This is a genomic window from Acinetobacter gyllenbergii (genome assembly GCF_001682515.1).
GTDB classification, from domain to species: Bacteria; Pseudomonadota; Gammaproteobacteria; order Pseudomonadales; family Moraxellaceae; genus Acinetobacter; species Acinetobacter gyllenbergii.
The window spans coordinates 288,358-346,028 of record NZ_KV575263.1 but is presented as its reverse complement, the minus strand read 5'-3'; the positions used below and the strand labels follow the sequence as shown (position 1 = coordinate 346,028).

Sequence of the window (57,671 nt, the reverse complement as noted above, 5' to 3'; positions counted from 1 at the left end):
TACCCTAGAAATGATTGCGCTACGCAGTTTAACTCCGCTCAGTTTCGGGACCTTGATGAGTTTGGAACCTGCGGTGGCTGCCCTCTCAGGTTTTATCTTCCTCGGTGAAATGTTGCTTTGGAATCAATGGCTCGCATTGGGCACGATTATTATTGCCTCAATTGGCTGTACCTTTACCACGCAACAAGCGCGACAGCAAAAAGAGGCCAAATAAAAGATGTTCTCTCAAAATCAGAAAAGTGCTCTCGCTTATCGTGGAGATCTTAGATGAAAAATCTCCAATTGGTTGCTGTGCTGTACATGGTATTGTCCATGCTGTCCTATCAGATCAGTGCATCCTTTGCCAAGCAATTGATTGCCACACTTGATCCTTTGACCGTGACGATTTTAAGGCTCTGTTTTGCCACTATTCTAGTCGCAATCATGTTCCGCTCATGGAAAATCATTGCCAAATTGAAAGAGCTGAAATGGCGCGACTTACTCTGTTATAGCGCAGCCTTGGGTTGTATGAATATTCTGTTCTATACCTCTTTAGGCAAGTTACCTCAAGGCATTGCAGTAGGTTTAGAGTTTATTGGCCCATTGGGTTTGGCCCTGCTCTCGATTAAACAGCGCAGTGATTATATTTGGGTGGCCTTTGCGATTTTAGGCATTGCTTTGATGGTACCGTGGCACGATGCTCAAGCACAGCATTTTTCCTATATCGGTGCGGCATGTGCGCTGGGCGCAGGATTCTTCTGGGCCTTGTATATTTATTATGGACATCGTGTAGTACAGCAAAATATTGGCATGCATGCGCTAACTATTGCTATTGGTTTATCCGCACTGACCCTCCTGCCCTTCGGGCTATGGAATAATGCGCCTGTACTGCTAGACACTCAATATTGGGGCAAAGCACTGGTGATTGCCCTAATGGCAACTGCGATTCCTTATGCTCTGGATTTAATGGCACTCAAACGTCTGACCAAGCTCAGCTATGGCACACTTTCCAGCCTTGCACCGGCATTAGCGGCATTAGCAGGTTTGGTGCTGCTCCATGAGCGCATTAGCTTAATTCAATGGGTGGCTTTGGCCTGTATTATGGTGGCTTCGATTGGCGTTACCTTACGCGGTGGAAAAGCTTAGTGAGATCTAAGCCTCTATCCCGTAATAATTTGATAGCCCAAACGACAGATCAAAATACTCACCAGGATCAAGAATAAAATACGGATAAAGCCACTGCCATATTTTAAAGCCAAACGCACACCCAATAATGAACCCGCAATATTGGCAACGGCCATCATCAAGCCCAATGCAAACAGTACATGACCAGTTGGAATAAAGAAACTGAGTGCCGCCAGATTGGTCATGAAATTGCCAATTTTCGACAAGGCTGAAGCATGTAAAAAATCGACTTGCAAAAAGCGAATAAAAAAGAAAATAAAGAAACTGCCGGTACCTGGGCCAAAAATACCATCATAAAAACCAATCGCTAAGCTACCCATTGCAGCCAGTAGCAGTAACTTTGGCGTGATTTTTTGATCGACATGGACTTGCCCAAACTGCTTTTTAGCGAAGGTATAAATCGCAATCACAATCAGCATAATCAAGACAATCGGTCTTAAGATATGCGTCGGCACCAATGACACACAGGCCGCCCCAATAAAAGAGCTAATAAAGGCAAATAATGCAATCACACCGAGTAATGGCCATTGCAATTTGACCCGACGCACAAATGAAAATGCAGCCGAACCTGTACCACAAATCGAAGCTAATTTATTGGTCCCAAATAAGGTCGCAGGGGCTGTTTGTGGTAATGCCCCCATCAAGGCTGGAATCTGAATCAAACCACCACCACCGACAGCGGCGTCAATGGTTCCCGCACAAAACGCAAAGAACACTAGTGTTAGAATCAGTTCCCATTCCATTGACTATACCCTTATAGATTTAACAAGCGTTTTGGTACCAGACGTTTTTTATCGGTGATTTCAGCCAAACCTAGGCAACGTTCACCATCAAAAACCAAGACTTCTGCTGCGGCTTCATGCTCGATATTACTTTCCTGACCGTTACCAAAGTACTTTTCCCGTCCTTCTGGCAATTGCACACGAGGAAAATGCTCAACAGGTGCATAGACAGGAAGTAATAGTGCATCACGTTGTTCTTGAGTCAGGCTTTCGAGATATTCAATGGTATAACTTGGATTAATCTCAAAATGTCCTGTTTGGGTACGGTGCAATTGGGTTAAATGCCCACCACAGCCCAAAGCCTCGCCAATATCTTCACCTAATACACGGATATAAGTGCCTTTTGAACAGGTCACATCCAATGTCAGACTATCTTCAGTAAAGCCAAGCAAGCTTAAGTTATAAATGGTCACTGGACGTGCTTCACGCTCAATTTCCATGCCTTGACGTGCCAATTCATAGAGTGGACGACCTTCGCGTTTTAACGCTGAATACATCGGCGGTACTTGCTGAATATCACCACGGAATTGTTCAAGTATTTGTTCAATTCGTTCTTGCGTCAATGCGGGCACTTCTCGCTGTTGCAGAATTTCACCTTCAACATCACCGGTTGCTGTGGTTTGCCCTAATTTGACCGTAGTTTGATAACGTTTGCTTGAATCCAATAAATAATGTGAAAACTTAGTCGCTTCACCTAAGCAAATCGGTAGTAGACCAGTCGCTAATGGATCGAGCGCTCCAGTATGTCCTGCTTTTTGAGCATTGAACAGACGGCGCACTTTTTGTAATGCAGAATTAGAACTTAAACCCAAAGGTTTATTTAATAGGAAAACACCGCTCAAATGACGATAAGAACTTTTTTTCATAAAAGAAAAATCAAAGCATAAAGACCTATTTTAGCAAAACTAGGTCGAAGATTTAAAAAAGGAATGGCTTTTAAGCACACGCAGACATAAAAAAATGCGCCGAGGGCGCATTTTTCTGCTTTACAACAAAGTTAAAATTAACCTTGTTTACGAGCTGGTAACTTTTCACGAATACGTGCAGCTTTACCAGACAACTCGCGTAGGTAGTAAAGTTTAGCACGACGAACGTCACCACGACGTTTCACTTCGATCTTAGCAACGATTGGAGAGTGAGTTTGGAAAACACGCTCAACACCAACACCGCTAGAGATTTTACGAACTGTGAAAGCAGAGTTTAAACCACGGTTTTTCTTCGCGATTACAACACCTTCAAATGCTTGAAGACGCTCACGGTCACCCTCTTTTACTTTAACTTGAACGATAACTGTATCGCCCGGTGCAAAAGCAGGGATGTCTGATTTTAACTGTGCATTTTCAACAGCTTGAACTAAAGGATGTTTACCACTCATGTGGAATCTCCAATATGTGCGGGAGAGAAGAGGTCTCTAACACCGCTGGGAATAGAGGCTAAAGCGCATATCTCCCGTTTAACTTTCCCCTTAAGACCAACGTCTTAAAGAGCCTATTTTTAACTTAAACATTGTTTAAGTAGAACTCGAAGCAAAGCTTCTCGTTGGGTGCGAAGATCAACTGATATCAGTTTAACCTTTCGAATTTTTTAACCATTTAATTTGCTGCTTACTCAACTCTACTTTTTCCACCAATTCTGGTCGACGCTCTAAAGTTCGTTGATAACGCTGCAAAAAACGCCATTTTTCAATATTGACATGATGTCCTGATTTAAGTACCTCAGGCACATCCAACCCTTCAAAATGGTCAGGCTTGGTATATTGTGGACAATCCAGCAGACCGTCCACAAAAGAATCTTGGATCGCAGATTGCTCGTCAGACATGACATTGGGCAATCGACGAATAATACTGTCAAGCAACACCATCGCTGGCAGTTCACCACCCGATAAGACGTAATCCCCAATTGACCATTCTTGATCAACATAATGCTGGATTAAACGTTCATCGACGCCTTCATAACGCCCACACAATACAATCAAACCATCATAATCAACGAATTGCTGTACTGCCTGTTCATTCAAAGTCTTGCCTTGTGGTGACATATACACCACTGGGGCCTGAACACAGCCTGCTTGTGTTGCAAGTTGTTTGGCATGGTTAATTGCTTTTGCCAATGGCTCGGCCATCATCACCATACCCGGGCCACCACCGAAAGGACGTTCATCCACTCGTTTGTAGTTGCCCTCAGCAAAATCTCGTGGGTTAATGCAAGTCACTTGCACGATGTCACGCTTTGCTGCACGCCCGCTAATCCCGTGCGCTGTAATCGCTGTAAACATTTCAGGAAACAATGTGATGACTGCAAAAAACACCGCAGACTCCTCTATTTTCCTGCTGCGCTACACTCCTCGAAAGGATTAGTAGTCTACGCCCCAATTGACGTAAATACGACCAGCTTCAAGATCAACGCGTTGTACCACATCTTTATGCCAAGGAATCATTCGCTCTTCAGCATCAATACTGTCAGGGGTCGCTTTCACAACCATGACATCATTAGCACCTGTTTCAAACAGTTCGTAGATTTGACCGAGATTAACTTCTTGTTCATCCTCTCCAAGACCTAACACGGTTAAGCCTTTAAGATCAGACCAGTAGTACTCGTCTACATCTGCTTTAGGAAGCTGAGATTTGGCAATCCAGATATTCGCGCCAACTAAGTTTTCTGCACCAGTACGATCATTCACGTCCTTTAGTGCAACAACCAAGCCTTTGCCATGTGGTTTCCAACGTTTTACATCTATAGTTTGCCAACCTGCCTTGGTTTCAATGTACCAAGGAAGGTAGTCAAACATATTGCTCATGGGTTCAGTATTTGAATACACCCAGAGCCACCCATTCAATCCATAAGCTGAACGTAACTGTCCAATCTGAATACGATCTTCTGGCACATTCTGTGTCGATGTCATGGGCTACCTACTACACTTAAGCAGTAGTTGCAGCTTTCTTAGCTTGAGCAGCTAAAGAAGCAACGCGATCTGAAGGTTGAGCACCTTGAGCAACCCAGTGAGCAAAACGGTCAGCGTCTAAACGAATTTTTTCAGCTTTACCTTGTGCAGTTGGGTTAAAGAAACCAATACGCTCGATGAAACGACCATCACGTGCATTGCGGCTATCAGTTACAATGATTTGATAGAATGGACGTTTTTTTGCACCACCGCGCGCTAAACGAATAACAACCATGAGAACAACCTTATAATTTTTACGGATTATCCCTGCCACCGACCATCGGCAACACTTCAAACCCCTTTCATAGAGGGCGATATTCTACGTTATATTTACCCTGAAAGAAAGATTAAATTTCAGCTTATCCACAGCTCTGAATTTAATTTATAAAATCAATGACCTTACCCGTCTTCGCTAGTATTGCCGCAAATTGATGCAATAATATTAGCGGCAGTTTTGATCAGCACCACTGATTAATAAAGAAGCTACGAGAACAAACTCATCTTGGTTACAACAAAAAGGATGTCATAAACAGATGGCCTGTTTAGGTCACGTTCAACATAAAGTAACCCTCATTAAAATACCGACTTGGTTTTGCAATTAGCGTATTGTTCTGCTTGCTGACGTGGGATCACAGCTTAGATCGGTGCGATCCCACAACAATTACCGCTTAATCAACCTAGATATCGCGTGTTTATTCACTGTCTTCGTACCATTTAAGCGGTACCAGATGTCGACGCATTTGATTGACCGACATTACACCATTTCCGATTTTGTCTTTAGCACTTGTATTTAACAGTTGACGTACCAGTCCATTATCCTTTGTCGCAACACCAGACCCCACCATACTATCGACAATCCCATGACCTGCACCAAAGCTCATGATGGTATTTTCATTAATGTTTTGCTCACAAACACCAAATGGCAAACAATAACGTTGAACCGTTGTCAGCCCTTTGGCTTGGACACTACAGCCCTTACCCAAGGTGTCATTTGGATTATAAACACTCGCGTATAAACTTTTGTTCATTACCACCATTTCACCAAGAACTTTACTTCCTCGACTATCTTGAATGAGCCCTTCTTTACCGTCCTTGACCTCAAGCCCAGCAACGTTAACCGCCAAAGTTGACCAACCAGATGACATAGAGGCTTTGACCTCTGCCAGCGTTTTCCCTTTAATCTGATCTGCTTTGGCCATATTTTTCAGATCAGACAGCACAATTTTAGCGCTATTATTTTGATTTATCGTAAAATTAGGCTTAACGACATCTTGGTCAAATAAATTATAAATCCGACTTGAAGACGTTCTATCACTCCACGGCAAGCTACGATTCCCTGATGCAATACTCACGACGGCTATAGGTTGCTCATAGCCATATACACTAAAACTAGGAGCTTCATAGAAACGATCCGCTGTATTTGAAAATAATAGGCTATACCCGCCCATATTCACTTGATTGGAAGTCTCTTTTTTTCCTAAATTTGCATCAAAATCAATACGCCAAACTTGCCCACCTAAATCACCGAAATACAAATGATCCGTCAGGCTATCACCATCACGATCTGCAACGGCAATACGACTCACGACACTATATTTCATATTATCAATTTTCAAACCATTTTGAGCTGGTACTGCTTTGGCGCTTGCCCACCACAACAAATCACCATTGTCAGCATCAAACATATAGACACCAGCACCTTTGGCAAAGCTTGGACTATAATCCGTTTTTTCATAGCCCATATCATAACCACCACCGACAAGCATGACGCGTTTACGAAGACCATTCCATTTGACATAAGTAATGGTCGGTTTTGACCAACTTTGCCCCATATAACTCAATGGTGAGGCATTATCTGCATTGTCAGGATCAATATGAAATTTGAGTTTAGGCGCATCTAAATCGACTAAATCCAAAGCATAGTAACTCCGCCCGCCCATTCTTAAACCGCCATATGCGATCTGCTGACCTTTCGCAATGATCTGACCATTACTTTTAATCGTTCCAACGGTTGCAATAACGTTGCGACTAATACTTCCACTACTTCCTGGCTCTATTCCATATGCATATTCACTGTATACGGTCCATGCACCATCTACACCATATGGCATCTGCTCTCTCACCCCTTTGCGCGTATGCATAAATGCCTCACGCTGCAAGCCTTTATAATATATTCGGGTTGGGTCTTTTGAATCTTCCAGCATCTCATTTGGAACAAAAGCAAATTTTTCCTGACCTGTTTTTGCATCCACAACATGTAAAACACCTTGTGTGGTTCCAAACAACACATAATCACTTCTTTTTTGAATGCTCTGATCTGCATTGAGGGTTGCTTCTTGGGTGAGCTTCACTGGAATCGAATGTAAATTCATTCCTATTTGCCAGTTCTTAAAGTTGATCTCGGTTAGATCTGCTGCAGTTGCATTCTGTGCAATTTGATAGCCTAAAAGGTTCATCAAATAATAACCTTTAGGATCTTTCAGGCTATTATTCAGTACACAGCGTTTTGCATTACTACTATCTAGATAATGATTATCAATGCTTTGTAGCTGGTCTGTCGCGATAAACTGATAACTATCACCTGTTTTTTGACAGCCGCGATTAATATACAGTTTGCGAGCTTTGCCCCGCAAAAAACCTAGAACCCCTCCTTGATGCCAGTCCTTAACATCATAAGACGGTGAATTGCTATCCCATGCATCCTTTAACTTATTGATTGCGTTATCTGATTCAACATAATATTTTTTAAAATTACCAAACCAACTCGCTTTATATGTGGGTTCAAATAGGCTTGTATACACACTATTTTCCATACGATACGGCGTCAGTGGATCCGCCGGTAAAGCTTGTAAACCAATTGGATCTCCATCTACTACACCTAGATTGTCATGGAAGTTTTTAATACTTGCTGAAATATTGGCACTATTTGCAGAGTTATACCAACCACCACCACCGACTACCCCCCAACGCGCCATATTTTTAATGTCTTCTGGACTTGGCGGAAACAAACTATTCAGTAAGCTTTTTACCCCATTTCCAAGAGGACCTATTGCCAAAGTATCCAATAAACTTTTTACCGTTTTAGGAACAAACCCAGTCAATAGTTGATCTTCTGACACCGTCGTATTGTTAATCAGATCTAGACCACTGGTATCCTGCTCATTCATACGTCCATTAATTTGACTGGGTAATTGTAAAAATGAACGATCCATTCCAATCACGGCCGTTGTAATTGGGTTACTGGGCAATTTCCGAATATCTCTTGCATACGCTCCTATACATTGCCACGTAGCAAAGTCACTATCTCCTTTCTGTGTTTTTTTCAGTTCCGTAGAATTACATCTAAAATCCCATTCACGAATATCCCCATTTTTATAAGTAATCGAAATCGCTTGTTTTTGATCTAAAGAGCGCCCCATCATACGTTCAATTGCTTTTTCAACTCCACCAATCTTGGTTTGGCTATTGGGTTGCAATAATGCATCGGTAATCGTTGGTGAAATATTGGGAACTCCTCCTGCAATAACGATTAGACCATTGGCATCACACTCAGGACTTTCAGAAGGTGTTTTATAAAATTTATTATTATTTTGAGTTAAAACATTGGCTGTATTCTGATGCTTCAAACTGTTGCTAAAACCACTATATTCTGCATCCTGCTCAGCAACGAATCCGTAATAGAGGTCCTTCTCACCAATTTCAGCGAGACTACCAACAATATTACCGACCGCTCCTAACAATCCTCCATCACCTAATAAGTTGCCGACCAGATCGCCCTCCACTTTGACCAGCTGCTTGATCTCTTCAGTGTCCCAGTTCCAGTTCCAGCCTCCCCCAAACAATTTAAACTCTCTTTTTTGCCATTTGTTTGTTAAACAGTTTCCCTTAGCATCCCAGTCTTGACATCGATACTGTTGCTCTCCAATTTTAATCCCCAAGAGACTCAACGTAGTCGTTCGCATATACAACTGTCGAGCACCTGTTCCTTTGGTGGTCGTCCCTAATAGATAAGCTCCAGTTTCCGCATAACTGCTTGCCAACGGGCTATTGCCCCCCAATCCAAGAACACTTAATAACTTATTTAATTCACTATTGGTTTTCTCAAACTCTAATAATGAGCTCGCTGCGCCAAGCGGATTCGCCAAGATATTTAATACTTTACTTAAAACATCACTCAGTACAGCCCCAATCAGTTTCGGAATATTCTGAGCCAATAAATTTCCTACACTAAACTCACCTTGGGAAGCCATCTTCGGACTCGAAATATAATCGATCAAATGTTCACGATGCGTTTTTTCTGTTCCGTTTACGATATATTTTGTGCTTAACAGTTTTGGCTCACTGACAATCGCACCGGCCCGATCATTTTGAGTATGATCATCAGGAGAAACGGACAATCCGACAGCTGTGCTATCAGGAATACGCTCTATTCCCAACGCATCATTTCCTTTAAGGACATCAAGCAACGCCATACGAACGCGAGAACTCTTATCATAACAACGATAAAGACCAACCGCAGACTTGCCTGTCACGGGTTTTAATAAATCTAGGTTCATTTGTAAGTCACAGGTCTGCTCGATATATTCTTTTGCAGATAAACCTGTTGCACCTAACAGTGGCTTTAAAAGCCCATCTAAAGTGTCAACCACCAAATCTGTGGTTACGACCGTACAATATTGCCGAGGAAATGGATACTGATCCGACAGCTGCTCTGTGGTCACTTTTAACAACGGGTCTAAACTACCACCAAGTGCTTGTTGTAAAACATTCTTATCTACTGCACCCAAAATATTAGTGACAATATTACTGACATCAGTCTCTCCAGCAACTTTAATCCCTAAGTCCAAACCACCTTTACCAAGAACATTGGTAACGCCGCCTCCAACACACAAGGGATAATCTTTCACTAAATCTAATAAACCGGCCCCTCCCATGCTACGAGACTGATCGACCATCAACATAATCCGTTTTTTATTGCCATCAGCAGGTTGATACACTTCTATGTCACTTGCAGAAGCAACCGAAGACAACACTAAGGAGCTAGACAATACCGAACAACATGCCAACAAGCTTTTTATTTTAAGTTCTGTGCTAGACTGATTTTTTATTCGGGTTTTCATTTTATTATTATTCATGACAATTTTTCCTTTATGAAGCTGAAGGTTCAAAGTCAGACAAGAAGCGGTATTCCGCGACCTGAGTGTTATATAAAACTTTATTCTTTTTTAAACATGAAATAAGACCTTGTTGCCCCACTGGTGGTTTAATACTGAGGTTGAGACATCCCTTCGTGCTATCAAATAAATCATCCGTATCGGCAAGTCCTTTCATGACAGAAGTTACATAGACTTGTAATCTTAGACTTTGTTCAGTTTTAGCACTCACAACATCAGTACCGCGAGCCATATCTGAAAAAGGCTGAGCATCCGTATCTGCTCGTTTAATATGTACCTGTGTGATCACAGCTTTACGACCAGCAGTATCATTCTTATCATCGGTACATGGCCCACCACCTGTTGCCATTTTTTGACGAAATGCAGTCGTGTTTTGCCAATATAGCCAACTGGTATTGGATAAATGAAAGGGCTGATCACCTCTAAAGCACAAAATCAGTTCTTTATCGTAATTATCTGCATTTCTAAAAAAACTGACGATTCCACTCGCTGCTGTAATATCAGTGCTGTTTTCTGGATTCTGCAATGCCAGCAAAGCAGCATCAGAGCTTTGTAGTAATAATGTTTGAATCTGATTATTGGTGACTAACTTTAAAGAGCTTACACTTTGCCGAATAGCCAATGTTCCAATCACGGTAATAATCAGAAGCAGCATTAATACAACGACCAATGTTGAACCTTGTTGATATTTGCTCATGATTCCACTCCCTCATTAATCCATCCCATGGCATTCCGCAATGAAATCGTTTGTTCAACAACTTGACGCAAATGAGTATTTTGATATTGAGTATCGAGCTTAATTTTTTCCTTTCCAAACATGGTAAAATCCGCCTTATTCTTCTCTACAACAAGGTCGGGTAAACCTGTACTACTTTCGGACTGTACCAGTACACCGATTTGAATTGCATGGACATGCGGAAGAATGGGCTGGACGACACCATCTATATTTTTTTGGTATTTCTTTTCTGTTTGATCTAAGTTGACGTAATCTTTTATATCGCTATAAACCAATGTGCTATTCACATTATTTAAATCACCATCCATATACCCAATACGCACTTTAAAATAGTCAACATTCGGCAAAATAACCTGACTTGTTTCCCAAGCTAGAGCAAGCTTATTTGTCCCCGTTATTTTATCCAATTGAGCTTGGGTATACTGAGCAGCTTGGCAGCGCAACGACTGTCGCGAATCGGTTGAAGTCGAAGCCACAAAATAGCGTTGAATCACAAAGGTATTTTTTTCAACATCCTGACCTGAGCAATCAACGGTTGCTTGGGGTACTTGATAACGAATAATCAGCTGATTATTTTTCTTGCCAACGACATTGGCTGTACCCAAATCCGCAAGTTGATTACTCTCAAAACATGCAGGGTTACAATTTAAATTAATTTTTTCGCCAATATTATCTGGCGTCATAATAATTCCAGCATAACCAATTTTATTATTTAATGCAGGCACGGGTGCACTCAGGTTGGCCTTACGGATATCGTTAATAATAAAATTCAGCCCGAGACTTGCATTATCCTGTATATCCGCCATCGCTTTTTGTAGCTTATAGCTGGTGAGACCCGCAATAAACAACTGAGTTGCTGCAGCAACGATCAACAACCCTAGGGCCAAAGAAATAATCAACTCAATCAATGTAAAGCCAGCACTATGATTCGCATGTGGCCGAGTATGAAGGCGCTGCTCAGCTTCGGTAATATGAAACTTCATCAACGCATCATCATGGCTTTCTGAAAACTGAGAATTGATCTGAAGGTCTGTATTCATTAATACGCCTCCAAAAATAAACAATGGGAGTTTGGAACATAAGTGCCATTTTCAATGCACTGTGTTAAATCCGTTTTCCCATCCTTGACCAATAGCGTTGTATTCCAAGCGACATAAATACATTGGCGGCTCTTCCCTGATGGGCACTGATCGACAACCAAATTCATCCCATAGTCTTTTGCCTGACTTTGAATCTCGAGAACATCCTGCTTTGCAATTTTGGCGACGCTGTGCTCACTCACAACTAAAGGCTGATAATATCTCTTTAATGTCGCCTCTGGATTTGCCCGCATTCGTTCCGCCAAATCACGAGCAATGGTCAGTGCTAGAACTTGCTGCCGAGCTTCGGCACTTGCATCTATTGCTTTGAGCTGGAGGCCAATAAAACCCAAAATACCAATAGCCAATAACACAAGCGCCACAAGCACCTCAACTAAACCCACACCGTGTTGTATATTTTTCATGTGCAAGCCCCTTTTTTTATTATTGTGTCCCCAACAATGCCGACTTGAATGCAATACACAAAGCCATCTTTAGATAACTCAAAGTTCTTCGATGTTTTCACTCCGCCATTTTGATTAAATAACAAGCTTGTCGCTGACGTATTCACTACGCTTACACCATGCGCTAAATGCACCCAGAAAATCCGATCTGCATCAGTCTCTGGAATGGAGAGCGCTGCCGAACAGCTTTGTTTCGATAAAGAGTCTAAACAAAGACCTGTCGTATCACGCAGTAATACCGCTTGGCTTCTTGCTTCAGAGACTTTGATTTTTATGGTATTTGAGACTGATTCTATTTTTTTTTGCGTATACAATGCGGTAAAAGAAGGAGCTGCTAAGGTTGCAACAATAGCCAATACAGCAACCGTAACAATTAACTCTATCATCGTAAATCCACTGTGTGGATCAGTGAAAGGTGATCTCGTCTTAATAAATCCTTCACCCAAAAAATGGGAAGAATGAAACTTTAAACAATGGCCTCTTTTCATCTAGACCTCCTCTCTACACATCTTATTGTTTTCGTTTTTTTGGTTAACATTATTATGTTTAATTATCACTTTTTGCCAAAAGTGATTAAAAATCTATTGTTCACAGACAAATGGTAGAGAATGTCAGATAACCGAAACTGTTTCAGACTTTTGATAATATTTTTTTACATTTAGTGATAAACATCACAATAAATATTAAATTATAAATGTGTTGTTTTAGTCGCATAAAAAAAGCAAAGATCAGGATCTTTGCTTACAAGTCAATCAAAATACCTTTATTCTCGTCAGTTTAGCTCCATTTATTCTTACTAAAGTCACATGCCGTTTGGCCTTTCTCCCAATACCGCTGTCCTAAATGATTTAAACAAATAATACCATCCTGTTTTTGCCGACCAGCAGAATCAGGTGTCGCAATAAGTGTCCATTCACCAGCCGTTACATTTGCAAGCTCTAGGCTATACAATTTCGTACCCGTCTGCGGAATAGCACCATTATGATTAAAATCAGCCAAGGTCACAGCCGCATTATTTTTCAGCAAATTGGAATTTAGTGCTTTATAGCGTTGCAACTTACTGGCTACATCCAACATTTCACTTTGTGCTGCTGTACGGTTTGTTTTGATAATATAGTTATTGTATCCAGGATAGGCGATGGCTGCTAATATCCCAATAATGACCACAACAATCATTACCTCAATCAGGGTAAAACCCATATGATTACCAATCTTCACCACCACCTCCACATGGGGTTGTTCCCGATAAGTTACTCGCTGTTAAGTCATCCTTAGCCAATTTCATTTTGGTTTTACATTTCATCCCATTGCTCATCATCAAAAAGCTATAGTTACCTGTTTGCAGAGGGTTACAAGATGGGCAACTTCCCGGATGATTAATTTCAGAATTAGCTTCTGCCAATATAACCCAACCCACTCCCATCGCAGCAGGATCATTTAATGCCTTGGATGGATCTATCGCATCACGTACATAGACATTATAGGTAATATCCGCACCCGTTTTACCTTCAGGTAACACCGAACCAGCAACTGTAAAATTTGCATAGCTAAAATTACGGCTTCTGTGCTTTTCCAACAGTGTCGCTAAACGCTGTATCTCTTGTTCCGCTTGTGAAGCAACACCTCGACGAGCGAAAGCTTTATAACTGGGTATAACGATTGCAGCCAAAATCGCAACAATAATGACCACAACCATCACTTCTATCAGAGTAAAACCTAAATTCTTTTTCATCTTGTCTTATCCCATCATCGCTCGTACCAACGTTGAGACACAAATTGCGTTTTCCCAGTATATTTTTTGATATTACCACTGGTTGGCAAATTCAAGACCATATTCCTAGTCTGGTTGATCCCACCAAAACTAATACCGATATTGCCTTTACCCAAGAAAATATCATCGGGGCGATCTTCGACAACAGCGCCAGAGCTTCCTGTTTTCGTACACTGTCCATATGGCAGACAAAATTGTGAAACTTTACTTTCACCTCGTACACCACCAGCACAATCAACACCTTCGATATCTTTTGCAGCGTCAAAAACACTCACATAAAGATCATTATCAATCGCAACATGATCATTTAAAATACGTTTTTTTGACCCAAGCGAATAATACCACCCGCCATTGGCTAAGGTCGTTTCAGTATTACCGTTAACATTATTAACCAGATTTCGACCTGTTGTTCCATTCACCTTCACATCATAGGTATACAGCTCATTATTGAGTAAAATCGGTAAGTTACGACGTGTCACATCTTTATCATAGATCACATAGACAGCATCTTTATCATTATTTTTTGCTGACATTGGATAGCTAAAATTACCTGAACCAATCGTGATCGCAGCAAAAAGACCATTGTTTGAGTTATGAATTGTAAATGTTGGAGTACTATAAAAGCGTGGTGCATCGGTTCCAGACATATCTAAAAGGCGGACTGCACGTGTGGCAAAGTTATCACCACCTGTCTTCCCAGCATTGGTTGAGCTACTTAAATCAATACGCCAGACTTGTCCACCTAAATCACCAAAATATAAATGATCAGCAATACCATCACTGTTACGATCTACTGTCTTAATACTACTGACAACACTGCGATTCAGATCTTTATTATATGTTTTATTTGTTGAGTTTGATCCAGCGTTTGCACTGGCCCACCAAAGTAAATCACCATTATCTGCATCAAACATATAAACGCCAGCACCTTGATCTGTACCGCTTGGTGAATAATTGATATCTGCTTCATATCTAGGATCATAGCCACCTCCCACAAACATCACCAGTTTACGTTGCCCCTGCCAATTTACCCATGCAATCGTTGGTTTCGACCAACTTTGTCCCATACACCCTAAGGGATTGCTTGTGCTACAACTCCCAGTTGGATTAATACGGAATTTCAGTTTTGGGGTACCGCCAGTTGAAGTGACATCAGAAAGGTCTAGAGCATAGTAACTTTTACCTCCCATCCTTAAGCCACCATATACCCATTGTTTCCCACCTTTTACAGTCACAACAGGTGCCTTTGGTATAGAACTAGATTTGGTTACATACTCCGTATAAGCCGTCCATTGACCATCTATACCATATTGTAAATTTGCAGCTTGATTATCTTGTGACAAGAATCCTTTGGCCTGATTTTCAACCATTTCATTTGGAACAAAAGTAAAGACCTCTTTACCACCATTACCATCGGTAGCGTCTTTTCCTGCTGTGACTACATGTAAAACACCCTGAGTTGTTCCAAACAAAACCAAATCATCTCTGTTGGTGTAGGTCAGCACATCCTTTTCAAAGGCAGTCGTACCTTCTTGAGTCAACAATATCGGTCGAGAATGCATAACCGCACCCATTAGCCAATCCCGTTTAGGTTGTTGCTGAATCACTTGCTCTAGTTCTGACTGGAATGTTGCTTCTTTCGGATAGAGATCAAGGTTATAAGCTAAATCTTTTGCAATGGGATAGCCAAATAATGAAAGTAGATATCCTCTTTTTGGATCTTGTTTATACAATTTCTGGCTGGAAGAAATAAAGTCTGCTCTTCCTACTTGAATCAGATTACCAGAGTTAATACTGATGATATCGTTTTGACTATTATCAGTTGCATTTTGTCGTAGTGCTCGATCGGTAAAAATTCGTCTTTCATTGGGTGTTTGGGCCGTGTTATAGCCTAACAACATCCGACTTAATGCCCCACCCACCTTGACTTCAAGACTTTGTTTAACTCCGTTTTCTTCTTTTTCAATCCATTTCTTGACTGACGTATCTGCCCAATAATCATTAATATCGTCTTTTAATAAGCCACTACTATTGGCAACCGCACTAGAATCACGATCATACAGCACCCCTTCAGCCACTTTAAATTTTTTCAAGTTTCCGAGCCAGGTAACAACACCTGTATTACCAATCGCATTGGGTTTGGGGTCAAACTGAGGGAAATACCCCCACGGTTGAATATTCTGCGTATCCAGTGCATCGACAGGAATCGTAACGGAACCTGTTGTAACAGGCGGAATATACTTGCCTAATTTGTGAATGAAGGCATTAACACTGTCAACAACAGCTTTATCGTTTGAACCCGAATAATAGCCACCACCACCAAGATCACCCCAAGCTTTTGCAGCTGTAACATCATTTTTATAAGAGCCTGTTGTTTCACCCAATGTGCTACCAAAACCAACAACGGCGGTTAAAATATTTACACCTTGTGGATTATTAACAGGATTACCGTTCGCGTCAATCGTTCCACTTTTAAGCCGCTTGGTTAAACCTGCTATACATTGCCAGTTTTTTGTTGAAACTTCATCCATAGCGGTTCTTATACAATTACCACGGCTATTCCATTGAACACAAACTTCTCTATCATTATAAAAATATCCTGATGATGGATTTAAATCCGTTGCAGAACATGTATAGCTGGTATCGTCCAGTGCTGATTGCATAGCACTTTCGGCTGAAGATGTGCGAAGGTTATATTCAGGAACACCATCCGTCAGAAAATAAATCCCCTGTGTATTACACTGTTTTGATCGATCAATCTGAGTCGGGTTGTTATACTTATCAGCATCTCGAATATTGCCTATTACAGACTCATTAAAACCACTTCCCGACTGCCCCTTCGTCGTCCGCCCTAATAAATAAGCTGCAACTTCAGCGTATGCAAATGCTGTAGGTGTACCACCATCAGCACTGAGACTATTGACTTCTCGCAACATTTTTTTACGATGGGTTTCGTAAGCCGCGCCTGTATACACCGTGTTCTTAGAGAATGATGCTGTAGCCTCTTGTTTAATTGTTTCAGTTGTTGTTGTACTCTTACCATTTCTAGTGAGCGTATTTTCTTCCCTTGTATTAGTAGAAACTGTTTCATTTCTTGACACTAAATCACTTTCAGTTGTTTTAGAGTCCGAACTGACATTCGTCTGATTTGAATAAGTAATATTTCCTGTTTGAGTAACAGGAATTGTACCAACAAAATCCTCAGCCTGTTTTGTTGTCGCAACCCAACCATTCGCCTTGCAAGTATAATTAGTATTCCAATCAACACATTCCTGCGCAATAGTGCTTCCTGCTATTTCACTCCCAGCACCTCCCCAATTAGGGTTGCTCCAACTCGACCAAGTCCCATTCGAACTTTTATTTGACCAATTAGGTTCCGTCCAATCAGACCAATTACCACACCAAATAAAACACGAGCGAGTTCTCACTCTTACACGCTCTTGCCATGTTAAATCTGTTTTGCTTCTTGAAATCGTTCTTTGTACAGGCTGCGTCACCTGCTGAACTGTTCTAAACACCTCTCGATTTCCAGCCAGTTGTACAGGCTCACCCAATGGTTTTGCCTCTAACTTGATCCGTCCTGTATTGGAATTAAATGTAGATAAGCCAACGATCAGCTTATCCTCAAGTGGTGCTATGCCTTTACTACTATCTCCTTGTAATAAAGTCGTCATCCCATCCTTTAAACTTTGTATGCGATTTTCTTTATAGTTATTTGAGTCAGGCTTCATACTTCCTGATACATCCAGCATAAACATAAGCGTGGTTTCTGAAGTCTGTGGTGCCTTATATAACTCGACATCACTGGCCTGTGTGCTAACTGCCACACTCGTCACCGTGGTTATCGCAGCAGCCTGGCAAGCAACAACCAATTTTTTTAGTTTCATCATTTTCATTGCCTTATCCCCATTTAACTGCTTTTTGTGGCATAACTAACCACGGCATAGTCCATCACTTGCTGACTATATGGCACACCGAGCTGATCAAAACAGTCGGTTACAGATTCTGTTCCATCATTCTGTGTCGATTTTTCATTGGTATAATTACTAAAACATTTGTTGACATCACTCTTCAGTGAACTCCAACTATTACTGCCTGTCGTTGCATTTGGAATAATCGTTGTCACCACGATACGCACAGGCTGTACACCATCAAGCTGTACCGTTGTCGTATCAGTACCTGTTGGGAAAAATTTAAATGGAACATCACTATTGATACTACTTTTTTTCACAGCAACCTGCGAAATCATGATATCTCGGCTACTACTAAAATCATTTGAGTCATACTTACAAAAGCCAGCTGTTCCAATTTCATTATTCTTAATATTTTTTTTCCCCTCACTATCAGCTTCCCATGACACAATACTGGCATTCTGTAAACTAAACATTTCTTTTTGAGTCTTTGGTCGATAACAGAACACCAACTCTTTATTTAAAAAACTATCTGATTTGACCATTCCCAACATCCCCAAAGAACTTAAATTTCTTTGCAGAATTTCTTTAGTTTTACTGTCTTGCTCAAGGGCAAAAAAGACAGCATCAGCGGTTTGTTGCATCAGGTTTCTGGCCTGACTATTGGTTGCAATGTGTAAACCTAAAATACTTTGCTTCACAGCAAAAGTTCCGATAACTGTGACGACCAGCAAAACAAATAATACGGTAATCAGTGTCGCACCCTGTTGATTAATCTTACGCATTACAAGCTCTCCATTAATCCATAACCATTACGTAGTGCAACTGTTTGACTAACCACTTCTCGTACATATTTTTGCTTGGTTGCATTGGTCGTTAATTCAACTTTTTTATCCAATACTTGAAACGCTGTAGGTACAGTTTGATTTGCTGGAATTGCCTCCACTCCTCGCATGAGTATGCCTATTTGAATCGACATAATACGCCCTCGGGCTTGGCCATCCTTCACCAACTTGCCATTCCCCATATAATCGCTAATTGGCATATATTTATATTCATCCCGAACATTATCTTTAACGCCCAATAACACATGGAAATAATCAACACGGCGAATAATGACCTGTCCTTGACCACCAAAACCTTCAATTTTTGTCGGTAAACTTGCAGTAGGAACCATGGTTTTATAGCGTCCAGCATCACAGGCAAGTGCCAAGTCATCGCCATCTTTTCTTAAAAAGTAACGTTGAACAATAAAGACCCCTTCATTAATGTCAGTTTGACTAATGCCATTACCTTCACAATCCATTGCACCCGCAATAACCGCCTTGTATTGAATGACCAACTGATCACTTTTCTCGCTTTTTACATTACTTGCACCCAAGGCACTGGCTGTGAGCAGTTCAACTTTAGTGGTGTCATTGTCATTCAGATTGAAAGGGAGATTTGCTGATTGTGTCTTCTGCTCTTCTTCAGTCAAAGCTTCGTAGCTTTTTAGCCCCGTCAACACCACACCACTATATAAGTTACGATCATTTAAAATAGCGAGGTTGGCATCTAAATTGGCAATACGAATATCTTTCGTAATATAGTTCAAGCCAAAATTCCCATTGTCTTGGAGTTCAGCTAATGTTTTCTGTAAGTTATAATTAATCGTACCCGCTATAAAAGTCTGAAAGCCTGCTGCAACAATTATGAGCCCTAAGACCAATGCCACCATCAGCTCAATCAGCGTCATACCTTTTTGCTTTTTCATTTTAATATGCCTCCAAGACGACGCATTTAGAGTCTGAACGATAGGTGCCTCCCGTTGTACAATCCTTAGTATCCGAGCCATCTTTAGGGTTGGTCTCATCCCAAGCAACAAAGATACAGTAACGATCCCGCTGAGTGCTTCCTGCACATTGGTTTACACCCACTTTCATTCCCATTTGATAGGCTTTAAACAGCGCTTGATTTGCATCTTCAGTCGCAAAGTTTTCACTATTGCACGCCACTGCGGTTCCAAAACATTTTGAATAACTATAACTACTTAAATTTTGTTTACCTTCAAATGCTTTAACATAGGCTTTATAACTTTCTTTCTTGCCATCTTTTTCTACTTCGATATTTTTCGTCAAACCTTCCTGATTTGCTCGAATTCGCTCAGCAATATCTTTTGCCAACGCCATCCCTTGAATACGTTTTGATGCTTCTATTGAAGAATCTAGTGCTCTTACTTGTAACAAAGAAAAACCCAATACCCCAATTGCCAACAACAAAAGGCTTACCAGTACTTCAACCAATCCCACCCCTTTTTGGTATTGTTGCATCATGAGCATTCCTTATCTTGTTTGCTTTCTTTGCTGACGGTGACTTTGCCAAAAGGCGTAATCTCGATATAATTTTTAATATTATTATTCGATAGGGTAATTTCGATTCCCAATAACTCGACCCTTTCACGCGTATCAGCCCCATTTTGGTCTTTATCCCCCCGAGAAAGTTGAGCATTGCCATCTTGCGAAAAGGCCAATTGATCCACTCCTGCAACGACAGTCCCTACCCACTTTTCGCTTGTACAAGCCAATCTTTTAAAAACCATCGTTTCATTTTCATCAACGGCCCAATATAAATCGGTTGGGCTGACAGTCCCTGTTTGATTTAAATGTACTGTGATGGTTTTACGATGTAACAGTGCGTCATAGCGTGCCTGTATCAAAGTCTTTTCAAAGTCCTTACTTGAGAAGTCGACTTGCTGCCGGTCTTGAAAGTTCTTAAAACTAGGTGCAGCAATCATTGTAACAATTGCCATTACAGCAACTGCGACCATCAGCTCAATTAAGGTGAATCCCCGAGTTTTCCCCATTTCCCCAGCACCTAATGATTAAAATTCACTACTCTATATTAAATTTTATTTTTACAGAACCAATACAAAGCAGATAAGCACCCAAAAAAAACGGATGGAGTGTCATCCATCCGTTTCTAGTTCACATTTTTCTAATAAAATTAGGCTTGTATCACTTGGATACGCAACTCTTTTGGTAGGCTAAAGGTAATGTTTTCCTCACGCCCTTGTAGCTCTTTGGGGGGTGTTGCACCCCAATCTTGTAAACGCTGAATGACTTGTTTAATTAAAATCTCAGGCGCTGATGCACCTGCTGTGACACCAATTTTACTGTCCTGTTTAAACCAAGCTTTTTCAAGTTGATCTGCATTATCGACCAAATAAGCAGACTTGCCCATACGCTCAGCCAATTCACGCAAACGATTTGAATTTGATGAATTCGGAGAGCCAACCACAAGAACCACATCACATTGCTCAGCCAAATCACGTACCGCATCTTGACGGTTTTGTGTGGCATAGCAAATATCATCTTTACGCGGCCCCTGAATCAGAGGAAATTTTGTTCGTAAAGCATCAATCACTTTAGCGGTATCATCAATTGAAAGTGTGGTTTGAGTGACAAATGCGACTTTTTCAGGATGCTTGACCATGAGCGCTTCGACATCTTGCTCATCTTCAACCAGATAAATCTCACCACCTCGAGACTTATCATATTGCCCCATGGTGCCTTCAACTTCTGGATGACCTTCATGTCCAATCAGAATCGCTTCAGTCCCTTCGCGTGCATATTTGGTCACTTCGATATGCACCTTGGTGACCAATGGACAGGTTGCATCGAAAACTTTTAAACCACGACGATCTGCTTCTTGCTGTACCGCTTTAGATACGCCGTGCGCACTAAAGATCACAATCGAATCATCAGGCACTTGATCCAACTCATCTACAAAAACAGCACCACGCTGGCGTAAGTCATCAACCACAAATTTGTTGTGTACCACTTCATGGCGTACATAAATCGGTGGGTTAAAACATTCCAGTGCCCGATTGACGATTGCTATAGCACGGTCAACACCAGCACAAAAGCCTCGTGGATTGGCCAACACGATTTCCATAACATCCTCTCTCATCATCTGAATTTTTACACCAAACTATTTCGTTTAATGGCACGCTACACTACAATAGCCAAGATATTTTATCATATTCAGGAAAAATATCATGTCGGGTCTCTTGTTTGTCGTTTCTGCAGCTTCAGGAACAGGCAAAACATCTTTGGTCAAAGCCCTACTCGATCGAGTCAGCAACTTACACGTTTCTGTCTCACATACTACACGTGGTCAACGACCTGGCGAACTCGATGGTGTTCACTATCATTTTACCAGCAAAGAAAGCTTTTTAGCACAAGTGGATGAAGGCGGTTTTATCGAATACGCTGAAGTCTTCGGTAATTATTACGGCACCTCTCAAGCCAAAGTTAAAGAACAACTGCAACAGGGTCATGATGTTTTACTCGAAATTGATTGGCAAGGTGCTGAACAGGTTCGTCGACTTTTTCCTGAATCAAAACAAATCTTTATTCTCCCTCCAACACAGTATGACTTAAGACAGCGCCTGTCTAATCGCGGTACAGATTCTGTCGATGTGATTGAGCATCGCTTAAGTTGTGCAGTCGAAGATATGCGTCATTTTGCCAGTTTTGACTATGTCATTATTAATGATGATTTCAATAAAGCCGTGCATGACTTGGAAGCAATTATTACTGCAAACCGTTTAGTGACCTTACAACAAAGCGCTCGCCATCAACAATTAATCGAAAACTTGATTACCCTTAATCGCGAATGACTTGAGTCTAACAGAAAAGCCTTTTATACTACTCAGTCTTTTCAAATGTAATGTTCAAACGAGACAACTTATGGCACGTGTAACCGTTGAAGATTGTTTAGACCATGTAGATAACCGCTTCGAGTTGGTACTGGTGGCGAGTAAACGTGCACGTCAATTGGCACGTCAAGGCATGGAACCAACTGTAGAGTGGGACAATGACAAACCAACCGTAGTTGCATTACGCGAAATTGCGATTGGCCATGTCACCAAAGAAATTTTAAAACAACGCGATCAAGACTACCAAACATCAAATCTTGATATGGTATTGTCTACAAATTCATTGAACTTAGAAGGTTTCACTTTCTAAATCGAATTTGTTATGCGAAAAGCCCATTGTGAATACTTTGGGCTTTTTTCTTTCTTGCAAAATTCAGCGCATATTGATAAAAGCAATATCCGTCATTGAAAAAATTTACGAGTTTTTCTAATGAACAAATTGACAAGTTTGTCAATTTGCTTTTCATTAGAAGATAAGCGTAATGTTTGTGAATACTTGCGCTAGGAATGAGTCTTCAATGCGATCCCATAGATTAAGCACATGAAGATTGTACTGAATCACAAAAGCATTCATGCAATAGATCGTTAAAGTATCAACAGACAGATGATTACTGAATTCAAGTTATAAAAGGTGTTATATGCCAGGCGAAGAAGTCAGCCAAGCGAAGCAGCAGCTCAAAGCAATTATTGAAGCCTATCTCAAAGATAGTGACGTTCAACGTGTGCTTGCTGCCTGTGATTTTGCTGATCTAGCGCATAGCGGTATTACACGTAAAAGTGGTGAGCCCTATGTATTGCATCCGATAGCAGTCAGTTGCATTTTGGCACACATGCGTCTTGATGCTGAAACGTTGATGGCTGCACTTTTACATGATGTGATTGAAGATACTGAATTTACCAAAGATGAAATTGGGCAGAAATATGGTGTCGTCGTCGCCGAACTGGTCGATGGCGTCACCAAGCTCAGCCATTCCAGCGATAAAGAATATAACAAAGCTGCATCATTTCGAAAAATTCTGCAAGCGACTCTACAAGACCCTCGTGTCATTATTATTAAACTGGCTGACCGTTATCACAACATGACCACCTTGGGCGCGTTGCGTCCAGATAAGCGTGCACGCATTGCCCAAGAAACCCTCGATATTTTTGTGCCAATGGCGCGTCTGGTCGGTATGAACGAGATGGCGGATAACCTTGAACATTTATGTTATCAAAATCTTGATTTAGACATGTTTAATGATGTGCAAACCGCATTATTGGAAACCAAACCAAAACGTTGTGAATACCAAGCGGTTTGGGAGCAAAAACTTTCTGAACTGCTAAAAGCCTATGACCTCAAGGGTCGAATTAAAAAGAAAAACAACAATATCGAATTACTGCGTCATTTTATTAAAAATGAAATCGACTTAAATGAACTTAGCCACAGCCATGCCTTTGAAATTATTTTACAAAGCATTGCTGACTGCGACCGTCTGGTTGACGCGCTAAAAGACAATTTCCAAGTTTTGCAATATCGCGATCATATTCGCCGTCCTTTACCCGGCGGCAACCAATCGCTCATGATCCAGTTGAAAGGTGAGAAAACCACACTTTCATTGACCATCCAAACCGAATTGATGCGTAAAGCAGCCCGTTTTGGTGTTGTCCTTGGTGAAAATGCACCGCAAGCCTGTCGCTCAGCGATTCAGGCGTCTATGCAGAACTTGAATACCTTAATTGATAGTGGCTGTGCGAAAACCACCTTTAGTGATCTACTCGATTATTTGCACCAAGAAAAAATTTGGGTCTATACCCCACACGGACAATTGCATGAATTACCGCAAGGTGCCACGGTGGTTGATTTCGCCTATTCAGCCAGCCTGTTCTTGGGTAACCATGCGGTAGGTGCCAAAGTCGATGGTGAAATTCGACCATTATCCACCCCACTACATAGCGGCCAAGTGGTTGAGATCATTACCGATGTGTTGGCAACACCAAATCCAGATTGGCTCAGCTTCATCAATACGCAAAAAGCACGTCGGGCATTACAGAATATTCTGAGAGAACAAGACATCGATGAGCAACGCTTAGTCGGACAACAAGCCTTAAATCGTGCCTTAAAACTGTTTCAGCGCTCAATCAATGATCTTTCTCCAACCGATTGGATCAATGTGCTGGAATGGCGACATTTAAGTAGTAAAGACACCTTATTTGAACAGATTGCAGTCGGTGACCTATTACCACAGCTGGTTGCCAACCATTTATTTGCACAAGACTATCATTCACAGCACCAAGATGCTTCCGATCGTTTAATCGTCGGAACAGAAGGCGTTGATGTCAAATATGCGCATTGCTGTAACCCAGTATTGGGGGATCCAATTCAAGGACATTTGTCGCGACGTGGCCTGATTGTGCACCGTTCCCGTTGTCGGAACTTATTACACGAACAGCATCTGCATCCTGAAAACATCATGCCGCTACATTGGCAATCTGAAGAAATTGATGATGTTCGTTTTAGTGCCTATCTATGCATCCATATGGCCATGAACGATGAACAAATTTCTGATTTGATCTACCAATGCCGTAAAGCCAAAACCGGCGTAGAGATGGTGCACTCGCAAGACCAAAAAACCTACGTGAATATCGTGGTCAGCAACCGAAATCAAATTGCTCAAATCATTCGAGATCTGCGTATGCACTTTGGCTTCCCACGTATTGAACGCTTAAATATGCCGATCGTTCAGCCTGAAGTTGCAAAATTAGCCACCGCCAGCTCAATCTAAGCACTGTTCCCATTCAGCGTTCTCGCTGTTTATAGACATAAAAGTGCAAACAAAAACCTTCTTCATGGCGACTACACAGTATTCAGCTCTTTCGTCGCTATGGTTTTGTGTTAAAGTCACATGGATTTAAGATAGAAAAACGACATAGGAGAGCTAAATGTCACGCCAAGTTATTCATACTGAACACGCCCCTGCTGCTATCGGAACCTATTCTCAAGCAATTTTGGTTGGCAACACGCTCTATCTTTCTGGCCAGATTGGTTTAGATCCGTACAGTATGGAACTTGTAGAAGGCATTGAAGCTCAGATTCGTCGCGTATTTGATAACTTAAAAGCGGTTTGTACTGCTGCAGGTGGTAGTCTGGCAGACATCGCGAAATTGAATATTTTCCTAACTGATCTCTCCCACTTCCAATTGGTCAATCAGATCATGGGAGAATACTTTGCTCAACCTTATCCTGCGCGTGCAGCATTGGGTGTTGCCAGCTTACCGAAAGGTGCCTTAGTTGAAATGGATGGGATTGTGATCATTCCATAAGCATTTTTTTAAATTTATATTTATCAAAAAGATATAAATCATCAAAAATATCGCCGATTGGGCGGTATTTTTTTATTCAAATTCCCAATAAGAATATACTCATTGTTAGAATGAAATTCATTGACAAACGATAATAATTATCAATAATATCAATTATCGCATTTATATTTGTGGCTCACTCCCATGTATGTTTGTTTATGTCGTGGAATTACAGATCAAGATATCAAAGACGCCGTTGCAAATGGCGCCGAGAGCTATCGTGAAATCCGTGACCTACTCGATCTAGGAACATGTTGTGGTCGTTGTGCTCCTGAAGCCCGTGCTATTATCAGCGACGAACTTGCTGAAATCGCTGCGCGTATTTCTATAGCTGCCTGATTTATCTTCAAAATTATTCCTCCAATTCAACTCGTGTTTTACGACTCCACCGCTTCCTGTAGAACCTAAAAAGTTCCTCATTTAAGCGGTTTTTTTATAAAAATCATAACCATATCAGGATGTTTTTGATTGTGATTTTCATTTGCCGTTCTATAAATTACTCGCCAGACGATTCTTTGTTGATTAAAATAGAATAAATTGCCTTAGCAACTAGGGCATCACTTGGTGTTTTTGGAGTAAGTGCAATGAAAGGCAATCGCGAAGTTATCAATCAGCTCAATCAAGTGCTGTACCACCATTTAACTGCGATCAACCAATATTTCTTACATTCTCGTATGTTTAATGATTGGGGAATTGAACAATTAGGTTCAGCTGAATACAAAGAATCTATTCGCCAAATGAAACATGCAGATAAAGTGATTGAGCGCATTTTATTCTTAGAAGGCTTACCGAACCTACAACACTTAGGCAAGCTCTATATCGGCCAACATACTGAAGAAGTTCTGAATTGCGATATCCGCAAGGTCAAAGAAAACATTGAAGCCCTCAAGCAAGCCGTTGAACTTGCAGAAGTAGAACAGGATTATGTGACCCGTGATTTGGTTCAAGAAATTCTAGAGAAAGAAGAAGAGTATTGGGATTGGCTCGACACCCAACTAGATCTGGTTGAGAATGTAGGGATCGAGAATTATATTCAAAGCCAAATCTAATTAAAATCATGCTTCAATCTCAAATATAATTTGGATTGAATAAAAAAAAGCCCTATACAGGGCTTTTTTTTAGACTGCTCGTTTATTCATTTCAACCACTTCTGGCAAGCTGAGTGTTTGCTTATACAACTGCCGTAAAATGAAAAGTTGCTGTTCCGCTTCTTCAAACTTGTGATTATACGCAAGCAACTGTGCATACTTCTTCAAGTTATAAGGCGTTGCCTTATTTTTAACTAAGGCATCAATCTGCTTCAAATCGCTGTCTGCCATTCGTGTTTGCGGTTTTAGAGCAATCCAATCAAGCCGTTGTTGAAATTGAGTCAATAATAGAATTTTAGAACTTCCGAATATCTCTACTGTTGGTTGCTGGTTTTTAAAGACTAAACGGCTATTTTCTTGAAAAAGCTTATAGTCACGCCAAATCAGCACTAAAACAACCAATGCGATCAACCAGATCAAGCGAATGATATTTTTATTTAGCGTCACCGCTTTGAGCTTAGGTGTTTGTGCTTGAACTAAACCTAAGAGAAACCCCATTGGCAGTAGGAAATACGCATAACGTTGCGGAAACTCCAGCATGGCATGAATCAGAATTGCAGCAACCATCATGATTGCAATCACGGAAGTGCAGTCCTTGGCATTTCGATCTAACCAAAAAAACCACAGGGCCATATAAGCAATAAGCAACAGTCCAATAGGCAAACCATTCCACACCAAGATATCGAGCAGCACATTATGTGCACTGATCACCCATTCATGTGAGGGATGCAAGTTGAAAATACTGATTTGCGCAACACTGGTTTGATTCCAGCCATAACCAAACCACGGCTGCTCTTTCAACGCCAGCAACATTTGCGTCCAGATATCAAAACGCAAATAGCCAGAACTGGCACGTTCAGCCAAACTACTGGTTTGAATCAACTCTGAATTTGAAAAGGTTTCAATAAGATTGGTCAGCTGTGGTAAGCCCCAAGCCGCAATCACAAAAAAACCCACACACCAGATCCAAAGCTGAGCAAAGCTAAAGCGAGGTTGCTGCTTGTACTGCTTATACATCCAATAGAATAAGATAAATACGCACACCACCCATGACGTTCGAGACTGAGTTAAAGCCACCGTAAATAGAATCAATAAACTCGCTGGTAGTAACCAATATGAGGCCATAACTCTTTTTTCATAGAGATATAATGCGCCCATCAACCCCATAATCAAAAAGGTTGCCAAATGATTTGGCTGACCAAAGTTTGCATAAGGCCGATCTCCTTTGAGTTGCATGATGCCATTAATGGTGCCACCTAGGCCACACCACTGCACAATCGCCATGACACTACAAACTATCGCGATACCCAATAAGAGTTTAGAAAACTCCTGCATGAGAGATTCACGTTGATCTGTCTGCAAAGAAAGATTGTAGCCAAGTACAATCATCAGCCAAAAAGCAAAAATATAGATGCTGCTTAGGAGTGCTGTGCTAAAGTCATTCACTAATCCAAAGCCCCATTGCAGCATTGGAACAACAATAATCGGCGCAATTAAAAGCTGTGCTCTTGGCACTACAATATTTTTATTTAAATAAATCGCCAGTAATACCCATCCAGCCCCAAATGCAGCGAGCTCACCAGAGAAAGTCACCCAAGGATAGACATGAAATGGAGAAAGCCAAGCAAAAGCTATCAAAATGCTGGCGAGGAAAAGGCAGAGATATCGCATACGTTGTACATGGAAAAAAGGCTTGGTGAATTATATCGCCAAGCCTTCTGCTACAAACTAAATATAAGATAAAAACTACAATTTACTTCCAAGGACGCAAATCAACAATTTTAACCACTTCACCTTTTTCTTTATTTATGAGCACTACCATATCTTGAACAGGCGCTGAAAGCCCCATCCAAGCATCTGCTTCTGGATATTGACGCAAAGTATTGGCTACCGTTTGCTTGTCGTTGTACTGCTCCAGAATAGACACTGGCGAGCTGTTCATTTGCAAACGCATTTTCGCATTTGTTAAATCAGTATAATAAGCTGGGTAACGCGTAATCGTGCTATTGCGTTCTTGAGCAGCTGAATCAAGTAAGCGCTTTTGCTGCCGCCCCGTAGCATTGGATTGAATTGCGACAATTGTTGGATGTAACCATGATGGTTGTTGGAATTTAGCCTCGGCTTGCTGCAAGTATTTTGGTTCAATATCACTATTTTTGACCACCACAAAACTCAAGCTATTGTAAACGATCCAAGCTGGACGGCCTTGGCCAATGGTATATAGGCCATAGCCCAAAGCTGCAAATTGTAAAACAATGACCGTTGTCAAATCCAGTTTTAAGCTTTTTTTTCCCTCTTTGTAAACCAACAAACCGAGCAAAGGGCCAACAATCACATCAATCACCAACAGCATGACAAAGAGATGGGTGACCCCAACCGCTGCGGCTAAGGGTGTAGGATACCAAAAGCAAAAAACAATCAGGCTTGCACATAATGCAATCAGGATCGAAACTGATATATGCCCCAAAAAAAATTTAATGCGTTTAGACATTGTATATTCCACAACAATTTAAAATTATCATTAATGGATTTCGCATAAGGCTTTCCCATTAATATCACAAGTAATGATACCGCCTGTGCCACTTATGGCCGTCGCCGTCAGCTCCGTCGCAGAAAAATCATCTGGCGCGGTATAGTTACAATGTTTCAGTGAACTCGCAGCAGGTAAATTATCAATATCCCCATGTTCAGAAATTTTTTCCGAAACAAATAACGAAGAATAAAACTTCATCTCAGACAGGCAAGCACCATCATTGGCCTTTTTGGTGTAACTTTGATAAGCAGGAATTGCGATGGCACTTAATACCCCAATAATTGCAACCACAATCATTAACTCAATCAGTGTAAAACCCTTGTGTTTACGCATTTTATCGTACTCCTTGTTTTCATCAGGAGATGCAGGAAACATACCAATAAAAAATAACAAACAATAACAATGATTTATAAAATAATATTCATAAAAATTTTGTCAGTTAATTCCCTTTCTTCACACTTGTTGTCTAAGAATCTCACTTATAATAAAAAAGGCACCGTAGTGCCTTTTTTATTGCCATATACAAATTATGGAGATGCTGCTTCGATAGTACATGATGCATTTCCATTAACATCACATTTAATGTCCCCACCAGTACCCTTAGGAGCCGTCGCTGTAATTTCTGTTGCCGCTAAATTATCAGGCAATTCGACTGTACAGTGTTTTAAATCAGCCGCTGTTACTGTGATATTGGCAATATTACCATTTTCAGCAATTTTTTCTGCTACATATAATGAAGCATATGACTTCATTTCAGATAGACATGATGCATCATTTGCTTTTTTGGTATAGCTTTGATACGCAGGAATCGCAATTGCCGCCAAAATACCAATAATCGCTACAACGATCATCAATTCGATAAGAGTAAAACCCTTTTGCATTGATTTCATAACATTTCTCCAATGAGTATTTTTTTATAAGCTTTTTTCAGCTATTTAGTAATTAGCATGTTTTATGCCAGTCCTTAGCTTAGCTAATTTTAACTTAAAAAAACAGGGACTTAAAAGAAATTCATCCTGTACAAAAGAAGATCAAATCAGACATTTTCAGAAAAAAAATGACAATTAACGTCATCTTTACTGCTTAATTATTCATTTTTTTTGCTAACGAATTTGACTACTTTCTACTTGTATGCAAATTGAGCGACTCAATTCACAAAAAAAATATTTTTAATTATTTTATTTTTTCTCACCGTTTATCGGAAGCTGGCTGCAAAGACCATGGAAGTGACTGCCGAACAAGCACAGACAGAACATTCTGCACAATAGTGGATTTCATTAAAAATCTCAAGCGCTATTTCTACTCGAAACACTCAACGCTATTTTAGTTTAAGATAATTGGCTCATTCGGCAATTCATTCTGATCATTTGGTTCGGTTTTCACATAATACTGGTCTAGAACTTGTCCAATTTCCGCAACACCATTATTCACGGCCTGTAGATAGTTCTTTTGAGCCAAGAGCAGCACGATGCTTTGACAAATTCCATTCCAAGTTTCAGTTGGCGTGGCATTTTTTAAACCACGATCAATCACAATCTCGACTTTACGCTCGCATAGATTGAGATAGAGCAATACACCACTATTCAACTCGGTGTCCCAAACACCCAATTCAGCAAACAGTTGTTGCGCGCGTAAACGAGTATTTTGGTGATAGGCCTGCGAGCAAGGGATATGCCCTTCAATCACCACCTGAATCTCTCCCACATGGCCCTTTTCCGCCTGCTGGACGGCTTTGGCAATCTCTGATCGATCTTGCTTACTAAAATAGCGATGTGCAGAAGAGACGTAGAGAAAGTGCTTAAACCAGCGCTTTAAACTCGGTTGCACCTGCTCATCCAGTTTCGGCTGAGTAATAATCTGTGTTGTATCTGTCTTGGTTACCATGAGCCTGATGCTCCTCCCCCGCCAAAGCTACCGCCACCGCCGCTATAACCACCGCCGCTGCCGCCACCGAATCCTCCACCTCCGCCGCCGCGACCACCACCCGATAGAAAAGCTTGGAAAATAAGTTGCGCCAATGAGGTAATCAATAAAAAGAAGATTCCGACACCAAGCAATAAGCTCATGACCAGACCTGCACCATTGACGAGACCAGCAACGGTTGCAGCCACGGCAGCGGTGGAAGCACTCAAACGATTACCGACAATAAACGAACCGACCACACCCGCAATCAAGATAAACAGCGCCATAGTCAAGGTATTGTCTTTGGCCTGCTGTGCTTGGATTGCTTGTTCATGCCGATCTTTCAATTCTTGTGCGGCTTGCTGTGCAATTTCAGGGTCTAAATTGACGATACGGCTAATTTCATCTAAACCTGCTGCAATCCCTTGAGCATATTGCCCCTGTTTAAAATAGGGGGTAATTTGATTGCGGATAATTCGACTCAGCACCACATCAGGCAATACGCCTTCCAGACCATAACCTGTCAAGATTTGGATATTACGGTCATTGACCGCAATTGCCATCAACAAACCATTATCGCGTTTGGCTGAGCCCAATTGCCACTTTTCACCTGCACGCAAGGCAAAATCAAAAATGGCTTCTTGCCCAGTGGTCGGTACGATAATCACCCCGATTTGCGCTTTGCCTTGCTGATACAGACCCAAAATTTTCTGGTTGAGCTGCTGCATTTCAGCAGCACTCAAGACTTTGGCCTGATCAATCACAGGTTGGTTTAAGGTCGGCAAACCACGAATGGATTCACCTTCGGCCATATCATTGGCCACTTGCGCTAAAGCTGGTGTTTCTGACTCTTGAGGCGTTGTCGATGAGGTATTTGCTTTTTGCTGTTGTTGAATAATCTTACCCGCAACAATCACATCGCTTTGATCGGTTGCAGTTGCGACTTCAGCCCAAACCGTATGCTGGAAAAGCAGTGTCGCAAAAACGATGCTTAAAACAGGTAAAATCTTCAGTTTTAAGTGCTGCTTAAACAGGTTCAACATACGGCAACTCCTCACAGTTCAGAACAATTTCACAGATTAATTAAATGAAACTGTCGGTGCTTGCTGTGCAGATTGTTCCGCCTTGAAGTTTTCTTTGGTTTTCATGCCAATCACTTTAGCCGTCATTACTTGCGGGAACTGACGTACATAAGCGTTATAATCTTGAACCGTGGTGATATAGCGGTTACGGGCAACTGCGATACGGTTTTCAGTGCCCTCAAGCTGTGCCTGTAAATCACGGAACTGCTCATTGGCTTTCAGGTCAGGATAGTTTTCTGACACGGCAATCAAACGTGATAAAGCACCCGTCAATTGGCTTTGCGCCTGTTGGTATTTCTCGAATAATGCGGGATCTTCTAGCACCTCTTTATCGACTTTTAAACCTGCCACATTAGAACGTGCCTGAGTGACTTCGACCAACACTTGCTCTTCATGTTTGGCATAGCCTTTCACCACATTGACTAAATTCGGTACCAAATCGGCACGGCGTTGATATTGGTTCTGCACTTCAGACCAAGACGCATTCACGGCTTCATCTTTGACCTGCAAAGTGTTATAGCCACAACCAGTAAATAACAAGGTACTTGCCAATACGGTTGCCAGTGCAGTTTGTTTGATGATTTTCATAAAAATTTATCCTCAAGTTTTTCTTTATATTTTTGCGATAATTCATTGTAATGGGATTTTTTGTCAGCTGTGTAACATTTATTAAAGTTGATTTATGGGTCTTTAAATAAAAAAGGCATTCCCCAAGCAAGCTTGAAGTAATGCCGCGCTAAGCACAAACGTTGTGATTTGAATTGAAATTAGCTATAAATTTTAGATGCAGTTTCCTCTTGAAAGCTTGCCATCCCATATTCATCGGCCATACGCGCTTTCCAGTAATTCACCAATGCGCTGTAATCATGTTTGGCAGGATGAAAATCCGCTTGATAATACGATAAATACTCGGGTATCAACTGCAGTAGCATTTTACTGAGTAAATACATACCAAATAGATTGCCACCGAGTTTCGGCAAGCTCTTCCATTTATCTTGCCAGATCAAACGCGTAGTCGCATAAAAAGTCAAACTGGCAAAGCCTGTCGTGACACTGCGCATCAGTAAACGGCGAATACGGTCATCACCGTAGACATCTTGGTAAACATCAAAAGCCACCGAACGATGCTCGATTTCTTCAATCGCATGCCAGACCCACAGTTTCATGGCATCATCATCCAAGGTACTGAGGATTTCAGGATGCTTGAGAATATAACCGCCTAACATCGCAGTAAAATGCTCAAAGGCACAGGTCAAAGCCAGTTGTAGTTTCGGATGAATATTACGCAGTGCATCATCGCGCTTGGCTAACCATGCCTGAAAACGATCAAGATTATAATCCTCACGTCGCCAAGCATCATTAAACTCCGTATGCGCTTTGGAATGCATCGCCTCCTGCCCAATAAAAGCCGCAATCTGCGCTTGTAATTGTGGGTCTTGCACTTTATCTCGGACATTACGCACACTATTGACAAAATACTGCTCTCCAATCGGGAAAGTTGAAGACAGTGCTGTGAGTAAATGTGACATTACTGGGGAATTGGCAAAATAATGACGTTTGATTTTGTTCGGATTAAATTGCAAACGTCGTACTGTAATGCCCAAGGCTTTGGGGCGATTTAAATAAGTTTTCTCTACCTTCGCATTTGCAAGAGCCATCTCGATTGCCTGCATCATTTTCTAGACTGTGTTCGAGTATTACGCTGTAAAAAATCCATGCACAGGGCAAAAAAGCTTACAAAACTTGCCAAAACTACCAAAATGATGACTGGTCTAGGTCGATGAGATCGGTGCGATACATTCTTGTTTAATTTTTCTTAAGCTCCACATCGCTGCAAGAAATAGTCCGCCCATGATCGCCACCACCACATGGAATGCCAATAGCTGCGCCTGTGCCATCGAATAATGCAAGCTTATCACTGCCCATTTGATCATAAACGCAGTCAGTGTACCCAATACAGCAATGCCAAAAGTCAGTCCAAGTTGTCTGAGCATATTTAAAATTGCCGCAGCAAAGCTAGCATCTGCCTGCGATACCGCATGTAAGCTCAAAGTACTGGAACTGGGTACAATCAATCCAATGCCTGCTCCCATCAGGCCGCTTAAGCCCATAAACAACAGATAAGAAGAATTGCTCTGGAAACTGATCATTGCGATCAAGGCGATTCCAGAAATGAATAACCCTATTCTGAGTAAGGGCAATGCACCATAACTTTGCTGTAACCGACCAAAGCAAATAGAAACCAGCGCCTGCATCAGAAATTGTGGGGCGATCAACCAACCGGCTTGAGCCGCGCTTAAATGAACCTGTTCCTGATAAAACAAGGCAAAGACAAATAAGGAGCTATAGCCTGCAAACCCCAATAGAAAAGAGATCAGATTAAAACGTAAAAAAATGCGGTTATGGAATAAATGACGTGGAATCAGCGGATGCGAAGCATGTTTTTGATGTCGAATAAAAATCAGCGTAAACACCACCGAAAGCAGGAAACTAAAAACAATCAGATAACCCATATGCGCTTGCTGAACCATGATAATACTATAGGTCAAGGTGGCAATCGCAGTCACGCTATAGATCAGCCCCAAATAATCAAAACTGATTTTTTGCTGATATTGATCGGCGACAATACCTTTCCAGCCCAAAAATAAGGCCAATAACCCAACTGGCAGATTCAACCAGAAAATACTTTGCCAGCCCAAATAATGCACCATCAGGCCACCCATTAGTGGCCCAACAATCAAGGCAAAGGCACTGAATGAACTCCAGTTGCCAATTTCCCGTGCTTTGCGATTGGCTTGGGTAAAATGATGTACGATGATCGCCAAAGTCAATGGAATCAACATCGCACCTGCGATGCCCTGAATCACTCGCCCAATAATCAATATGCCAAAATCCGGTGCTGCGGCACAAATCACCGAGCCTAAAATAAAGATCCCGACACCGACTAACCATAAGCGTTTACGCCCCAACCATTGGCTTAACGCCCCCACTGCCAACATCAAACTCGACATACTCAACGCATAGCTATCAATCACCCACTGTAAATCGGCGAGATGACTATTGAACTGTGTCTGGATTGCAGTTAAAGCCAGATTGACACTGCTTAAATCCACCAAGCAGAGAAAGGTACTGGTATACAGTGCCGCAATTAACAACCAATCATTGAGTTTCGATGTCATTATTTTATCCACTCAGCAAAAAATCAAAAATGAGAATTATTATCATTAATAGCATAGCAAGGTATTGACTGCTTGTTAAAGTTTTTATTTTCTTAGTCCATAAGAACACATACCAGCAGCCATCGACAAAATAAAAAAGCCCAAGCACGAGGCTTGGGCTTTTGAATAACTTAAATATGCAAAATAGGTTTATACACCAAGATAATCCAAGATGCCTTCAGCAGCTTGACGACCTTCCCAGATCGCGGTGACCACCAAGTCAGAACCACGAACCATATCTCCACCTGCGAAGATTTTTGGATTCGAAGTCTGGAATTTAAATTCTTGCTGTTCAGCCGCAACCACACGACCTGAACCATCTAAACTCACATTCGCACCACCGAACCAGTCTGCTGGGCTTGGACGGAAACCAAATGCCAATAATACGGCATCTGCTGGTAGAATTTCTTCAGAACCCGGAATTGGTTCAGGGCTACGACGGCCACGGCTGTCAGGCTCACCCATTTGTGTCGTTACCACCTTAACGCCTGTGACTTTACCATTCTCGCCCACAATCTCGATTGGCTGACGGTTGAACAGGAATTTTACACCCTCTTCATAGGCATTCTTCACTTCACGTGCAGAACCTGGCATGTTGCTTTCATCACGGCGATAAGCACAAGTTACATCATGCGCACCTTGACGTAATGAAGTACGGTTACAGTCCATGGCCGTATCACCACCACCTAGAACGATCACCTTTTTACCATCGACACTGATGTATTCGCTTGGATCTTTTTCCCAACCTTGGCAACGGTTCACGTTGGCAATCAAGAAATCTAAGGCATCGTAAACACCGTCAAGATCTTCACCAGGGAAACCACCTTTCATATAGGTATAAGTGCCCATGCCCATAAACACGGCATCGTATTCCGCAAGCAATTGCTCAATGGTCACATCCACACCAATTTCAGTATTTAAACGGAATTCAATGCCCATCCCCGTGAAAATCTCACGGCGACGTTTCATCACATCTTTTTCCATTTTAAATTCTGGAATACCAAATGTGAGTAGACCACCAATTTCAGGACGCTTGTCAAATACAACTGGTTTAACCCCACCACGCGCCAAAATATCCGCACAGCCTAAACCTGCAGGACCTGCACCAATGATCGCCACTTTCTTATTGGTCCATTTGACGCCTGACATGTCTGGACGCCAGCCCAAAGCGAAAGCAGTATCATTGATATATTTTTCAGCATTACCAATCGTGACTGCACCAAAACCATCGTTTAAAGTACATGCACCTTCACAAAGTCGGTCTTGTGGGCAAACACGACCACAGACTTCTGGCAAGGTATTGGTTTGATGGCACAGTTCAGCTGCTTGGAAAATCTGACCTTCTGCAATGAGCTTTAGCCAGTTTGGAATGTAGTTATGAACTGGACATTTCCACTCACAATACGGGTTACCACACCCTAAACAACGGTGGGTCTGGTTTGCAGCCACTTCCGCGGTAAAAGGTTTATAAATTTCCACAAACTCTGCCTTGCGGACAGTAATATCTTTTTTCTCTGGATCTTGGCGTGCTACATCCAGAAATTGAAAGTCATTATTAAGGCGCTCTGCCATGTCTCTCTCCGTGGGTAGGCGCAGTGATGTCCTTCACCGCTGCACCTGCCTATGTCTTTGCAGTCGTGGAATTATTGTGGGTCAGCTTGGGTTGTTTTCAAAAGCGTTTGCAAATTAGCAGCTTTCGGTTTTACAAGCCAGAACTTACGACTATAGAAGTCGAACTCATTACGGATTTTGTAGGCCCAAGCACTACCTGTCTCTTGGATATGCTCATCCAGAATACGTAATAAATTCTCTTTATGATCTTCCATCGCCTCAGTAGAAATACGATTCAGATCAATCAGCTCATGGTTGTAATAATCCACAAAGTCATTATCAAGGTCGAGAACATAGGCGAAACCACCTGTCATCCCTGCACCAAAGTTATGACCGACTTTACCCAATACCGTCACTACACCACCTGTCATATATTCACAACAGTGGTCGCCAGCACCTTCAATCACCGCAAATGCACCTGAGTTACGAACTGCGAAACGCTCGCCTGCAGTACCAGCTGCAAAGACTTTACCGCCCGTTGCACCATATAAACAGGTGTTACCAATGATTGCTGTGTTTTGAGTTTGGAATGGTGAACCTTTTGGTGGGAAGATCGATACGCGACCACCCGCCATCCCTTTACCGACATAGTCGTTGGCATCACCTTCTAGTTTGATATGCAAACCACCTGCGTTCCAAACCCCAAGCGACTGACCTGCAGTCCCGACAAGGTTCATCACCACTGGGCTGCTTTCCATCCCCAAGTTGCCATAGCGACGCGCAATCTCACCAGAGATACGGGCACCAATCGAACGGTCACAGTTACCTACTGTGAAGTTGAATGAACCACCTTGACCTGCTTCAATCGCTGGCAACATTTCAGCCACCATTTTCTCAGCCAAGACACCTTTATCAAATGGTGCATTGCCTTGAACTTGGCAATATTGTGCCTTACCTTCTGCAGAAGGATGCGATGTCAATAACGCACTGAGATCAAGATGTGCATGTTTCTCTGTTTCACCCGGTAAAACTTCGAGTAAGTCAACACGGCCAATCAAATCTTTCAGTGATGCAACACCCAATGCGGCTAACCATTCACGCGTTTCTTCTGCAATAAACTTGAAGAAGTTGATTAGCATTTGTGGCTCGCCAATATAATGCTCTTGACGTAAATGATCTTGTTGTGTTGCTACACCGGTCGCACAGTTGTTTAAGTGACAGATACGCAGGTATTTACAACCTAATGCAATCATTGGCGTTGAACCGAAACCAAAGCTTTCAGCACCTAAAATCGCAGCTTTGATCACGTCTAGACCGGTTTTCAAACCACCATCGGTTTGTACACGCACCTTGCCACGCAAGTCATTCACACGTAATGCTTGATGCGCTTCACTGAGACCCAACTCCCATGGCGAACCCGCATGGTGAATCGATGACAATGGTGATGCAGCTGTACCACCGTCATAACCCGAAATGGTAATAAAGTCGGCATAGGCTTTTGCCACACCCGCAGCAATCGTACCAACGCCCGGCTCAGATACCAGTTTTACTGAAACCATCGCTTGAGGGTTGACTTGTTTCAAGTCAAAAATCAATTGTGATAAATCTTCAATCGAATAAATATCATGGTGCGGTGGTGGCGAAATCAACGTTACACCTGGCACTGAGTAACGTAAACGCGCAATTAAGCCATTCACTTTACCGCCTGGTAACTGACCACCTTCACCTGGTTTTGCACCCTGCGCCACTTTAATCTGCAATACTTCTGCAGAGGTTAAGTATGCAGGGGTAACACCGAAACGACCTGATGCAATCTGTTTGATCTTCGAGTTACGGATGGTGCCATAACGCGCTGGATCTTCACCGCCCTCACCTGAGTTTGAACGACCACCAATGGTGTTCATGGCAATGGCAATGGCTTCATGTGCTTCTGGTGACAATGCACCTAAAGACATGCCCGCAGAGTCAAAGCGTGGCAGAATCTCTTCAATCGTTTCAACCTGATCTAAAGCAATCGAATCCGTAGTTTTCAACTTAAATAAGTCACGAATCGTTGCAACAGGACGGTTATTCACCAGCTCTGCATATTCTTTAAAGTCTTGGTATTGACCTGAACGCACCGCTTTATGCAGTGAGTTAATCACGTCTGGGTTAAACGCGTGATACTCTTTACCAAATACGAATTTAAGCAAACCACCTTGATCAATCGGCTTACGATGTTGCCAAGCCGTGGTCGCCAATTTTTTCTGGTCATTTTCAAGGTCAGCAAAAGTCGCACCTTGGATACGGCTAGGTACACCAAGGAAACATTTATCGACCACTTCAGATGATAGACCCACCGCCTCAAACAATTGACCGCCACGATAAGAAGCAACCGTCGAGATTCCCATCTTAGAAAGAACTTTGAGTAAGCCTTTCTCAATCCCTTTACGGAAGTTGGCTTGTGCATGGATTGGGTCACCCAAAAGTTCGCCTTTCGCAACCAAGTCATTGATCACGTCATAAGCCAAGTATGGATATACCGCAGTTGCACCAAAACCTAACAAGACTGCAAATTGGTGTGGATCACGAGCAAAACCTGTTTCAACTAAAATGTTTGCATCGGTACGCAAACCAGTTTTAATTAAATGATGGTGCACAGCGCCTGTTGCCAATGCAGAGTTTGCAGGTAAGAAACCTTCACGCAGGTTCTTATCGGTGAGCACAATCAGTGTTTTACCATCACGAACCGCTTGTGCAGCTTCTTCACAAATCCGCGCAATCGCTGCTTGTAAACCTTCAGCTTCTGCATAGTTCAGATCGATATCAACAACGCCATAACCTTCACGTTCTTTTTCAACGTCACGAAGCTGCTGCATTTTCGAATTTGACAATACAGGGCTTGAAATGATGATCCGATCCGCATGTTCTGGGCCTTGCTCAAACACGTTCTGTTCACGCCCCAAACAGGTTTCCAATGACATGACGATTGATTCACGTAATGGGTCGATTGGTGGGTTAGTCACTTGCGCAAACTGTTGACGGAAGTAATCAGACACGTGACGCACTTGACGAGACAATACCGCCATTGGCGTATCATCACCCATTGAACCGACTGCTTCTTGGCCACTTTCTGCGATTGGACGTAACAATTGGTCGCGCTCTTCAAATGTCACCATAAACATTTTTTGAGCTGCTTTTAATGCATCACCCGTTAAACCTTGGTCAAGCAACTGCTCTTCAAGCTGAGGATTAGCTTGTAAACGGATGGCATGATCACGTAACCATTCACGGTATGGACGCATATTTTTCAGATGATTACTGACATCTTTGGTATCCAGCACTTTGCCAGTCAAAGTATCAATCACTAAAATTTGACCTGGACCCACACGACCTTTAGACACCACATCTTCAGGTTCATAACCCCATACACCAATTTCTGATGCAAGTGTGATGTAATCATTCTTGGTGATCACCCAACGTGCTGGACGTAAACCATTACGGTCAAGCATACAGATCGCATGACGACCATCTTGAATGACCAGACCCGCTGGACCATCCCAGGCTTCCATATGCTTCGAGTTAAACTCATAGAATGCACGTAAGTCAGCGTCTAAAGTCTCAACGTTTTGCCATGCTGGCGGAACCAACATACGGAGTGCACGGAACAGGTCCATACCACCACCCACCAAGATTTCAAGCATGTTATCTAAGCTTGAAGAATCCGAGCCAGTACGGTTCACAATTGGATTTAACTCCGTTAAACCTGGTAGTAATGGATTTTCGAATTTTGGTGTACGTGCCAAAGCCCAGTTACGGTTTGCGGTAATAGTATTAATTTCACCATTGTGTGCAAGGTAACGGAAAGGCTGTGCCAACGGCCAACGCGGTAAGGTATTGGTCGAGAAACGTTGGTGGAATACCACAATATGTGAGGTTAAACGTGCATCCGCCAAATCGGTATAGAAGTCAGCAATTGCCGCTGGCATCATCAAACCTTTATAGCTGATTACCGTTGTCGCCAACGTAGTCACATAGAAAAGCGGATCATTTTGTAATTGTTGTTCTGCACGACGACGAGCCAAGAAGAGCTTACGGTTAAACTCAACTTCAGTTAAACCCATCGGGCAGTTCACGAGAATTTGTTCAAATGCAGGTAAGGATTGTAGTGCAATCTCACCCAAGGCATCATTATTTGTAGGTACAACACGCCATGCTGCAACAGTTAAACCTTCAGCAGCAATTTCTTTATTTAAAATATTTTTGGCATTTTGCGCTAAAGCAGGATCGATGTTTAGGAATACAGTTCCTGCAGCAAAAATTTCAGTCAGGTTACTGCCTAATTTCTGTGCTTCTTCACGGAAAAATTGTTTCGGCATCGCCAATAACAATCCGCAACCATCTCCTGTCTTACCATCCGCGGCAATACCACCACGGTGCGTCATGCAACTTAAACTGTGAATCGCAGTTTCGACCAGATGATGGCTTGAGTCACCCTTCATATGGGCAATCAGACCAAAACCACAGTTATCCTTAAACTCGTCAGGCTGATATAAACCTTGAGCGGGAGCTACAGTATTAGGCGATGGCATGTGCATAGCGTACCCTTCTTTCAACATGGCTCTTTCGAGCAACAAACAATCAATTCATTTTCTGCGATATTGCCGATTAACTCATACAAAGTTCAATGCTTCGCGAAAACATTTTTCATGGCGAATTTGCAATATACGTCTTTCCTTTACAAGATTGCACCCTATAAAGTGTTTTCAGTTATTACACCTTCACCTAGGTTTGTAAAGCACAAAAACTTTCCATTTCACCCAATTAATGAACTGTTTAGCACAAAACAGGGCAATGAGCAGACAAATTAGCACCACAAAAAAGCAAAAAACATGCCATATAGGCATGTTTTTACTAAATCATTAAAAAAGTTAAAATAACATCAAGATACAAGGAAGAGGGAGCTCATTTTTGCGCACAAAAATGCACCAAAAACTATCATCATGCTATAAAAAGAATCATTAACGCACATTAATGGTGCAATTTTAATTAAAAGGATCACTCACTTCACGCTTAGAAGCATCTGAATTTTCTTTTATTTTTTCAGCAGTTGCAGGTGGTTTCGGTGCAGATTGGGTTTGTTTTACGTTCACCACATTACCCTGCGCATCACGCTGTGTGACGGTGGTTTTTACTGTGCTCGATGTATCTGTGCTACGTGCGTTGCTTGAGGCAGATGTTGTTCCAATCAATAAACTTTCATCCACGCGTGGCAATGCAGCAGGTCTTAATTGCACAGCATAGAGCTGATTGGTTGCCGACTTCATTTCATCAGAACCCAAATCATTGACCAAGGCAGCATAACTAGATAGCTGGTGGGCTGTAGGTTGAATTGATTCAGGTAAGGCCAAATTCAATTGCGCAAATTGACGGCTTGCATCTTCGGCACTGCTAAACACACCATAAGCAAGTACATATTGCTCAACCTGATCTTCACCACTCAAGCGAAAATACACAAACTTTCTACGGTCTTCACGGTTTAACAAAAAGTTTTTAACAATTGCCTCATCTGAACTACGGAAAATTTCCATGGTCCATTGGCGCTGATTTTCTTTAATAAATTTGGTGCCACGGAATTCAGGCGCATGCTCATTGGAAACCACGACACGCGTGGTCAAATCCAGAGGCTTAACTTCATCTGAAAGCGCGCCTAAATGCGTAGTCGCTGCAACTTTTTCAGGTTGAATCTGAATCTGAGCCTGAGTTTCTTTTTCAGCTGGCTGTTGTTCTTTCACGAGCGCCTTACTATCCGTCACGCCCCAGAATATCAATGCAGCAATTAAACACGCCACAGCAAAAACGAGCCAGCTATATTGTTGAATATTTTGCCAAATTGATCGTGATACAGCCATGCTTTTCCCAAATGATTAATTATGCAGATTGATTTGCAAGAATAGATTGTTTCATCAGCTCAATATCAAAGTCTTTGGTAATCACCGCTTGCCCTAATTTTTTCAATAAAACCAAGCGTAATTGACCATTTAAGACTTTTTTATCGTGCGACATATAAGCCAAGAATTCATCTAATGGAATTTTCGGACATGATATCGGTAAATGAGCACGGTGAATGATATTTTTTGTACGTTGCAGATCTTCAGCAGTGATCCAGCCTAAACGCTGCGACAAATCTGCAGCCATGACCATGCCAGTTGCTACCGCCTCACCATGTAACCAGGTGCCATAGCCTAGATAGGATTCAATCGCATGCCCAAAAGTATGCCCAAGATTGAGCAACGCACGCTCACCCTGTTCTTTTTCATCATTGGCCACGATACGTGCTTTATGCGCACATGAACGAAAAACGGCTTCAGCCAGTAAGTTTGCATCACGCCCAACCAAGGCATCTATGTTTTGCTCTAACCAAACCAGAAAATCGACATCACCAAGTAAGGCATATTTAATCACTTCCGCCAAACCTGCAGACAATTCACGATCAGGCAAAGTATCCAATTGCGCCATATCGGCAAGCACCACTTGCGGTTGCTGGAAAGCCCCCAACATATTTTTACCTAAGGGGTGATTAATCCCCGTCTTGCCACCAACACTGGAATCGACTTGCGACAATAAAGTAGTAGGTACCTGCACAAAGTTTACGCCACGCTGGAAACAGGCTGATGCAAAACCTGCCATATCCCCAATCACGCCGCCACCCAAAGCCAGTACGGTACAATCACGGTTAAAACCCGCTTCTAATAAAGCATCAAAAATTAAATTCAGGTGCTGAATATCTTTATATTTTTCACCATCTGGCAAGATGCACTGTGCAACCTGTTTTTCCAACTGGGTTAAAGCATTGAGATAATGTTGTAGGTAGAGTGGCGCAACCGTTGTATTGGACACCAACATGACTTGTCTGCCATGTAAATAGGGCTCAAGTAAGGTTTTAGGATCTAAATGACTGCCAATAAAGATTGGATAACGACGATCACCTAACTCAACATGTAACGTTTGCATAAACTTAGACCAACCAGAAACGACTTAAACTTGTTTAGATAAAATAACGTGCAAAATACGTTGCGCTAAATCCCGTGCCGCACCTTGATTTGTTTCAATAATATAGTGCGCAACCTCACGATACAAAGGATCGCGGATCGCCAAGAGATCACGTAATTTTTGCTCTGGATTTTCGACTTGTAATAATGGGCGATTTTTATCACGGTAGGTTCGCTGTAGTTGTAGTTCTACAGGTGTATAAAGATAAACAACGATGCCACGTTGTTTTAGAAATTCTCGATTTTTCGGTTGAGTAACAGCACCACCACCCGTCGCCAGTACCAATAATGGACGAGAGGTTAAGTCATTTAAAACATTGGTTTCACGTAAACGAAATCCGACTTCACCTTCTTTTTCAAAAATCCACGGAATGGTCGCACCTGTTTTACGTTCAATTTCATGATCACTATCAATAAAATCTCGACCTAACAATTCTGCTAAATGTCGGCCAACTGTTGTTTTTCCTGCCCCCATCGGCCCTACCAAATAAACATTTGGTAGGGTTTCAAACGCTTTGCTTGGCAACGCGCCACCTATATTCATTGCAATTATTGAAAATATATTAATGATTTCTGGTCAAAGTGTCATTAACAATTCTCGGTGTCACAAAAATAAGCAGTTCACTTTTATTTTCAGTTTTTAGATCTCTTCGGAATAATCTCCCTAGATAAGGAATGTCTCCCAAGAATGGCACTTTGGTTTGGGCATTACGATTCGATTGCTCAAAAATCCCGCCTAAAACAACAGTTTCACCATTATCAACCAATACATTGGTATCAATTGCATTCTTATTCAGGATCAGTTGTCCATTTGGTGCGGGTTGTCCAATCGAGTCATTTGAGATATTTAATCTCATTTGCACTTTCCCTTCAGGTGTAATACTTGGCGTAACATCCAAACTCAGTAATACATCTTTGAATGCGGTACTGGTCGTCTGGTTACCCGCGGTTCCTGTGACTGTTTGATATGGAACTTGTGTCCCTGACATGACTTTTGCTGGTTGCTTGTCGGCTGTCATGACTTTCGGTGTTGAAATGACTTCACCATAACCATCCGCCTGCACTGCAGACAGCTCTAAATCCAGCATAAAATCAGACAAACTAATTAAACCAAACGCAATACGGCTAGCACCGGCGGTCGTCGCACCTAAATCCACATTCAGGTTATCTGGGCGTTCAATTTCATACTTCCAGCCCCCTGTATCATCATTTTTTTCTGGCTTGCGTAAATTCCATAAGGTTGTATCACTCCCCCCAACCAACAGATCATTATTGTTGGTAATTCCTTGTGATAAAATCCCCCACTTCACCCCCATCTCTTTCGTAAAGTCAGTGCTGGCACGTACAATACGCGCTTCAACCATCACTTGTTTAACGGGTACGTCGAGTAAATCCACCATTTTCCGGATCTGGTCAATTTTTTGTGAAGTATCATTCAAGATTAAAGTATTGGTTCGAGGGTCAATCGATATGGTACCTCGTGGGCTTAATAAGCCGCCCTCTAAGGTATCATTGCTCAACATTGATCCTGAGTTATTACCCGAGTTATTACTATTACCATTGCTACCGTTATTGTTAACATTTTTGCCTTGAGTAATCAGCTTCTCAATATCTACGGCTTTTGCATAACTTAACTGGATATATTCTGTTTGCAGAGGAGCAAGTTTCACACTCTGTGCAATTGCTTTCGCCTCTTCCTCTTCTGCTTTAATCAGCTCAGAAACAGGTGCAATCCAAATCACATTACCATTACGGCGCTTATCCAAATTTTTGGTTTTTAATACAATATCAAGAGCTTGATCCCATGGCACATCTTTAAGGCGCAGGGTAATATTCCCTTGTACCGTATCTGCTGCCACCATATTGATGCCAGTAAAATCAGCCAAGAGCTGCAATACACGACGCACTTCAATATCTTGGAAATCTAATGAGATTTTATTGCCCGTATAAGTATGCGCCTTCGCTTTTGCAGGAGATTTATCTTCAGGACGTTTTAAACTAATGGTCAGCTTGTTTTCTGCTTGATAGGCCATATATTCATAGCTACCCGCAGACTGAATGGTAATCACCCCATTGCCTTTATCATTATATGCATCAATACTGGCAACTGGTGTTGCAAAATCATTGGTATTTAAACGACGCGCTAAATGAGTCGGAATTTTGTTCCCCATCGTACGTACGACAATCTTACTGCCTTGTTGTTGCACATCGACTGGGGTATTACTGCCCAACAAATCAATCACGACCAGACCTTCACCTTGATTTCCTCTTTGGAAACCAATATTGGAAACGCCTTGTTGTATCTGACGTGAACTAACTGATGGTGCATTCACGCTAGTCGGTTTCGCTGAATTAATTTTCAATACAAAAGTATTGCCTTCAACTCGCGTCGTAAACGCACCCGCCTCTTTTAAATTCACAATCACACGAGAACGTTGATCATCTGACGCAACCTCAATCGAGCTGGCCTCTGCTGTTGAAACAGGAATTGAGTTTTGCTTTAAACTCTGCTGAGCCTTATCAAAATCCAAAATCAAACGAGACGGCTGCTCAAGTTGGTACGCTTGTGGTTGTGGCGGAAGACCATTAAACATCACACGAATTTCCGTGCCCTGATCAGCCAAACTCATCGGTACAATATTGGTCATACTCACTTGCGCCGATGCAACTTGCATCACCGCAATTGCAACAGCACCCATAGAAAATTGACGGAATGCATGATTCATGGTCTTCGCTTCCCCAAATAAAGAATCTTTAAACTGTTTTTTCATTGTTATTCCCTTAATCTTACGGCGCTGGTCCAATTAAAACGAGTGTACGAGGTCTTTCGACATAGCCCTCTCGGCCATCGGGTACAATCTCCACCAAATCGATTTGAGTCGGGTTAATTTTAATAATACGACCTTGGTTCATCCCCAAATAACTTCCCACTTGCACCCGTTCAATTTGACCATCTGGTGTCTGAAGCAGAGCAATCGTATCACTACGTTTCCCCCTCATGCTGCCTTTCATGTTCAATGACTCTAATGCATACGCCTCTAAAGGCTGTGGCTGGCGATTAAAATTTGGATAAACCCGCTTCCCTGCCATAATCTTCAATTCAGCTGCCAAAGAACTTGGCATGAAAGGACTTTTTAACTGATGTGCTGCGTAATTAAACAAAGGCACAGGGCTAAATACGGGTGCTGGTTCAATCGGCAAAGGTGGTTGATTACGGATTTCCGCCATTTTTTGACTGACCGCATCAATCCGGGAATCACACCCAACCAAGCCCAACCCAAGCAGAAAACTCAGAAGCAATTTATAATTATTCATTTACTATTTTCCTCCTGAGACAGGTGGATTATCTTTCGGTGCTTTTGATTCATTTACATGCTCATCAACACCGATATAACGATAGGTTTTTGCTTTAACGGTATAGTTCACTACAGGAATGTCAGATTTTTTCTGCGTATCTTCTTTTGCTTCAACCGTAAAGTCATGCAAGGTCACAATACGTGGCAAAGCGGCAATGCCCGTGACAAATGCACCAAAGGCATGATAATCACCTGTGGCATCAATACTGATTGGCTGCTCAATAAAGAACTCTTGCTTCACTTCACTTTCTAGACGGATGTTTTTAAATTTCAATCCAGAATTCACACCGGTTAAGTTGATATCCTCAACCAAACTCGGAATTTCTGTTTCTTTAGGCAGCTGTTCTAACTGCTGATTAAAATTCGCTTCCATCTCTTGCAGTTGTGCTTGGTATTGTTGCAAATTACGTAATTTTGAATCTTTCTCTCTAAACTCATTGAGTAAGCTCTGCTCTTTGGCTTGCTCATTCGCGATGGATTCAAGTTGAGACTTGATCACTACAAAATAACCTAATGCAACAACCGCCAAGAACACAAAAATCCAGCAGGTAATTTTGACCGATAGTGGCCAACTACCATAATTGTTCATATCCAACGTATTAAACTGTTGGAAAAACTGTTCAACCGTCATTTTCTTTTTCTTGATCGCAACGGTATCTTGATTTAAATCATCAGCTTTATCTAACTTCATTTTGCCACCCCGACTACCCCTGATGCGGCTGCTTCTGATGTTGGTGCAGCTTCCGCAACTGTCCCGATCTCACCCAGATCTACAGTGACCACAAAACTGCCATAATTTTCCTCAACACGAGGCACCAACGACGTTGCTGTTTTGTCTTTATTTTTGTTTTCATCCACGGCAAGGAAGGAGTTCATAAAGGCATTTCGATACCAAGGCGAAGCCTCTAGATTACGTAACAGTTCAGCCACGGTATTCGGGCTTTCTGCCTTTCCTTCAATCGTGAATTTATCCCCTGTACGACTAAATTTGGTTAAGTACATTGTCGGCGGCGTGACTCGAACCAATTCATCCACCAAGCGCACGGTAATTGGACGTTGTCCTTGTAAGCCTTGGATCAGTTTCATCCGCTCAATAATGGCGTTACGGCGTTCCTGCAAACCATCCAGTGCTTTGAGTTGCGTATCTAAGTTTTGATTGGTACTCACAATCAATTGATTGGCTTGTTCTTGGTCATTGAGTTTATGATCAAAGTACATCCATCCAAAAAATACCGAAGCAATGCCTAATGCAGCGACCCCAACGCAAAATGCGACAAACTGTTTCTTTCGTTGTTCTCTTAGCTCATCACGCCAAGGGAGTAAGTTAATCTTTGCCATTAATCAAAACTCCTCAATGCCAAACCACATGCCACCATTAAAGAGGAAGCATCGTTTTCAATTTTTTTAATATCAATTTGGGGAGAAAAACCCATTTGTAGGAATGGATTGGCAATGGTGACGCGATAACCGAGTTTTTGTTGTAATAACTTGGCAAGGCCTGGAATATTGGCATTCCCGCCCGCCAACAAAATATGGTCAATTTCATTGAATTGTGAAGATGAAAAGAAGAACTGGAGCGAACGTGCCGCCTGTTGAACCACAGCATCCAAGAAAGGCTCAAGGACTTCGGTGTCGTAATCATCTGGCAAGGTGCGCTCTTTCTTAGCACGCCCAGCTTCTTCAAAAGAAAGACCGTAGCGAGTCTGCACATCTTGAGTCAGTTGACGACCACCAAAGACCTGCTCACGGGTATAAATGATTTTGCCTTTTTGCATCACCGACAAAGTGGTCATGGTATGACCAATATCTAAGATCCCAACCGTATTGGCACCCATTGGCAAGGTATCAGCAAATACACTGAATGCGCGCTCCATCGCATAGCTTTCCACTTCAGCAATTTTTGCAGTTAGGCCAGCCAGCTCTAGAACCTCGACACGTGTATCGACATTCTCAGTTCGCGTTGCAACTAAGAGGACATTGACCCGATTTGGATTCGCTAAACGATCAGGTAAAACTTCAAAATCAAGACTGACTTCATCTAATGGGAACGGAATGTATTGCTCAGCATCCATGCGGATTTGAACTTCACGTTCTTCATCCGTCATGTCGGCATCCATCTCGATAATCTTGTTAATGACCATGGATGTCGGCACAGCAACTGCAACATTGGTGGCATGAGGATTGGCAAGGTTGACCACCCTCTCAAGTGCATCACCTACCGCCTCTGGATTCAGTATGCTTTTTTCCACGACACTGCTTTCAGGCAATGGCATCACCGCATAACTTTCAACCCAATATCTACCGTTCTTTACAGAGAGCTCCAATAACTTAACAGTTGTCGAACTAATATCGACACCCACTAACCCCTTATTTGGTTTACGATATAACCTGAGCACAGTACTTTCCTATTTATTTTTTTATCCCCAAAAATACAACACACTAATTTTGTTTTGGTCTTTAATTGCTACGGATACAATAACTCATCTAACAATCCGCAAGTCTAAAGGATATACTGACCACAATTAGTTTGCCATTCGCTCTTATTAAAACTTACTTATTATGAAAAAGCTATCCAGTTCTGGTATTGTTCGCCCATTTTTTTTGATCATTATTATTATCTTAGTCTCACTTCCAATGGGATTTTATGGCATGTATCTCTATCTTGCACCTTCACTGCCAGATATGAGTTCACTCAAAAAAGCGCCTTTACTAAAACCATTGCAAGTCTATACGACAGATGATCAGTTAATTGCGGAATATGGCGGGAAATTATCCATTCCTGTTAAATATGAACAGATCCCTCCTTCTTTTATCCACGCCTTTCTGGCAGCGGAAGACTCATCCTTTTTTGAGCACAATGGGATTAGTTTTAAAGGGCTTGGGCGAGCACTGACTGAATCTGTTACAGGGTCTGATGTCCAAACTGGGGGCTCGACCATTACCATGCAGGTAGCGAAAAACTATTATTTAAGTCCAGACCGAACACTTCGACGCAAACTAACAGAAGTGTTTCTGGCACGTAAAATCGAGCAAAACTTAACAAAACAGGAAATTCTGACCGCTTACGTCAATAAAATTTTCTTAGGTAAAAATGCCTATGGAATTGCAGCTGCCGCACGTGTCTATTACAACAAAAATATTAATGAACTTAGCACTGCACAAATGGCGATGATTGCAGGTCTACCTAAGGCACCATCAAAATACAATCCTGTCGTAAATCCTGAACGCGCCCTTGAACGCCGTAACTGGATTTTAGGTCGTATGCTACAACTCGGCTACATTAACCAAAATCAATATCAACAAGCGGTCGCAGAACCGATCAATTTGAATATGGTTGATCGCTCAGTGAGCAATGTATTCCCTTATGTGGGTGAAATGGTTCGCTCAGAATTGGTCGAACATTTTGGTGAACAGGCGGTTGACTCAGGCTACAAGGTTTACACGACTATTGATAGCAAACGTCAACGTTATGCTGAACAAGCGATTCAAAATGGTCTAGAGGCTTATGACCGTCGTCATGGCTGGCGTGGCCCTGAAGCACACGATAAACCATTGAAGCAATTTATGGCTTATGCCAACACCTACCCTGCGCAAGTGGTCAAGGTCAATAACAACTCTTTTGATGCCTTGATGCAAGATGGCTCAACAGTGACCGTGAATTGGTCTGGTATGTCTTGGGTTCGTCCTTATCGCAACGCCAATAGTGTCGGTGGTGCACCATCGAATGCCTCACAGATTGTCAAAGTCAAAGACATTATTCGCCTGCGTCCAAACGAAGGTAAAACCGTTTGGTCTTTGGTTCAAGTGCCGAAAGTTCAAGGACAACTGATTGCCATTAATCCCAATGACGGTGCAATCGAAGCTGTTGTCGGAGGCTATAACTTTTATCAATCGAAGTTTAACCGTGCTATACAAGGTTGGAGACAACCAGGTTCCACCATTAAGCCTTTTGTCTATGCATTGGCTTTAGAGCGTGGCATGACCCCTTATAGCATGGTCAATGACAGTCCTATTACCATTGGGAAGTGGTCTCCAAGAAACTCAGATGGTCGTTATCTGGGCATGATTCCTTTACGTCGTGCCTTATATTTATCTCGAAATACCGTTTCTGTACGTTTATTACAAAATGTTGGCATTGAGCGTACTCGTCAATTGTTTATGGATTTTGGTCTACAAGACGATCAAATTCCACGTAACTATACCATTGCCCTTGGTACACCACAGGTATTACCAATTCAAATGGCAACAGGCTATGCCACTTTTGCCAATGGCGGTTACCGTATTCAGCCACACTTCATTAAGCGTATTGAAGATGCAGCTGGTAAGGTTATTTACGAAGCGAAACCTGACTACGCCTGTATCCCATGTATTAGTAGCGCCAATGCAGATCCAAAACAACAAGCAGCTGATAAAGATCAATCCAAGGACCAAGTCACCGATGTGACCAATCAAAGCTTAGATGAGTCCACTGCTGCTTCCGAAGCACAAATGCTCACAGCGGATACGGCACCAACTACCAAAACCAACAGTGATTACCGTCAAGCCCAACGCATCTTAAAATCGAGCTCTGCCTATGACATGGCCAACATTTTGCGTGATGTGATCCAGCACGGTACAGGTCGAGCAGCACTTAAAATTGGTCGTGATGATTTAGGGGGCAAAACAGGGACAACCAATGATGCCAAAGATGCATGGTTCGCTGGCTTTAATGGCAAGTTGGTCGCGATTGCTTGGGTTGGTTTTGACCAACCGCGTACACTCGGTCGCCGCGAATACGGTGGCGTTGCCGCACTTCCAATCTGGACCAACTTTATGGGGAACTCATTAAAAGATACCCCATCTGCATGGGTGCGTTTGGATAAAGAAGCAAAAGATCCGATCTCTCGTGATAAATTGCAGATTCAGCAAAGCGAAGATAAAAAAGAATATCGTGCTTCTCCACCACTGGCTCGTCCACTGTATCGTCCAGCGCCACCAGCGCCAACACGTTCAGTACAAAATGATTTTTCAGACTTACCTGGAACAAGCTCATCAACTGACGAACAACCAATTGTGCCTGCTAAAAAGCAACCACCAGCAATGGGCTCGAATTCATCAAACCCAGCACCTCCACCGAAAGAAAAGGATGGGATTGAGCATTTGATCAATCAAATCCAGTAAATAAAAAAGAAGCCATCAAATTGATGGCTTCTTTCTTTTCTGAAACAAATAAATTTGAAAGGCTGCAGTCGCTGTAAAGCCCTGTACCTGCGCTAAGGCGTTACGGCGCTCAGGATTGGCTTTGTAGGCATATGGCGTCATCGCAATTAAGTTCTTTAATGCTTGCTGATCCAATTGCATGGGTGCTTCAACGATCTGTGCTTGCATTAACTCAAACTGAGCATCCAACTGCTGCACAAACTTCTCTGGCTCATGTAAATTAACTTGCTCAAATAAGGCTTCACGCAAATCATAGAGATGTTTTGGTGCAGGGGTCACCACAATTAAATAACCATCATCACGCAATACTCTTACGATTTCATCTTGCGGTATTGGACTAAATAAACTGGTACAAAGATCCAGTACATGATCCCGAACTGGCAATGTTGCCCCCGTTCCCACCACCCAAGTTACCTTGTCATTTAACTTCGCTGCACGTTGTACCGCTGTTTTAGCAATATCGACCCCAATACATTGCTGGGTATAAGCTTGCATAGCACTGGTGTAATAACCTTCACCACAACCAATATCCAAGACAGCCTTGGGCTGCAATTGTTGTAACAATGCCACAACTGCGTGTTGTAAGGGTTGATAAAAACCTGCCTGCAAAAACTCACGACGTGCCAATACCGACTCTGGCGTGTCTCCTGGGCTTTTACTATGCTTATGCTGGACCACATGCAAATTGACATAGCCCTGTTTGGCTACATCATAATGATGCCCTTTTTCACACTGCCAAGAATTCGCAACCAAATTCAATGATTGGCGACAAACAGGACACATCAACAAACTCATCTATTTTCTCCAAACATAAAAAAAGCTGGTGATCACCAGCTTCTTTTTGAATCTTGGTTTAACGTAATTTTAGCGTCATTAAGCCCAATACCACGAGGAAAATAGTAATGATCCAGAAACGAATCACGACTTGGGTTTCCTTCCAACCTTGCTTTTCATAATGATGATGCAAAGGGGCCATCAAGAATACGCGCTTATTGCGCATCCGCAATGAACCGATCTGCAAGAACACCGAAACCGCTTCCATCACAAACACACCGCCCATAATGGCAAATACGATTTCCTGACGAACCATCACCGCAATCGTACCAAGCATTGCACCAAGCGCCAAGGCACCGACATCACCCATAAAGACTTGGGCTGGGTGCGCATTGTACCAAAGGAAAGCCAAACCCGCACCGACCATAGCTGAACAGATCACTACCAGTTCAGAGGTATATTTAACATAAGGAATATGCAAATAATTGGCAAAACGGATATCACCAGATAAATAAGCAAATACCCCTAAACCTGCGGCCACCATCACAATCGGCATAATCGCTAAGCCATCCAGACCATCGGTCAAATTGACCGCATTAGATGCGCCATTAATCACCAGATAGGTGAATCCAATAAATGCCAAACCTAATGGGATCGCGGAAAGTGGAATAGAGAGATTTTTAAAGAATGGAATCAACAAATCCAGCATATTCGCGGTATGAACCATGCTATCTTGCTGTTTTGCAATGACATATAGTGCAATACCTGCACCAAGCGAAGCCACTGAGGTCCAGAAAAATTTCTTACGTGCAGGCAAACCCGCATTGTCTTTATAACGAACTTTAATCCAGTCATCCGCCCAACCCACAGCACCGAACACCACCATGACGCCCAGCACAATCCAGACATAAGGATTGGATAAATCCGCCCACAATAGCGTACTGATTCCAATAGAAAGCAGGATTAAAATCCCACCCATGGTTGGGGTCCCCATTTTCTTGGCATGGTTTTCAGGCGCAAAAGAGCTGACCGCCTGACCATATTTTAATGCTTGTAATTTACGAATCATGACAGGGCCTAGCACCAGTCCGATCGTCAAGGCCGTCAGCAAACTCAATAAAGAGCGTAATGTTAAATAACGAACAACTTGAAACGAACTGTTATAGTCCGCCAATTGTTCAAATAACCATAACAACATTTAAATTTTCTCCATCAAGTCAGCCATCAACGTTTCCATATGGGTATAACGAGACCCTTTGAAGAGGAAACTCATTGACTGGGGTTGATGTGTTTGGACTAAATTAATTAAAAACGGTAATGCTTCTGTTTGAGAGGCAAAGGCATGTAACTTTGCTGCATTGGCTGAGCCCTGTTGTGCAGCGGTTGCAAACTCCCCGACCACAACCAATTGATCCAGCGGCAACATTGCTAAATCGTGCCCTAAATCATGATGTTCTTGCCAACTGCTGTCACCGAGTTCCCCAATATCTCCCATCACCATGACTTTTAAGCCTTGCTGCTGCAACAAAACCTGTGCTGCTGCACGCATCGAAGTTGGATTGGCATTATAGGTATCATCAATAAATAAATGATTTTGGTGTTGAATAAAGTTCAACCGACCTTTCGCCCCTTGCGCTTGCTCCAGACCTTGTACAATATCATCCAGTGCAATACCAAGCGCGAGTGCAAAAGCAGTCGCTGCAGCGGCATTCTGGACATTATGCGCGCCTGCAAATGGCAAATTCACTGCACGCATCCCCTGTGGTGTATGCAAATTAAATTGCGCCGATTGAGGATGCAGCTGAACTTCGGTTGCAAATACATCACCACCTTCCCCAAAACTCAAGCTTGAATGTGCTTGTGCATTTTGGCGAATGGTCTCACTAAAATCATCCTGCGCAGGGACGATTGCAATCCCTTCAGGCAAAATATGCACATAGATTTCTGATTTAGCGCGGCAAATGCCCTCGCGTCCACCAAACTCACCCAGATGTGCGGTACCAATATTCAAAATGCCTGCCACATGCGGCTGCACCAAATTCGAGGTGTAATCAATTTCACCTTGATGACTCGCGCCCAACTCCATCACAGCATATTGATGCTCAGGACGTAGCTCAAGCAACATCATCGGCACGCCCAAATCATTATTCAGGTTGCCACGGGTAATTAAGGTCGGTGCCAAACCAGATAAAATACTGCCCAACATTTCTTTGGTGGTGGTTTTGCCACTACTACCTGTCAAAGCAATCACTTTGAGCTGTGAATTCTGTTGACGGCGATAAGCACCGAGCTGCCCCAACGCCAGACGGGTATCTTTTACGATCAACTGTGCAATATCTGCATCAACAGGATGTTCGACAATGGCAATTTGACAACCTTGCTTCGCAACTTGCGCGACAAAAGTATGCGCATCAAAACGCTCACCTTTTAAGGCGAGAAAAGCATCACCAGCTTCGGCATGACGTGAGTCGGTTAAAATACGTTTAATTTCACCTTGTGGAATATTGTGCTGAAACCACTCGCCTTGGGTCGCTTGTTGTAATTGTTCTGCGGTCCAAGCTTGTAATGGAACGGTACTGGTCGTTGAAGTATGCATATGCTTTATTTACCTTTTAAGCTTATTGCGCAGAATATGCTGAATCGACAGAATGTGGCTGTGCAGCAATCGCAGACTGCACCTCAACCACATCATCAAACCAGTGACGAACCCCATCAATCTCTTGATAGTTTTCATGTCCCTTACCTGCAATCACCACAATATCACCCGCTTGAGCTTGTGCGACCACAAATTTAATCGCTTCACGACGATCATGGATTTCATGCATCACATGTTCTGCAAAGTGAATCCCTTGTTTCATGTCTGCAAAAATCTGTTCAGGATTTTCAGTGCGTGGATTGTCTGAGGTGAGAATCACAGGATTCGCATGATCTAGTGCAGCCTGTGTCATCAATGGACGCTTGCCACGATCCCGGTCGCCACCACAACCAAATACCGCCCAAAGCTGACCCGTGACATGACGCTTTAATGTCGTTAATACCTGAATCAAGGCATCAGGGGTATGTGCATAATCCACCACAAATAAACGCTCTGCATCCTGAATCACCTGCATACGCCCCGGCGCACCTTGGAGCTGCGGTACAAACTGGACTAAATCTGCCAAGCTAAAACCGGCATACTCTGCCGCAATCAGGCTGGCCAATAAATTCTCAACATTAAACTGCCCAAGTAATGGACTTTGCACCACATAGTGACCTGTCGGAGCAATCAACGTAAAACTTGCTCCACTCAAACGATATTGCAAATCCGCAATATAATAATCCGCTGTCGTCTGAGTCAAAGAATAAGTCAGAATTTTAGGTTGTGCTGGATTGGCTTTCGCAGCATTCAACATCAGATGTGCATATGCATCATCAAGATTTATGACCACAGCCTTTAAAGTTGTGAATTTGAATAACAAAGCTTTAGCTTCGGCATACGCCTCCAAAGTCCCGTGATAATCCAAATGATCACGGCTTAAATTGCTATACACCGCGATTTCAAGTTCACAGCCATTCAGGCGGCCTTGCTCCAAACCATGAGAGCTGGCTTCCAATGCCACAAAGCTTGCCCCCTGTTTAGCATAATCATGCAGGGCGAGTTGTAATTGTAAAGCATCCAAAGTGGTATGTGTTGATGGGGTTAAATTCGGCAAAATCCCATTACCCGTGGTGCCCATGACTGCGCAACCCTTGCCTTGTGAACTCACCAACTCTGCTATTAGACGTGAAATCGTGGTTTTACCATTGGTTCCTGTGACTGCAATTCCACGCAATGTGGTTACAGGATCAACCGCTTGCAAATATTGCTTTTGCCACTCACCCATCAAATAGCGCACAT

The 57,671-nt window shown here is 42.3% G+C and carries 50 protein-coding genes and 1 pseudogene (2 of these 51 only partly in view); 9 read left to right on the top strand and 42 right to left on the bottom strand.

Annotated elements, in window-relative coordinates:
• Both NG55_RS10740 and NG55_RS10735 read left to right on the top strand, forming a co-directional pair.
• On the top strand, positions 1-214 hold the 3' end of the coding sequence (locus tag NG55_RS10740; protein ID WP_065343236.1) for an EamA family transporter. Its footprint begins 668 nt before the window's first position; 214 of the gene's 882 nt are visible here — the last part of the coding sequence; its start codon lies off the left edge, out of view; it ends in the stop codon at positions 212-214.
• Positions 215-267: 53 nt separating this feature from the next.
• Entirely contained in the window at positions 268-1,125 is an 858-nt protein-coding gene (locus NG55_RS10735) for an EamA family transporter (RefSeq protein ID WP_016542759.1), read from the top strand.
• Between the two features lie 14 nt (positions 1,126-1,139).
• Here the strand turns inward: NG55_RS10735 and NG55_RS10730 are convergent, their stop codons facing one another.
• From NG55_RS10730 to ispH, 19 genes are all read right to left on the bottom strand, one after another.
• Positions 1,140-1,907, bottom strand: coding sequence for a sulfite exporter TauE/SafE family protein (locus tag NG55_RS10730; RefSeq protein ID WP_065343235.1), 768 nt, complete (start codon positions 1,905-1,907; stop codon positions 1,140-1,142).
• Between the two features lie 11 nt (positions 1,908-1,918).
• Positions 1,919-2,812, bottom strand: a complete 894-nt coding sequence (gene truB / locus NG55_RS10725) for a tRNA pseudouridine(55) synthase TruB (RefSeq protein WP_065343234.1) — start codon at positions 2,810-2,812, stop codon at positions 1,919-1,921.
• 137 nt (positions 2,813-2,949) lie between these two features.
• Positions 2,950-3,321: a 50S ribosomal protein L19 gene (gene rplS, locus NG55_RS10720; protein ID WP_004657502.1), complete on the bottom strand. Its 372-nt coding sequence runs from the start codon at positions 3,319-3,321 to the stop codon at positions 2,950-2,952.
• Between the two features lie 192 nt (positions 3,322-3,513).
• A complete protein-coding gene (trmD, locus tag NG55_RS10715) occupies positions 3,514-4,254 on the bottom strand; it encodes a tRNA (guanosine(37)-N1)-methyltransferase TrmD (protein ID WP_065343233.1) in 741 nt (246 codons plus the stop codon).
• Positions 4,255-4,299: 45 nt separating this feature from the next.
• Complete coding sequence (rimM, locus tag NG55_RS10710; protein ID WP_005275908.1) at positions 4,300-4,848, bottom strand: ribosome maturation factor RimM; 549 nt, start codon at positions 4,846-4,848, stop codon at positions 4,300-4,302.
• Between the two features lie 16 nt (positions 4,849-4,864).
• Complete coding sequence (gene rpsP, locus NG55_RS10705) at positions 4,865-5,122, bottom strand: 30S ribosomal protein S16 (protein ID WP_004657497.1); 258 nt, start codon at positions 5,120-5,122, stop codon at positions 4,865-4,867.
• Positions 5,123-5,579: 457 nt separating this feature from the next.
• Complete coding sequence (locus tag NG55_RS10700) at positions 5,580-10,022, bottom strand: PilC/PilY family type IV pilus protein (protein WP_065343232.1); 4,443 nt, start codon at positions 10,020-10,022, stop codon at positions 5,580-5,582.
• Positions 10,023-10,035: 13 nt separating this feature from the next.
• Positions 10,036-10,758, bottom strand: coding sequence for a PilX N-terminal domain-containing pilus assembly protein (locus NG55_RS10695; RefSeq protein WP_065343231.1), 723 nt, complete (start codon positions 10,756-10,758; stop codon positions 10,036-10,038).
• The gene (locus tag NG55_RS10690; RefSeq protein WP_081408993.1) at positions 10,755-11,837 is read right to left on the bottom strand and encodes a PilW family protein; all 1,083 of its coding nucleotides are present in this window, start codon (positions 11,835-11,837) and stop codon (positions 10,755-10,757) included. The genes NG55_RS10695 and NG55_RS10690 overlap by 4 nt, the downstream gene beginning before the upstream one ends.
• Positions 11,837-12,301, bottom strand: a complete 465-nt coding sequence (gene pilV, locus NG55_RS10685) for a type IV pilus modification protein PilV (RefSeq protein WP_016542752.1) — start codon at positions 12,299-12,301, stop codon at positions 11,837-11,839. Before pilV (NG55_RS10685) ends, NG55_RS10690 begins: the two co-directional genes overlap by 1 nt.
• Positions 12,298-12,828 (bottom strand): pilus assembly FimT family protein, encoded by a 531-nt coding sequence (locus tag NG55_RS10680; RefSeq protein WP_081408992.1) that lies wholly within the window; start codon positions 12,826-12,828, stop codon positions 12,298-12,300. The genes pilV (NG55_RS10685) and NG55_RS10680 overlap by 4 nt, the downstream gene beginning before the upstream one ends.
• Before the next feature lie 289 nt (positions 12,829-13,117).
• Positions 13,118-13,558 (bottom strand): type IV pilin protein, encoded by a 441-nt coding sequence (locus tag NG55_RS10675; RefSeq protein ID WP_081408991.1) that lies wholly within the window; start codon positions 13,556-13,558, stop codon positions 13,118-13,120.
• Complete coding sequence (locus NG55_RS10670) at positions 13,545-14,072, bottom strand: prepilin-type N-terminal cleavage/methylation domain-containing protein (protein WP_065343230.1); 528 nt, start codon at positions 14,070-14,072, stop codon at positions 13,545-13,547. The genes NG55_RS10675 and NG55_RS10670 overlap by 14 nt, the downstream gene beginning before the upstream one ends.
• A gap of 14 nt (positions 14,073-14,086) precedes the next feature.
• Entirely contained in the window at positions 14,087-18,007 is a 3,921-nt protein-coding gene (locus NG55_RS10665; protein ID WP_065343229.1) for a PilC/PilY family type IV pilus protein, read from the bottom strand.
• A gap of 14 nt (positions 18,008-18,021) precedes the next feature.
• Positions 18,022-18,807: a pilus assembly protein gene (locus tag NG55_RS10660; RefSeq protein WP_065343228.1), complete on the bottom strand. Its 786-nt coding sequence runs from the start codon at positions 18,805-18,807 to the stop codon at positions 18,022-18,024.
• A complete protein-coding gene (locus NG55_RS10655) occupies positions 18,807-19,775 on the bottom strand; it encodes a PilW family protein (protein WP_065343227.1) in 969 nt (322 codons plus the stop codon). Before NG55_RS10655 ends, NG55_RS10660 begins: the two co-directional genes overlap by 1 nt.
• A gap of 1 nt (position 19,776) precedes the next feature.
• Complete coding sequence (gene pilV, locus NG55_RS10650; protein WP_065343226.1) at positions 19,777-20,334, bottom strand: type IV pilus modification protein PilV; 558 nt, start codon at positions 20,332-20,334, stop codon at positions 19,777-19,779.
• Positions 20,331-20,864 (bottom strand): pilus assembly FimT family protein, encoded by a 534-nt coding sequence (locus tag NG55_RS10645; RefSeq protein WP_065343225.1) that lies wholly within the window; start codon positions 20,862-20,864, stop codon positions 20,331-20,333. The genes pilV (NG55_RS10650) and NG55_RS10645 overlap by 4 nt, the downstream gene beginning before the upstream one ends.
• 140 nt (positions 20,865-21,004) lie before the next feature.
• Positions 21,005-21,955 carry a 4-hydroxy-3-methylbut-2-enyl diphosphate reductase gene (gene ispH, locus NG55_RS10640; protein ID WP_016542743.1) on the bottom strand — a complete coding sequence of 317 codons (951 nt, stop codon included), beginning with the start codon at positions 21,953-21,955 and terminating at the stop codon, positions 21,005-21,007.
• A gap of 103 nt (positions 21,956-22,058) precedes the next feature.
• On the opposite strand from ispH, the gene gmk reads away from it, so the two are divergent.
• From gmk to bfr, 6 genes are all read left to right on the top strand, one after another.
• Positions 22,059-22,682 carry a guanylate kinase gene (gene gmk, locus NG55_RS10635; RefSeq protein ID WP_016542742.1) on the top strand — a complete coding sequence of 208 codons (624 nt, stop codon included), beginning with the start codon at positions 22,059-22,061 and terminating at the stop codon, positions 22,680-22,682.
• Positions 22,683-22,752: 70 nt separating this feature from the next.
• A complete protein-coding gene (rpoZ, locus tag NG55_RS10630) occupies positions 22,753-23,031 on the top strand; it encodes a DNA-directed RNA polymerase subunit omega (RefSeq protein ID WP_004803954.1) in 279 nt (92 codons plus the stop codon).
• Positions 23,032-23,359: 328 nt separating this feature from the next.
• Positions 23,360-25,483 carry a RelA/SpoT family protein gene (locus NG55_RS10625; protein ID WP_016542741.1) on the top strand — a complete coding sequence of 708 codons (2,124 nt, stop codon included), beginning with the start codon at positions 23,360-23,362 and terminating at the stop codon, positions 25,481-25,483.
• 157 nt (positions 25,484-25,640) lie between these two features.
• The gene (locus NG55_RS10620) at positions 25,641-26,021 is read left to right on the top strand and encodes a RidA family protein (protein ID WP_004657462.1); all 381 of its coding nucleotides are present in this window, start codon (positions 25,641-25,643) and stop codon (positions 26,019-26,021) included.
• Between the two features lie 183 nt (positions 26,022-26,204).
• Positions 26,205-26,399: a bacterioferritin-associated ferredoxin gene (locus NG55_RS10615; protein WP_004776027.1), complete on the top strand. Its 195-nt coding sequence runs from the start codon at positions 26,205-26,207 to the stop codon at positions 26,397-26,399.
• 245 nt (positions 26,400-26,644) lie between these two features.
• Positions 26,645-27,109, top strand: coding sequence for a heteropolymeric bacterioferritin subunit Bfr (gene bfr, locus NG55_RS10610; protein WP_016542740.1), 465 nt, complete (start codon positions 26,645-26,647; stop codon positions 27,107-27,109).
• A 69-nt stretch (positions 27,110-27,178) separates the two neighbouring features.
• Here bfr and NG55_RS10605 read toward each other — a convergent pair whose 3' ends face one another.
• The 19 genes and pseudogenes from NG55_RS10605 to NG55_RS10515 form a co-directional block, all read right to left on the bottom strand.
• The gene (locus tag NG55_RS10605) at positions 27,179-28,819 is read right to left on the bottom strand and encodes a PglL family O-oligosaccharyltransferase (RefSeq protein ID WP_065343224.1); all 1,641 of its coding nucleotides are present in this window, start codon (positions 28,817-28,819) and stop codon (positions 27,179-27,181) included.
• A gap of 82 nt (positions 28,820-28,901) precedes the next feature.
• The gene (gene tfpZ / locus NG55_RS10600; RefSeq protein WP_065343223.1) at positions 28,902-29,639 is read right to left on the bottom strand and encodes a TfpX/TfpZ family type IV pilin accessory protein; all 738 of its coding nucleotides are present in this window, start codon (positions 29,637-29,639) and stop codon (positions 28,902-28,904) included.
• Positions 29,640-29,911: 272 nt separating this feature from the next.
• Positions 29,912-30,014: pseudogene (locus tag NG55_RS21455) on the bottom strand (pilin); the annotation flags it as partial.
• 194 nt (positions 30,015-30,208) lie between these two features.
• Positions 30,209-30,562: a type IV pilin protein gene (locus tag NG55_RS21400; protein WP_407638711.1), complete on the bottom strand. Its 354-nt coding sequence runs from the start codon at positions 30,560-30,562 to the stop codon at positions 30,209-30,211.
• A gap of 442 nt (positions 30,563-31,004) precedes the next feature.
• Positions 31,005-31,565, bottom strand: a complete 561-nt coding sequence (locus NG55_RS10585) for a TPM domain-containing protein (protein ID WP_065343220.1) — start codon at positions 31,563-31,565, stop codon at positions 31,005-31,007.
• Positions 31,559-32,626, bottom strand: coding sequence for a TPM domain-containing protein (locus NG55_RS10580; protein WP_065343219.1), 1,068 nt, complete (start codon positions 32,624-32,626; stop codon positions 31,559-31,561). The genes NG55_RS10585 and NG55_RS10580 overlap by 7 nt, the downstream gene beginning before the upstream one ends.
• A gap of 36 nt (positions 32,627-32,662) precedes the next feature.
• Positions 32,663-33,253, bottom strand: coding sequence for a LemA family protein (locus tag NG55_RS10575; protein WP_016542733.1), 591 nt, complete (start codon positions 33,251-33,253; stop codon positions 32,663-32,665).
• A gap of 179 nt (positions 33,254-33,432) precedes the next feature.
• Positions 33,433-34,323 carry a metal-dependent hydrolase gene (locus NG55_RS10570; protein ID WP_065343218.1) on the bottom strand — a complete coding sequence of 297 codons (891 nt, stop codon included), beginning with the start codon at positions 34,321-34,323 and terminating at the stop codon, positions 33,433-33,435.
• Positions 34,324-34,437: 114 nt separating this feature from the next.
• Entirely contained in the window at positions 34,438-35,844 is a 1,407-nt protein-coding gene (locus NG55_RS10565; RefSeq protein ID WP_065343217.1) for an MFS transporter, read from the bottom strand.
• A gap of 189 nt (positions 35,845-36,033) precedes the next feature.
• Entirely contained in the window at positions 36,034-37,455 is a 1,422-nt protein-coding gene (locus NG55_RS10560) for an FAD-dependent oxidoreductase (RefSeq protein ID WP_016542730.1), read from the bottom strand.
• A gap of 71 nt (positions 37,456-37,526) precedes the next feature.
• Positions 37,527-42,005, bottom strand: coding sequence for a glutamate synthase large subunit (gene gltB, locus NG55_RS10555; RefSeq protein WP_171257957.1), 4,479 nt, complete (start codon positions 42,003-42,005; stop codon positions 37,527-37,529).
• A gap of 453 nt (positions 42,006-42,458) precedes the next feature.
• The gene (locus NG55_RS10550; RefSeq protein ID WP_065343215.1) at positions 42,459-43,325 is read right to left on the bottom strand and encodes a hypothetical protein; all 867 of its coding nucleotides are present in this window, start codon (positions 43,323-43,325) and stop codon (positions 42,459-42,461) included.
• Between the two features lie 19 nt (positions 43,326-43,344).
• Positions 43,345-44,427 (bottom strand): 3-dehydroquinate synthase, encoded by a 1,083-nt coding sequence (gene aroB, locus NG55_RS10545; RefSeq protein WP_016542727.1) that lies wholly within the window; start codon positions 44,425-44,427, stop codon positions 43,345-43,347.
• A gap of 24 nt (positions 44,428-44,451) precedes the next feature.
• Entirely contained in the window at positions 44,452-45,009 is a 558-nt protein-coding gene (aroK, locus tag NG55_RS10540; protein ID WP_004657425.1) for a shikimate kinase AroK, read from the bottom strand.
• Positions 45,010-45,028: 19 nt separating this feature from the next.
• Entirely contained in the window at positions 45,029-47,191 is a 2,163-nt protein-coding gene (pilQ, locus tag NG55_RS10535) for a type IV pilus secretin PilQ (RefSeq protein WP_171068252.1), read from the bottom strand.
• Between the two features lie 61 nt (positions 47,192-47,252).
• Positions 47,253-47,780 carry a pilus assembly protein PilP gene (locus tag NG55_RS10530; RefSeq protein WP_023271201.1) on the bottom strand — a complete coding sequence of 176 codons (528 nt, stop codon included), beginning with the start codon at positions 47,778-47,780 and terminating at the stop codon, positions 47,253-47,255.
• Positions 47,781-47,783: 3 nt separating this feature from the next.
• The gene (locus tag NG55_RS10525) at positions 47,784-48,512 is read right to left on the bottom strand and encodes a type IV pilus inner membrane component PilO (protein WP_016542723.1); all 729 of its coding nucleotides are present in this window, start codon (positions 48,510-48,512) and stop codon (positions 47,784-47,786) included.
• A complete protein-coding gene (locus NG55_RS10520) occupies positions 48,509-49,159 on the bottom strand; it encodes a PilN domain-containing protein (protein ID WP_016542722.1) in 651 nt (216 codons plus the stop codon). The genes NG55_RS10525 and NG55_RS10520 overlap by 4 nt, the downstream gene beginning before the upstream one ends.
• Complete coding sequence (locus tag NG55_RS10515) at positions 49,159-50,217, bottom strand: pilus assembly protein PilM (protein WP_016542721.1); 1,059 nt, start codon at positions 50,215-50,217, stop codon at positions 49,159-49,161. The genes NG55_RS10520 and NG55_RS10515 overlap by 1 nt, the downstream gene beginning before the upstream one ends.
• A gap of 163 nt (positions 50,218-50,380) precedes the next feature.
• On the opposite strand from NG55_RS10515, the gene ponA reads away from it, so the two are divergent.
• Positions 50,381-52,981 carry a penicillin-binding protein PBP1a gene (gene ponA / locus NG55_RS10510; RefSeq protein WP_065343214.1) on the top strand — a complete coding sequence of 867 codons (2,601 nt, stop codon included), beginning with the start codon at positions 50,381-50,383 and terminating at the stop codon, positions 52,979-52,981.
• Positions 52,982-52,996: 15 nt separating this feature from the next.
• Here ponA and NG55_RS10505 read toward each other — a convergent pair whose 3' ends face one another.
• The 4 genes in view from NG55_RS10505 to NG55_RS10490 are tightly spaced (at most 58 nt apart) and all read right to left on the bottom strand, a layout consistent with a single transcriptional unit that may run on beyond the window.
• Positions 52,997-53,815 (bottom strand): putative RNA methyltransferase, encoded by an 819-nt coding sequence (locus NG55_RS10505; RefSeq protein ID WP_065343213.1) that lies wholly within the window; start codon positions 53,813-53,815, stop codon positions 52,997-52,999.
• A 58-nt stretch (positions 53,816-53,873) separates the two neighbouring features.
• Positions 53,874-54,992, bottom strand: a complete 1,119-nt coding sequence (gene mraY, locus NG55_RS10500) for a phospho-N-acetylmuramoyl-pentapeptide-transferase (RefSeq protein WP_023271199.1) — start codon at positions 54,990-54,992, stop codon at positions 53,874-53,876.
• A complete protein-coding gene (locus NG55_RS10495; RefSeq protein WP_065343212.1) occupies positions 54,993-56,390 on the bottom strand; it encodes a UDP-N-acetylmuramoyl-tripeptide--D-alanyl-D-alanine ligase in 1,398 nt (465 codons plus the stop codon).
• 22 nt (positions 56,391-56,412) lie between these two features.
• Positions 56,413-57,671 carry the 3' portion of a UDP-N-acetylmuramoyl-L-alanyl-D-glutamate--2,6-diaminopimelate ligase gene (locus tag NG55_RS10490; RefSeq protein ID WP_065343211.1) on the bottom strand. The gene runs 241 nt beyond the window's last position, so only the last 1,259 of its 1,500 coding nucleotides appear in the window; its start codon lies beyond the right edge, outside the window; its stop codon occupies positions 56,413-56,415.

Bases quoted from the DNA above. Each gene is read 5' to 3' on its own strand.
- NG55_RS10735 (WP_016542759.1), top strand. From the start codon at position 268: ATGAAAAATCTCCAATTGGTTGCTGTGCTGTACATGGTATTGTCCATG.
- NG55_RS10730 (WP_065343235.1), bottom strand. From the start codon at position 1,907: ATGGAATGGGAACTGATTCTAACACTAGTGTTCTTTGCGTTTTGTGCG.
- truB (WP_065343234.1), bottom strand. From the start codon at position 2,812: ATGAAAAAAAGTTCTTATCGTCATTTGAGCGGTGTTTTCCTATTAAAT.
- rplS (WP_004657502.1), bottom strand. From the start codon at position 3,321: ATGAGTGGTAAACATCCTTTAGTTCAAGCTGTTGAAAATGCACAGTTA.
- rimM (WP_005275908.1), bottom strand. From the start codon at position 4,848: ATGACATCGACACAGAATGTGCCAGAAGATCGTATTCAGATTGGACAG.
- rpsP (WP_004657497.1), bottom strand. From the start codon at position 5,122: ATGGTTGTTATTCGTTTAGCGCGCGGTGGTGCAAAAAAACGTCCATTC.
- NG55_RS10700 (WP_065343232.1), bottom strand. From the start codon at position 10,022: ATGAATAATAATAAAATGAAAACCCGAATAAAAAATCAGTCTAGCACA.
- NG55_RS10695 (WP_065343231.1), bottom strand. From the start codon at position 10,758: ATGAGCAAATATCAACAAGGTTCAACATTGGTCGTTGTATTAATGCTG.
- NG55_RS10690 (WP_081408993.1), bottom strand. From the start codon at position 11,837: ATGAATACAGACCTTCAGATCAATTCTCAGTTTTCAGAAAGCCATGAT.
- pilV (WP_016542752.1), bottom strand. From the start codon at position 12,301: ATGAAAAATATACAACACGGTGTGGGTTTAGTTGAGGTGCTTGTGGCG.
- NG55_RS10680 (WP_081408992.1), bottom strand. From the start codon at position 12,828: ATGAAAAGAGGCCATTGTTTAAAGTTTCATTCTTCCCATTTTTTGGGT.
- NG55_RS10670 (WP_065343230.1), bottom strand. From the start codon at position 14,072: ATGAAAAAGAATTTAGGTTTTACTCTGATAGAAGTGATGGTTGTGGTC.
- NG55_RS10665 (WP_065343229.1), bottom strand. From the start codon at position 18,007: ATGAAAATGATGAAACTAAAAAAATTGGTTGTTGCTTGCCAGGCTGCT.
- NG55_RS10660 (WP_065343228.1), bottom strand. From the start codon at position 18,807: ATGCGTAAGATTAATCAACAGGGTGCGACACTGATTACCGTATTATTT.
- NG55_RS10655 (WP_065343227.1), bottom strand. From the start codon at position 19,775: ATGAAAAAGCAAAAAGGTATGACGCTGATTGAGCTGATGGTGGCATTG.
- pilV (WP_065343226.1), bottom strand. From the start codon at position 20,334: ATGATGCAACAATACCAAAAAGGGGTGGGATTGGTTGAAGTACTGGTA.
- NG55_RS10645 (WP_065343225.1), bottom strand. From the start codon at position 20,864: ATGGGGAAAACTCGGGGATTCACCTTAATTGAGCTGATGGTCGCAGTT.
- ispH (WP_016542743.1), bottom strand. From the start codon at position 21,955: ATGGAAATCGTGTTGGCCAATCCACGAGGCTTTTGTGCTGGTGTTGAC.
- gmk (WP_016542742.1), top strand. From the start codon at position 22,059: ATGTCGGGTCTCTTGTTTGTCGTTTCTGCAGCTTCAGGAACAGGCAAA.
- rpoZ (WP_004803954.1), top strand. From the start codon at position 22,753: ATGGCACGTGTAACCGTTGAAGATTGTTTAGACCATGTAGATAACCGC.
- NG55_RS10625 (WP_016542741.1), top strand. From the start codon at position 23,360: ATGCCAGGCGAAGAAGTCAGCCAAGCGAAGCAGCAGCTCAAAGCAATT.
- NG55_RS10620 (WP_004657462.1), top strand. From the start codon at position 25,641: ATGTCACGCCAAGTTATTCATACTGAACACGCCCCTGCTGCTATCGGA.
- NG55_RS10615 (WP_004776027.1), top strand. From the start codon at position 26,205: ATGTATGTTTGTTTATGTCGTGGAATTACAGATCAAGATATCAAAGAC.
- bfr (WP_016542740.1), top strand. From the start codon at position 26,645: ATGAAAGGCAATCGCGAAGTTATCAATCAGCTCAATCAAGTGCTGTAC.
- NG55_RS10605 (WP_065343224.1), bottom strand. From the start codon at position 28,819: ATGCGATATCTCTGCCTTTTCCTCGCCAGCATTTTGATAGCTTTTGCT.
- tfpZ (WP_065343223.1), bottom strand. From the start codon at position 29,639: ATGTCTAAACGCATTAAATTTTTTTTGGGGCATATATCAGTTTCGATC.
- NG55_RS21400 (WP_407638711.1), bottom strand. From the start codon at position 30,562: ATGCAAAAGGGTTTTACTCTTATCGAATTGATGATCGTTGTAGCGATT.
- NG55_RS10585 (WP_065343220.1), bottom strand. From the start codon at position 31,565: ATGGTAACCAAGACAGATACAACACAGATTATTACTCAGCCGAAACTG.
- NG55_RS10580 (WP_065343219.1), bottom strand. From the start codon at position 32,626: ATGTTGAACCTGTTTAAGCAGCACTTAAAACTGAAGATTTTACCTGTT.
- NG55_RS10575 (WP_016542733.1), bottom strand. From the start codon at position 33,253: ATGAAAATCATCAAACAAACTGCACTGGCAACCGTATTGGCAAGTACC.
- NG55_RS10570 (WP_065343218.1), bottom strand. From the start codon at position 34,323: ATGGCTCTTGCAAATGCGAAGGTAGAGAAAACTTATTTAAATCGCCCC.
- NG55_RS10565 (WP_065343217.1), bottom strand. From the start codon at position 35,844: ATGACATCGAAACTCAATGATTGGTTGTTAATTGCGGCACTGTATACC.
- NG55_RS10560 (WP_016542730.1), bottom strand. From the start codon at position 37,455: ATGGCAGAGCGCCTTAATAATGACTTTCAATTTCTGGATGTAGCACGC.
- gltB (WP_171257957.1), bottom strand. From the start codon at position 42,005: ATGCCATCGCCTAATACTGTAGCTCCCGCTCAAGGTTTATATCAGCCT.
- NG55_RS10550 (WP_065343215.1), bottom strand. From the start codon at position 43,325: ATGGCTGTATCACGATCAATTTGGCAAAATATTCAACAATATAGCTGG.
- aroB (WP_016542727.1), bottom strand. From the start codon at position 44,427: ATGCAAACGTTACATGTTGAGTTAGGTGATCGTCGTTATCCAATCTTT.
- aroK (WP_004657425.1), bottom strand. From the start codon at position 45,009: ATGAATATAGGTGGCGCGTTGCCAAGCAAAGCGTTTGAAACCCTACCA.
- pilQ (WP_171068252.1), bottom strand. From the start codon at position 47,191: ATGAATCATGCATTCCGTCAATTTTCTATGGGTGCTGTTGCAATTGCG.
- NG55_RS10530 (WP_023271201.1), bottom strand. From the start codon at position 47,780: ATGAATAATTATAAATTGCTTCTGAGTTTTCTGCTTGGGTTGGGCTTG.
- NG55_RS10525 (WP_016542723.1), bottom strand. From the start codon at position 48,512: ATGAAGTTAGATAAAGCTGATGATTTAAATCAAGATACCGTTGCGATC.
- NG55_RS10520 (WP_016542722.1), bottom strand. From the start codon at position 49,159: ATGGCAAAGATTAACTTACTCCCTTGGCGTGATGAGCTAAGAGAACAA.
- ponA (WP_065343214.1), top strand. From the start codon at position 50,381: ATGAAAAAGCTATCCAGTTCTGGTATTGTTCGCCCATTTTTTTTGATC.
- NG55_RS10505 (WP_065343213.1), bottom strand. From the start codon at position 53,815: ATGAGTTTGTTGATGTGTCCTGTTTGTCGCCAATCATTGAATTTGGTT.
- mraY (WP_023271199.1), bottom strand. From the start codon at position 54,992: ATGTTGTTATGGTTATTTGAACAATTGGCGGACTATAACAGTTCGTTT.
- NG55_RS10495 (WP_065343212.1), bottom strand. From the start codon at position 56,390: ATGCATACTTCAACGACCAGTACCGTTCCATTACAAGCTTGGACCGCA.